This is a genomic window from Aestuariibacter sp. A3R04 (assembly GCF_018860805.1).
Classification (GTDB): domain Bacteria; phylum Pseudomonadota; class Gammaproteobacteria; order Enterobacterales; family Alteromonadaceae; genus Alteromonas.
This window is the reverse complement of sequence record NZ_JAHKQR010000012.1, coordinates 1-57,671: the sequence shown is the minus strand read 5'-3', so window position 1 is coordinate 57,671 and position 57,671 is coordinate 1. Positions and strand designations below refer to the sequence as shown.

Below are 57,671 nucleotides of genomic sequence, written 5' to 3'. Positions count from 1 at the left end.
TTACTCAGCCCGATGGCGGTTATCTTACCGATTTGGGTATTGACCTGGCAGAACACGCCCGTCGTATTCAGTTAGCACTGTCAATGAAGCTCAACTAGCACCTGGCGCAAAGTTATGTCACAGAATGAAGCGCAAATTTTTCTGTGACATTTCAGAAATTGCGTTTTTGGTCGATACTAACAACAATGATGCAGTATCTTATTGCTTGTCACCTTGTTTTGGTAAATTCACGGGTCGTATCGATGAAAACACGTCTATCACTGCTGCTATGTTCTTTCGCCTGTCTGTTTGCGCCGGTATTTTCTGTCGCCCAGGAAATTAAAGCTGTTCAGTTGTACACCCAGGATGAACTGATTGGCATGATAAACAAAAACACCCATCTCACTCGCATGGTGACGGATCGTTGTCAGTTGGTGCAGGACGTAGAGGCCCATGCCGAAGTGCTCAAAGAGCCGGCCTTTCAATTTCTATGGGGCGACATGCTGGCATGGGGGGTGTGTGTCGATGCGAACCCTAAACGAGGCATTCGCTACATGCAGGAAGCGGCTGAACAAGGGTTGCCGGCGGCACTGGAACAGCTCGGGCGGTACTATTCAAAAGGTACCTTGGTGCAAACCGATAAAAAGCGCGCGGTGATTTATTTGCGCGAGGCTGCAGCCCTTGGCAATATTAACGCGCTATTGCAATTGGCACAGCTATTTGTTGATGGTTATGGCAGCCCTTACGATTACGAAGATACATACCATTGGTTGTACAATGCCATTACAGATGACAAGCAAATTCACGCCAAAATTGCCGGTTATCTGACGAAGCTGGAAAAGCTAATGCATCCCAGGGCCGTAAGAAAAGCCCGCCGGCCATTAAACAGCTAGCGGGCATTGGAAAATAGACCCGTTAGCCTAGTAACTCGTCGGCTGTGTAAGTTTCTGTGTGGACGTCTGCAATAGTGAATGTTTCTTCCGTGATTGTGCTGACGTAAATCCATTTCGCTTCTACATTTTCATGGGTAAAGCGCACCGTCATGTAGCCTCGCTGACGCAAATCACAGTAATGTAGATCTTTGACTATCAAGGGAAGCGCTTCCGACAATTGCCTGGCTTGTTGCTCATCCAGCTCTAAGTAGCTTTCCATGCCGGGGGACGACACACTGGACGTGCCCAATTCGACGCCTATTTTATTGCCGGCGTCGGTCGTGAGGTAGCTACCCCAGCCATTGTGGGTATCACCGGCAAACACGATGGCGGGTTTGCCCTTTTCGGCGAACTTGGTGTAAATCAATTCCCTTTCCTCGGGGTATCCATCCCATGCATCCAGGTTGTAAGCCATGGTGGTGTTCAACCGGTGCAACACGTCGTCGCCGACTGATTGCCCTGCCATCATTTGCTTGCGATAGCCCGCTAACTCAGCGATTTTTTCGCCAATTTTCTCGCGAGGCGTGCCGCTGAAGATTTCAGCGGGGAAGTGCATTTTTGCCATTAGTACCTGCTGGCCCAGTGCCTGCCAGGCAGACTGGCTATTGTCTATTTGTTCAAACAGCCATTGGCGTTGTTGGCTGCCGAGCAAGGTTCGGTTTGGGGCCATTAAATCTGAGGCAAACCCAATATTGTCAAACTCCCCGGTTTGCGGGTTGGTGTAGTCGGCGTAGCTGAGTTGTTTGTCTCGGCCTATAACCCGGGTGTCCAGCATATACAATGAGAGCAGATCGCCAAATTCGAATGTGCGATAAATAATGGGGTCTGTGTCACCCATTGGTGGACGAATGGGCATCCATTCGAAATAAGCCTGCACTGCTGCAGCCCGGCGGGCAAAGAAATCACCTTCATCTGGCTGGTGGTTTTCAGCGCCAGTGGTGTACACGTCATTGGTGATTTCGTGATCGTCCCATACCACAATGAAGGGTTTGCGTTGATGCAGTGCGCGGAGCCCCTTATCTGTGCGATAGACCGCATAGCGATTGCGGTAGTCAGCCAGGGTAACTATCTCCCCTGTGTTGTTATCTGCGAAGGTTCGGCCCAATGCTTCTGCGTGGTCGGTTGCCCATTCGCCAGCGCCGTACTCGTAGATGTAATCACCTAAGTGGAGAACAAAGTCGATACTGTCGTCGTTTGCTGCAGCCGTGTATGCATTAAAGAAGCCTGCTGGATAATTTGAGCAGGAAAACAGGGCCAGGTTGAGTTCGCTGACGTTGCCCGTTGGCAGTGTGCGGGTTTCCCCTGTATCTGAGACGTTTTCTGCGGTAAGGAAGCGATAGTAATAGCGCGTACCGGGCGATAACTCGCGCACATCCACCTTGACGGTATAATCGCGGTTTGCACTGGCCTTGGCATCACCACTTCTGATTACATCGGTAAACTCTTTATCTCGGGCCAGCTCCCAGCGGACATTTGCCACCGGTGAGTTAGTTTCAGGCAAGGCCCGGGTCCACAGCATAATGCTGGATTGCGATGGATCACCACTGGCGATGCCATGGCTGAACAGCACGGCATTTTGCGGCAGGTTGTTGCCAGAAGCACAGCCGGTGAGGTGTGTGGAGAGTACTACGCCCCCGCCTAATGCAGATGAGAGCTTGAGAAAGAGTCGACGATCCATAAGTTACCTTTTAATACTTCACATATCATGGACTACAAAAGTAAACCAGATATATGACGGATGCGTTTCAATGTTGCAGAGAAAACCGGGAACAATTCATTGTTTTGAGTGAATAACTGTTATACTGACGACAAAGAAATTTAATCAAGAGAGTTCATGAGCGACGATCCCCATTTCCAACGAGAAAAAGAAAAGTACGATAATCCGGTCGCGAGCCGGGAGTTTTTAATGTCTGTTATGAAAGAGCAGGGTAAACCACTGTCTTTTCTTGAAATCTGTTCGTTGGTCAACGCTTTCGAGGAGGACAGTCGTATAGGTATTCAGCGCCGGTTGCGCGCAATGGAGCGTCAGGGGCAGGTGCAGTTTACCAAGCACAAGAAATATGCTCTGCAAAACAAAGACGAGTTAATCCGGGGGCGAGTGATTGGCCATCGTGATGGCTATGGTTTTTTGCGACCTGAAGACAACAGCGGTGATTTATTTATTTCCGCCGGCCAGATGAACCTGTTCATGCACGACGATATTGTAGAGGCCAGAGAAAGTGGTACAGACCGTCGTGGTCGGCGCGAGGCTTTTATCAATCAGGTGATTGAACCTCGCAGTGAACCAATTGTTGGGCGCTTTTTCACCGAAAAAGGTTTAGCGGTAGTCGTGCCTGATGACAGCCGCTTGCAACACGAAATTATCATTCCGCCAGAAGCCACAAAAGGGGCGAGAATGGGGCAGGTTGTGGTGGTCGAAATTACACAAAGACCCCGTCGTCGCGTAAGTCCTGTGGGCAAAATTGTAGAAATTCTTGGCGAGCACATGGCGCCGGGAATGGAAATCGAAATGGCGTTGCGAACCTTTGATATTCCCCACGTGTGGCCAAACGCCGTCGAGCGCTATGTGAAGCGATTTGGTGAAACGGTACCGGAAGACGCGAAAAACGGCCGTATAGATTTACGTCAGCTCCCGTTGGTTACCATCGATGGTGAGGATGCCAGAGATTTCGATGATGCCGTTTTTTGTGAGCCTCTCGACAACGGCGGCTGGCAATTGTGGGTGGCTATTGCCGATGTCAGCAGCTACGTAAAGCTGGGCACCGCGTTAGATAATGAAGCGCAAAACCGGGGAAACTCGGTGTATTTTCCCGAACAGGTTATTCCCATGTTGCCGGAGGTACTGTCAAACGGATTGTGTTCGTTGAATCCCGAGGTTGACCGCTTGTGTATGGTATGCGAAATGACCATTTCCGAGCAGGGCAACCTGGACAGTTTCCAATTTTACGAAGCGGTAATGAATTCCCACGCCCGCTTAACTTACACCAAAGTGTGGCAGATTTTGCAGGGCGACAAAGCACTGCATCAGCGTTATGAAGCGCAGGTCCCTCACTTGCGCAACTTACACGATTTGTACCGGGCGTTGAAAAAGTCCCGGGCTCAGCGCGGCGCTATCGAATTTGAAACCCAGGAAAGCAAATTTGTTTTCAACGCCCAACGAAAAATTGAAAACATAGTGCCGGTGGTGCGCAACGATGCGCACAAGATGATTGAAGAGTGTATGATCATGGCAAATGTGAGTGCGGCACAGTTTCTCGAGCAGCATTCAATGCCAGCATTGTACCGCGTTCACGATAAACCAGACGCAGACCGGCTCACGGCATTTACCTCTTACTTAAAGGAAGTGGGCATTCCTCATCGCATTACTGAAGATGCCAGACCCGCGGATTTCACTGATGTCGTCTTAAAAACCCGTCAGCGACCTGATCAGGAGCTCATTCAAACCATGTTGCTGCGGTCAATGAAACAAGCGGTGTACGATGGTGATAACCTTGGGCACTTTGGCCTTGCACTCGATGCGTATGCGCACTTTACCTCTCCCATTCGTCGCTATCCCGACCTTGTGGTGCACCGCGCTATAAAAGCTATATTGAAGAAGCAAAAGCAGAAAGTGACCGGGGCAAAAGCCTACACCGACGAAGAAATTAGTCAGCTTGGCGAGCAATGCTCAATGACAGAGCGTCGGGCCGATGACGCTACTCGCGACGTCGCAGACTGGCTCAAATGCGAGTTTATGCAAGACCACGTTGGCAGTAGCTTTGAAGGCGTCGTGAGCTCTGTGACTAATTTTGGTTTGTTTGTTCGTATCACCGATTATCACATCGATGGTTTGGTACACATTACTTCGCTGGATGACGACTACTACCGTTACGATGACGTAAAGCAAACGCTAAACGGCGAATCTGGTGCGCGACAGTTTAGGCTGGGCGACACACTGACCGTTAAAGTCGCAGCGGTAAATTTAGACGAGCGAAAAATTGATCTGGTGCTCGATAGCACTGTGTTGCGTGGGCCTGGTGGTAAGAAGGTGCCGGTGAGAAGCGCGGCTAAAAAAGACAAACCCGGTGGCGATAAGCGGGGGCGCTCTGAATCACGAGGCAAGGGAAAGCCGCGGGCAGACAACAAAAGCAAAACGGAACGGGTTTCGAAGAGCCCGAAATCGAAATCCCGGGCAAATAAAGGCAGAAAGAAGTAAATGGCACAACAAGAGTGGCTATACGGTTTGCACGCCATGCAGGCCGTACTGGAAAATGAACCTGAGCGCGTATTAGAAGTACTGGTGTTAAAGGGCCGGGATGATGACAGGTTAAAGCAGGTTATAAACCAGGCCCGTCGATTTGGCATCAGCGTTCAGTTTTGTCAGCGCAAAGTGCTGGACGATAAGGTAAACGGCGAGCAACACCAGGGCGTGGTGGCAAGAGCCAAGCCAGGAAGAGTGATGGATGAAGCCGACCTTGATGCCATACTCGAACGGCACGATGAACCCTTTCTTTTAGTGCTCGATGGGGTCACCGACCCGCATAATATTGGTGCCTGTTTGCGTACTGCTGATGCTGCCGGCGTTCAGGCGCTAGTGGTGCCGAAAGATAAGTCCGCCGGGTTAACGGCGACGGCGAGAAAAGTAGCGTGTGGAGCGGCAGAGTCTGTGCCGCTTATTCAGGTTACCAATCTTTCCCGTACCTTGAAGCATTTGCAAGACAAAGGCGTGTGGGTAATCGGCACGGCCGGTGAAGCACAGCAGCTCATCTACGACGTAAAACTCACGGGGCCAACGGCGCTGGTGATGGGTGCAGAAGGCAAGGGCATGCGCAGATTAACTCGGGAAAATTGCGATGAGTTAGTGAAATTGCCGATGGCTGGTGCCGTTTCCTCACTCAACGTGTCAGTGGCCACAGGTGTTTGTCTTTACGAGATTGTTCGGCAACGCAGTCGCGGCTAATTTTCTACTGTCAGGTGCAAGCGCGCCTGCGGTGTTTCAGAAAACCCTTTCCAACTTCAGAGCACATAAATTAGGTACCTCTCGCTGACCCGTTACCAGAAATACGGCTGCGGGTGGCTGAGTATGATTTTTTTAGTGTCTAATTGCCCATTTTCAGCATTCCTTTACTTAAGTATTTTTAATTTAGCTTAAAAAGGTATTAAAAAAAACTTAAAAAATAATTGAGAATGGTTATTATTAGTACCTGCATTAGTGTAAATTCAATACAGGGCACACATTTTGAACAAATCAATACTCGCTTTAAGCGTGCTGACGGCGCTGGTTAACGGGCCGCTGGCAATGGCAGAAGATTCGTCCTCGGAAGAGGCTGTAGAGCGGATCACAATTCGCGGTGCATTTTTTGGTCAGCAAGTTGCTGATGCGGTAAAAACCCCCACTTTACTCATTAATGTCCCGCAGTCGGCATCTATTATTGGTGAACAACAAATAGAAGAGCAGGGAATGTTTAGCGTTGCCGACGCCATGCAGTATACGCCGGGTGTGAGTATTGGGTTAGGGGAAGATCACCGTGATCAAATTACCATTCGGGGACAAAATACCACGGCGGACTTCTTTGTGGATGGCCTCAGAGATGACGTACAGTACTTCAGGCCGCTGTACAACGTCGAGCGCATCGAAATTATGCGTGGCTCAAATGCGCTGTTGTTTGGACGTGGTGGGGGTGGTGGTATCGTCAACCGGGTTACTAAATCAGCCACTACCAAAACCAGTTTTACTTCGGTGAGTGGAAACACAGATACATTTGGTGCCGGTGGGGTATCGGTAGATTCCAATATTGCGATTGATGAAAATCACGCATTTCGGTTAAACGCAGCAGCAGACAATGTGGATAACCACCGCGACTTTAAAGACGGTGATCGCTTTGCCATTAATCCAACCTATGTCTGGACGTTCAATGACGACACACAATTCAATGCGTCCTATGAATACGTGAATGACGACCGGTTGGTAGACAGAGGTATTCCGTCCGTTAATGGCAAACCCCTCGATGCTGTGTATGACACGTTTTTCGGTGATGCCGGCTTTAACAATACCACCCTGGAAGCTCACATCTTTCGGGTGAAGGTTGATCATAGAATTTCTGAACACTGGTCGGTCAATACAACGTTGCAATCGGCAGATTACGACAAGGCCTATCAGAATTTGTACCCTACCGCGTTTAACGAAGAAACCCAGTTTGTTACCCTCGATGGTTATCGGGATACAACAGAGCGACAAAACCTGTTGTGGCAAGTAAATGCGATTGGACTATTCGATACGGGTCGCCTATCGCATACGGTACTGGCTGGCGCGGAATATGCGCAGCAGGATACAGATAACGCGAGAATGGACAACGTTTTTGAAGCGAACAACGATGATCAGTACGCGTTTCTATTTTCTGATCCGTTGGTAATTCCGTCCCGCTCACTGACCGATGCGGTAAGGGATCGGTCTTCTGATGTTACTGTATGGTCTGCATTTGTACAGGACGAGATCAGTCTCGGTGACCACTGGATATTGGTTGCCGGCTTGCGCTATGACGACTTCACAATTGACGTTACTGACAGAATTGAAGCCGCTAATGGCAGTGCGGATGGAAATAACGGCATGCTGAGCAGCAGTGATAGCGAGGTTTCACCCAGAATCGGTGTGATCTACAAACCCGTGGATGCGTTGTCGATTTACGCCAGCCACAGTGTGTCTTTCCTGCCGCGTTCGGGCGATCAGTTTCTGACTTTGTCGCTCACCACCGAAGCACTGGATGCCGAAGAATTTACTAATACCGAAATAGGGGCCAAATGGAACATAACTGATGGACTGAATGTGTCTGCCGCGTATTTTGATATAGAGCGTGAGAACGGTGCTACAGTAAACCCTGACAACCCGGAAGAATCTCTGTTATCAGGTACACAAACCGATGGTTTCGAAATTCAGTTAACAGGCAATATTACTAACCAGTGGTTATTCACCGGTGGTTACAGCTATTTGTCAGGGTATCAAACCACCCTTTCCGGCAATGGCGACGGCGAAGGACAGCGGTTAGCCCAACTTCCCAAACATATGTTTAGTATGTGGAACAAATACGCGCTAAACGACAAGTGGCAGTTAGGTGTAGGCTTGCTATATCAAGCTGAACAATATGCGTCGCTGAGCAATAACGTAACGTTGCCGTCGTTTACCCGGGTAGATGCGGCTGTGTTTTACGTTCACGACGAACAACTTTCTGTGCAATTAAACGTCAATAACCTGTTTGACCGCGATTATTTTCCCTCGGCGCACAACGACAACAACATCAGTACCGGCCAGCCTCTTAACGCCAGACTGGGTGTCACCTATCGCTTCTGATGTAAAACTACTACATCACCACAAAAGGCCGACATTGTTCGGTCTTTTTTGTGTTTAAAGTGTATCAATTTGTCAGAATATTCAGCGAAGTGTAAACAGTGTAAAGGTTGAGTAAAGCCGTGAACCTAAGTGCCGGTGATCGACCCTTAACGAAGTAAACTAGCCCCCGTTCCGTGGTTGGCCGGAACTCGACACATTACTTTTTTAAGGATATTGGTTTTTATGGTATTTCGAACTTTTACGTCGCTGATAAAATTAACAGGTTTGCTGTTATTAGCGACCGGGCTCACTGCCTGCGGTGGCTCTGACGATGACAATTCTGATTATACGTACTCGTATATTCAGTTTTACAACGCTTCTCCGAATAGTGCCACCGTAACCATGCGCGAAGTGGATGGTGACGCTTTTGGCTCTGCGCAATTTGGCGACTCTACGTCACTGATCTCAACTGATTCTGGTGAGCTTGAACTGGAATTTATCCGCACAGACTCTGACGATCAGGAAGTGGTTGTAGAAGAAATGACCATTGACCTGAGAGATGGTTATAAAACCCTTATCGTACTGACTGGTGACTTCAGTCAACCAGAATTCATTGAATTTGAGTTTGAACGGGAATCACTGGATGATCACTTCCGTTTAATGGTGATGAGTACAATGCTAGATGAAAGTCAGTACGATTTTTACCTGAGTGAAGATGGCGACCCCTTCGAAGCGGCAAACTTCTTAGGTACTATTTCTTATCAGGAGTTATCGGAACTTACTTTCTGGGATGGCGATGACGACAGTGACGATTTCGACTCCGGAGAATACACCATTTACCTGACCAACCCCGGCGAAACTGAAGTCCTCTTTGAATCGCAAACACTGTCTTTCAGTTACGATACGGAATATGTTTTAGCGCTAAGGGATATCAGTGGCGCCATTCAAAACGGCATGACTATTGATGCGGTGTTGAACTCTTCTTATGTCACTAACATTACCGACGTAGACGCTGATGCTCAATATCGCATTTACAACAGTTCAAACCTTGATACACCTCTGACGGTTACTTTCGGTGGCAACGACGGCGAAGATGACACGGTATTTACACTGAGTGCAGGTGAGCTATCTGAATTTACTCCCATCAAATACGGTGACTACCGCGTAACAGTGGAAGCGGATAATGGTGAGGTTGCTTCACTTAACAATAAGCTTATCACGTTGAATCAGGCCGAGAGCAAGGCCATTATGATCCACGTGGCTGACAACAAACTCGGTGCTGCTACATTCGTTGAAAGTGGCCTGCCCCAATCCTATGACAAAACCGTTAGTTTTATAAATCTGGTGGGCGAGTTTGAAGATGTTGATTTCTATCTCGTAAGAAGTGACGAAACGATCGATACTGCCGATTACTACACGTTGAATATGGAATTTGGTGAGAGCAATACTGTCGTGTTGCCATCAGATTACTATGAAGTGATTGCCGTCTATGAAGACGAAAACGATGAGCAGGTTCTGCTGGATCGCACGGCCCTGTATGGCTTTACCGAAGACGAAAACTACATCGTCACCGTAGAACCGGCTGAAGACAGCAGTACTGGTTATGAAATAAGAATCTTGTATTAATCCATTGCCCGGTTTGCTGCATGCCGGGTCTGTGTAAAAACGGCGGAAAATTTCTTGTGAATTTTCTGCCGTTTTTTGTTTTGCGTGTTATTCTTGTCACATTAGTACCAATTTGTTATACCAATTTAGTAACCAATTAGTGTAACCAATTTGGGGATAACTAGCTGTCAGTTTCTCTATGGGAAACGACACGACAGTGCTGTATCAGGTAACCGCATCCGCCGATATGAAACTACTCAAAGCGCTACATGCTATTTCTTCTGAAGCCAATACGTCGACCAGTGAAAAACTCCAGCGTCTGTTAAAACTGGGTATTGAAAACCTGGGGCTGGAAATGGGCGTGGTCAGCGATATTCAGGGCGAGATTTATCGCGTGGTAAGCGCGATAACGCCCGACAATAGCATTGAGGAAGGGGCGCAGTTTTCGGTGGGTGACACCTACTGCAAAGACACCTTGCAGGCTAACGCGATTACTGCGTACTACGACGCCAATACCAACCCGGGTAGCCACCATCCCTGTTATCAGAATTTTGAGTTGAAAGCCTATATTGGTATTCCTTACTTTGTGAACGGAAAACGAACCGGCACGGTGAATTTTTCCAGCCCATTGCCTCGCGATACCGACTTCACCCAAAGTGAACTCGACTACGTGGTATTACTCGCCGAGTGGGTGGGCAGTGAGTTGTCACGTCAGGAACAGCTAAACGACTTGCTGGCGTTGCAACACAAACTAGAATATCAGCACCGCTTACATACACATATGGCTGAACTGGCCAAAGTGGGAACCTGGGAAGTTGATTTGACCACAGACACTGTGTATTTGTCTGATACCTTATTGGCGTTGTATGAAGTGCCCGAAGGTTACCCGCTTACCCTTGCGTCCACAATGAAATTTGTCTTGCGCGAAGAGGATTCGGATGCCATTCACGCACTGTTCAGGCAAAGCAGTGAAACCGGGGAGTTGTGGTCGTATGAATTTGAAGCCATATCGCATTCCGGTCGAAGGTTTTGGGTGCAAACCCAGGGGATGCTGGACAAAGGCTACCAAGACGGCGTACGCTTTTTTGGCGCCACCCAGGACGTTACCGAACGGGTACTTGCATCCAAAGAGCTGGAGCGCCGTCATCAGTTCGCCGAACAAGCGTTGCAATCGAGAAGTTTGTTTTTGGCCAATATGAGCCACGAAATTCGCACACCTATCAACGGCGTACTGGGTATGCTGGATGTGCTGGAAAAAACCAGTCTCAAACCCCAACAACAAGAGTATTGCGCCCTCGCAAGGCAAAGTGCAGACAGTTTATTACAAATCATTAATGACGTTCTGGACTTTTCAAAAATTGACGCTGGTGAACTTGAGCTTGAGAGCATGCCAGTTACCATTAGCAGAATTGCTGAAGAACAGTACCGGTTGTTCAGTTTGGCAGCACAGAAAAAGTCGTTGATATTGCATGTGGATACGTCCGCAACAGACGGACTGACAGTAATGGGCGATGCGACCCGTATACGTCAGATCTTTACCAACCTTATCAGTAATGCCATCAAATTCACTGATAAGGGCACCGTGAATATAAAAACCCGAGCCATGCCTCAGGCCGACAACCATTTGCTGGTGCAAATAGTGGTACAAGATAGCGGTGTTGGCATCGCCCCGGAGCATCAATCTGTGATCTTTTCCCCGTTCAGGCAGGGAAATAGCGAAACCACCCGGCGATTTGGCGGCACAGGGTTAGGGCTATCCATTGTGTCGCAAATTGCAGAGCACATGAATGGCGGTATTAGGGTAAACAGCAAGCCGGGTGAGGGGTCTACGTTTATTGTGGCTCTGTCTCTGCCACAAGCTGACGGAGCAAGTGAAAATACCCGGGCAGAAGATAAACCCAACGAGCTAGTGCTCCCAAAAGATGATCTGAAGGGAAAACGCGTTCTTGTGGTAGAAGATAACGAAATAAATCAAATTGTTGTCTCCGAACACCTAAAAGGTTTCGGTATTGCACCTGACATAGCGCAACACGGTGCAGAAGCATTAGAACTGGTCATTCGCAGTCTGACAGTTAATTCGCCTTACGATTTGATACTCATGGATTGTCAGATGCCGGTTATGGACGGCTATGAAGCAGCCAGACAAATACGCAAGCTCGGTGATATTGCGCAGCTGATTCCGGTGATTGCGTTGACGGCAAACGTGTTGGTGGGGGAGCGGGAAAAGTGTATTTTAGCGGGTATGAACGATTATTTGACGAAACCACTTAATTCTATCCAATTTAAACGTTGCATTAATCGTTATTTACTGGCCTAATGCACAACCTGTGATACCGACCCCACGGACCGTGGTTCTTTCCGTGCTTTGGCAGGACAAACCCGACACAGTCTTTTCTTGTCCCGGCAATTTTTCGCTGTTTCCCCGTTCTGCAAATCGTCTAAAAATAATTCACTTTTAAGCTATCACTTGCCAATCTTTTCTGTTATCATTTCGCGCCCTTTTTATGGGGGTAAGTATATAAAAGCAGCAATATCTGTTGTTTTTAGCAGCTAAACGACTCAAATGAGTCTTAATTTTAGAGCGGAGCACTAACATGATCCAAATGCAAACTAACCTGGACGTTGCAGACAACAGCGGCGCTCGCAGGGTTCAGTGTATTAAGGTTCTTGGTGGCTCGCATCGCCGTTATGCACATATCGGTGACATCATCAAAGTTACTGTTAAGGAAGCAATTCCTCGCGGTAAAGTTAAAAAAGGTGACGTACTGAATGCAGTGGTGGTGCGTACTAGAAAAGGCGTTCGTCGTGCTGATGGTTCTACCATCCGTTTTGACGCAAACGCGGCTGTATTGTTGAACAACAATAAGCAACCTATTGGTACGCGTATCTTTGGACCGGTAACCCGTGAGTTGAGAAGTGATAACTTCATGAAAATCATCTCATTGGCCCCAGAGGTACTATAAGGAGTCACGATAATGGCTAGAAAAATTCGTCGTGATGATGAAGTAGTCGTATTAGCGGGTAAAGATAAAGGCAAACAAGGCAAAGTCCTGAAAGTGCTGGTATCTGAAGACCGTGTAGTTGTAGAAGGTGTAAACCTTGTCAAGAAACACCAAAAGCCAAACCCACAACTGGGCGAAGCTGGCGGTATTATTGAAAAAGAAGCATCTCTGCACGTTTCTAATGTAGCGGTAGTTAACCCGGCAACGGGCAAAGCTGATCGCGTTGGTTTCCGTAATGAAGACGGTAAGAAAGTTCGTTTCTTTAAGTCTAACGGCGAACTTGTTTAATTAATTGGAGAGTACGATGGCGAAACTGCATGATTTCTATAAAGAAACGGTAGTAGCTGACCTTGCTAAGCAGTTCAGTTACCAAAGCGTCATGCAAGTCCCTCGGATTGAAAAAATCACCTTAAACATGGGTTTAGGTGAAGCTGTAGCAGACAAAAAAGTTTTAGAAAACGCAACTGCTGATATGGAAGCAATTGCCGGCCAAAAGCCTATTGTAACTGTTGCGCGTAAATCTGTAGCGGGTTTTAAAATCCGTGAAGGTTATCCGATTGGCTGTAAAGTAACCCTGCGTGGCGAGCGTATGTGGGAATTTTTAGAGCGTTTGATTTCAATCGCAATTCCTCGTGTACGTGACTTCCGTGGCCTGAGTTCAAAATCTTTTGACGGTCGTGGAAACTACAGCATGGGCGTTCGTGAACAAATCATCTTCCCTGAAATCGATTTCGATAAAGTGGATAAAGTTCGCGGTATGGATATCACTATCACTACCAGCGCAAACACTGATGATGAAGCACGTGCTCTGTTGACCGCGTTCAACTTCCCATTCAAAAAATAAGGGGTGTAGGGTTATGGCAAAAGAATCAATGAAGGCACGCGAAGTAAAACGTACAAAGCTCGTTGCTAAGTACGCTGAAAAACGCGCCGCACTAAAAGCGATTATCAGCGATGTTAACGCCTCTGAAGAAGAGCGTTGGGATGCTGTACTGAAGCTACAACAACTGCCACGTGACAGCAGTAAAGCACGCCAGCAGAACCGCTGCCGCGTAACTGGTCGTCCACATGGTTACCTACGCAAATTTGGTCTGAGCCGTATTAAGCTTCGCGAAGCTGCAATGCGCGGTGAAGTCCCTGGCTTGAAAAAAGCCAGCTGGTAAGGAGTAGCTGAAAATGAGTATGCAAGATCCTATCGCGGATATGTTTACCCGCATCCGTAACGGCCAAATGGCAGAGAAAGTGTCTGTGACAATGCCTTCTTCAAAACTTCGCGTAGCAATTTGTGAAGTACTGAAAGCTGAAGGTTACATCACTGACTTCGCTGCATCTGGTGACGTTAAGCCTGTTTTGGAAGTTACGCTGAAGTACTTCGAAGGCAAGCAAGTAATCGACACAATTGAACGTGTAAGCCGTCCTGGTCTGCGCATCTATAAGAAAAAAGATGAGCTGCCAAAAGTAATGGGTGGTTTAGGCGTGGCTATCGTGTCAACTTCTAAAGGTGTGATGACTGACCGTGCTGCGCGTAAAGCTGGCATGGGCGGTGAGATCATCGGTTATGTAGCGTAATCGGAGGAGTTGAAATGTCACGAGTAGCAAAAGCCCCTGTGAACGTAGCTTCAGGCGTTGAGATTAAAATCAATGGCCAGGAAGTAAGTGTTAAGGGAAGTAAAGGCACACTGGTACGTGTATTCAACGACGCTGTTGAAGTTGTACAAGAAGAGAACCAACTGAAAGCTCTGCCTCGCGAAGGTTTTGCTGACGCTTGGGCTCAGGCTGGTACGGTTCGCGCTTTGTTGAACAGCATGGTTCAAGGTGTGTCACAAGGTTTCGAGAAAAAACTGCAATTACAAGGTGTTGGTTACCGTGCTCAGGCACAAGGTGCCAAACTGAACCTGACTTTAGGTTTTTCACACCCTGTAGTTTACGAAATGCCAGCAGGCATTACAGTTGAAACGCCTACACAAACTGAAATCGTCGTTAAAGGCGCCGATAAGCAGGTTGTAGGACAGGTTGCGGCGAACATCCGTGCTTACCGTCCACCAGAGCCTTATAAAGGTAAAGGTGTTCGCTATGCAGATGAACAAGTTCGTCGTAAAGAAGCTAAGAAAAAGTAGGTGGGTGATACGATGGATAAGAAAACATCACGCTTGCGTCGCGCAACTCGCGCACGCGCTAAAATCCGTGAATTGGCCGCGCATCGCCTGGTAGTAAACCGTACACCTCGCCACATCTATGCTCAGTTGATCGCGCCTAGCGGTTCTGAGGTGTTGGCAGCGGCTTCTACCGTTGAGAAAGATCTGGCCAAAGATCTGAAATCAACCGGTAACGCTGAAGCAGCAGCTATTGTTGGTAAAGCAATCGCTGAACGTGCAATCGAAAAAGGCATCAAAGATGTGGCTTTCGATCGCAGCGGTTTCAAATACCACGGTCGCGTAAAAGCATTAGCTGATGCAGCTCGCGAAGCTGGTCTTCAGTTCTAGGAGTGAAGAATAATGGCTAAACAAGAAGCTCAAAACGGTGAATTTTTAGAGAAATTGATTGCCGTTAACCGCGTATCTAAAGTGGTTAAAGGTGGTCGTATCTTTAGTTTCACTGCATTGACAGTAGTGGGTGACGGCAACGGCCGTGTTGGTTTTGGTTACGGTAAAGCGCGTGAAGTGCCAGCTGCAATCCAAAAAGCGATGGAAAAAGCCCGTCGCAACATGGTTAGTATTGACCTTAACGGTCATACGTTGCAACACCCAATCAAAGGTCGTCACTCTGGCTCGAAAGTTTACATGCAGCCAGCATCTGAAGGTACCGGTATTATTGCCGGTGGTGCGATGCGTGCAGTACTTGAAGTGGCTGGTGTGCAGAACGTACTTTCAAAATGCTACGGCTCTACAAACCCAATCAACGTTGTTCGTGCAACCGTTAACGCGCTGACTGAGATGAACTCTCCAGCGGGTATTGCAGCGAAGCGTGGATTGTCTGTAGATGAAATTTTGGGGTAATCAGACATGGCAACGATTAAAGTAAAGCAAACTAAAAGTGCAATTGGCCGCTTGCCAAAGCACAAAGCGACGCTTAAAGGCTTAGGTCTTCGTAAAATCAACCATGTCCGTGAACTGGAAGACACCCCAGCAGTACGTGGCATGATCAACCGTGTAAATTACATGGTTGAGATCGTGGAGGAGTAAGACATGCGTTTAAATACAATTTCTCCAGCAGAAGGTTCAAAACCAGCAGCTAAGCGCGTAGGTCGTGGTATCGGTTCTGGTCTGGGTAAAACGGGTGGACGTGGTCACAAAGGCCAAACCAGTCGTTCAGGCGGTTCCATTAAGCCAGGCTTTGAAGGCGGTCAAATGCCAATTCAGCGCCGTCTGCCTAAATTTGGTTTCACATCTCGTAAGAGCTTTGTTTCCGACCAGGTAACACTGACTGAAATCGCCAAGGTAGAGGGTGATACCGTTTCTCTGGATACTTTGAAAGCAGCCGGTCTTGTTAAGAAAGACGTGTTGTTCGTAAAAGTAGTTAAGAGTGGCGAAGTATCGCGCGCTGTTACAGTTAGCGGGTTAAAGGTTACTAAAGGCGCTCTTGCAGCGATTGAAGCCGCCGGCGGTAAAGTAGAGGAATAAGCTAGATGGCTAAACCAGGATTGGATTCAGGCGCGAAAAGCGGCTTGAGTGAGCTGAAGTCAAGGTTGTTGTTCGTACTCGGTGCGATCGTCGTATTCAGACTGGGCTCTTATGTGCCTATTCCTGGCATCGACGCAGCAGTACTTGCTGAGTTGTTTGAGCAACAAAAAGGTACCATCGTAGAGATGTTTAACATGTTCTCCGGTGGTGCGCTTGAGCGTGCATCCGTTCTGGCTTTGGGCATTATGCCATACATTACTGCATCCATTATTATGCAGTTGCTCACGGTGGTTCATCCACCGATGATGGAGCTTAAAAAAGAAGGCGAAGCAGGCCGCAAAAAGATCAGTCAGTACACGCGTTATTTAACGTTAGTGCTGGCTACTTTCCAATCTATTGGTATTGCGACAAACCTGCCTAACCTGATTAATGGTTTGGTTATAGACCCTGGCTTCGGATTCTACTTTACAGCGGTGGTCAGCTTAGTCACGGGAACCATGTTCCTGATGTGGTTAGGTGAGCAAATTACCGAAAGAGGTATCGGTAACGGTATCTCTATATTGATCTTTGCTGGAATTGTTGCCGGTTTGCCAACAGCGATTGGCCAAACTGCGGAACAGGCAAGACAGGGCGACATTAATCTGTTGTTCCTGATGTTGATTGGCGTCATTGTCGTCGGTCTGATTTACCTGGTTGTGTTCGTAGAGCGCGCCCAGCGTCGTATTGTTGTGAATTACGCGAAGCGTCAGCAGGGCCGTAAGGTTTATGCAGCGCAAAGCACACACTTACCGCTAAAGGTAAACATGGCTGGTGTTATTCCACCAATCTTTGCATCCAGCATCATTTTGTTCCCGTCAACCATTGCAGGTTGGTTTGGGCAGAATGAATCTACAGCGTGGCTACAGGACATCGCGTTAATGTTGTCTCCAGGCCAGCCGTTGTACGTGATGTTGTACGCAACCGCGATTATCTTCTTCTGCTTCTTCTACACGGCGTTGGTATTCAACCCACGTGAAACGGCAGACAATTTGAAGAAGTCTGGTGCGTTTATCCCTGGTATCCGTCCGGGTGAACAAACGTCGCGTTATATCGATAAGGTAATGACTCGTCTGACACTGGCAGGCGCACTTTACATAACCTTTATTTGTTTGGTGCCTGAATTCATGTTGATCGCGTGGAATGTGCCGTTCTACTTCGGTGGTACGTCGCTTCTGATAATCGTGGTTGTCATCATGGACTTTATGGCACAGGTGCAGACACATTTGATGAGTAGTCAGTATGAGTCTGTTCTGAAGAAAGCTAATCTAAAGGGCTACGGCCGCTAAGATTAGTGCACAACGGAGTGATGTAATGAAAGTTCGTGCATCAGTAAAGAAGATTTGCCGTAACTGCAAAATCATCAAGCGCAACGGTGTTGTGCGAGTAATTTGCAGCTCTGACCCTAAGCACAAGCAGCGTCAAGGCTAATCGAAAACGCGGTTTAAATTCGAAATGTAAGCTGAACCTCATACTGGGTTCAGCTTGCTCTATTTCGATATTATGAACCTTATGTTGCAATTTTGTCGTCGGGTAAGTATCCTATCGGGCTTTTTAGGTCGTCGACATTAAATTTAAGAGGAGTGCTGTTAATGGCCCGTATCGCTGGCATTAACATTCCTGAACACAAGCACACTGTCATCGCGCTTCAAGCGATATACGGTGTAGGCGCAACTCGTGCTAAAGAGATCTGTGCTAACGCTGGTGTTGCAGAATCAACAAAAGTAAAAGAGCTTGACGAAGCGACTGTAGAGAAGCTTCGTGAAGAAGTGGCAAAGTTCACCGTTGAAGGTGATCTGCGTCGTGAAGTGTCTATGAGCATCAAACGTTTGATGGACCTGGGTTGCTTCCGTGGTATTCGCCACCGTCGTAGCTTGCCTCTACGTGGACAGCGTACTAAAACTAATGCGCGTACCCGTAAAGGTCCTCGTAAGCCAATTAAGAAGTAAGCGGGGGAGATAAGTTATGGCAAAACAACCTACTCGTACTACGCGTAAACGCGCAAAACGTCAGGTTGCAGACGGTATGGCTCATATCCATGCGTCTTTCAACAACACAATTGTGACTATCACTGACCGTCAAGGCAATGCATTAGCATGGGCGACATCAGGTGGTTCAGGTTTCCGTGGTTCACGTAAATCAACCCCTTTTGCTGCACAGGTTGCTGCTGAGCGTGCTGGCGTAGCCGCACAAGACTACGGTCTGAAAAACCTTGAAGTTTTCGTTAAAGGTCCAGGTCCAGGCCGTGAGTCTGCGATCCGTGCACTTAACGCAACTGGTTACAAGATCACAAACATTACCGATGTGACGCCTATTCCTCACAACGGTTGTCGTCCACCGAAAAAACGTCGCGTTTAATCGCCGGACAGTTGGAGAAAGAACATGGCAAGATATTTGGGTCCAAAACTCAAACTTAGCCGTCGTGAAGGAACAGACCTGTTCCTGAAAAGCGGCGTTCGCGCAATCGATTCTAAATGTAAAATCGATAATGCGCCTGGTCAGCATGGTGCCCGTCGCGGCCGTTTGTCTGATTACGGTGTACAGCTGCGTGAAAAACAAAAAGTTCGTCGTATGTATGGCGTTCTGGAAAAGCAATTCCGTAACTACTATAAAGAAGCTGCACGTTTGAAAGGCAACACCGGTGAAAACCTGTTGCAATTGCTTGAGCAGCGTCTGGATAACGTAGTTTACCGGATGGGATTTGCCAGTACTCGTGCTGAAGCGCGTCAGCTGGTAAGCCACAAGGCGATCATGGTAAATGGTCAAGTTGTGAACATTCCATCTTTTAACGTTTCTGCCGAAGACGTGGTTTCTGTTCGTGAAAAGGCTAAGAAGCAAGCGCGTATCGTCGCTGCTTTGGAACTGGCTGACCAACGTGAGAAGCCAACCTGGATTGAAGTAGACAGCACTAAAATGGAAGGCACGTTTAAACGCGTTCCTGAAAGAACTGATTTGTCTGCTGAAATTAACGAACAGTTGATCGTCGAACTTTACTCTAAGTAAAGATAACTAAAGAGGAAGCATTGTGGGTTCTGTGACTGAATTCCTGAAACCGAGATTAGTTGAGATCGAAAACGTTTCTCCTACTCGTGCCAAAGTAACTTTGGAACCCCTGGAGCGAGGCTTTGGCCACACTCTGGGTAACGCCCTTCGCCGCATTTTGCTGTCATCCATGCCCGGATGTGCGGTAACAGAGGTTGAAATTGATGGCGTGTTACACGAGTACAGCACCAAAGAAGGTGTGCAGGAAGATGTCATCGAGATTCTTCTGAATCTGAAAGGTTTAGCGGTTCGCCTTGAAGGTAAAACTGAGGCAACCCTGACAATAGTGAAATCTGGCGCTGGCCCTGTTGTTGCTGGTGATATTCAGCATGACGGTGACGTAGAAATCGTCAATCCTGAGCATGTCATTTGTACTTTAACCGGCGAAACTGATATCAGTATGCGCATTAAAGTAGAAACGGCTCGCGGTTACGTTCCTGCTGCTACTCGTCGCTCCTCCGAGGAAGATGATCGTCCAATTGGTCGTTTGTTAGTTGATGCTTCATTCAGCCCAGTTGAACGTATTGCTTACTCTGTTGAGTCTGCTCGTGTTGAACAACGCACAGACCTAGACAAGCTAATCATTGACATGGAAACGAATGGTACTTTGGATCCTGAAGAAGCGATCCGCCGCGCAGCTACAATTTTAGCTGAGCAATTAGACGCCTTCGTTGACTTACGTGACGTTTCTGAACCTGTTCAGAAAGAAGAGAAGCCGGAGTTCGATCCGATTCTGTTGCGTCCTGTTGATGACCTGGAACTGACAGTACGTTCTGCTAACTGTTTGAAAGCAGAAGCTATCCAGTATATTGGTGACCTGGTACAGCGCACTGAGGTTGAGCTACTTAAAACGCCAAACCTCGGTAAGAAATCGCTAACTGAAATCAAAGACGTGTTAGCCTCTCGCGGTCTTTCTCTGGGCATGCGCCTGGAAAACTGGCCACCAGAGAGCATCGCTGAGAAAGATTAATCAGGTTTTTATCAAACTGATTTGTAGAGAAGGATAAAACTATGCGCCATCGTAAGAGTGGTCGTCAGTTGAATCGCAACAGCAGCCATCGTCAAGCTATGTTTAAAAACATGGCCGGCTCTTTGGTCAAGCACGAAGTGATCAAAACGACGTTACCAAAAGCGAAAGAATTACGTCGCGTAATCGAGCCTTTAATCACACTGGCTAAACAAGACAGCGTTGCAAACCGCCGTCTGGCTATGGCCCGCACAGGTGATAAAGAGGTAGTAGGTAAACTGTTCAACGAGCTTGGTCCTCGTTACGAAGCTCGCCCAGGCGGTTATACTCGCATTATGAAATGCGGTTTCCGTACTGGCGACAATGCGCCAATGGCGTTTGTTGAACTGGTAGACCGTCCTGTTGAAGAAGTTTCTGAAGAAGCTGAAGCAGCAGAAGAGTAAAAATATACTCAATTAGAAAAAGGCCGGTGTAAAACACCGGCCTTTTTATTTTCGGCCCTTTCAACTTACATAGTATAGCTGATTGCCTGAGAAGGTAGCAGCGAATACAAATTCCGGTAGTTCAATTGCGTTTGTCGTGTCCACCGTCTTACCGCTTCTTTAAACTGTGAGTGACATTCTTTAAGCCAACTTCTACAGATTTGCTGAGGTGCGTCTGATGCCAAGACTACAAGCCAGTGAGCGTTACAGTCAATGTACGGAATAGCATTGCAATTGATGTGATAAATAGCGCAAATGCTTAAACAACAAAATGAAAAGTGCTATTTCTATTGGATGAGGTTACGATGATAAAAAGAGAGGTAGTCAGTGCCGTAACTGCAATTGACGAGGTCAGCACTGACTGAGACTAGTTATTGATCTTCGGATGTGGTATCAGGGTAGTCGACACTAAAGCCGTCGAACGTTCTGATTTTCCAATACTCTGCCATATTCATCAATTTGCTGATTTCATCAACAAACAGCTCTTCATCGTATATTTGTGTTTTTTGGATGTACAGCCAATACATGTCACCGTTAACACTGCTTTCCAATGCCACCGGCCAGAACTCAAGCATATGTGCAGTTTGGGTGAAATCTTCAAGGGTAGACATCACCTTGGCAGTAAAGCGAAATTCCCATTTATACGGTTTCGTTAAATCAATGCCGCTTTCTTTGATTTTTGCAAACTGTTCGCGCAATTCGTCCTTTGTTAAATAGCCTTCCATTACATAGCGTACTTTACCGCTCTTGTCGTCTACTACCGCATTGGCTTTGGGTTCCTCAACCGCAGTAGCTTGTGAGGCCTCGCCTGCAGCGTTTTGGGATGGTTCGACCTGAATAGGTTCGACCTGAGTAGTATTGTCTGAGGCACAACCGCTAAGTAATAGGCTGGCAAGCGCCAGAGGTATCAAACGCATGTATATTTATCTCCACCATGTTGCGAAAAAATTAAAACACGAAAGTCGTTAAAATTACTCGTACATTATTTCTAATTGCTTTTTAAATGCCTCAGTGACGGCGTTAGCATCGTCATTGTCTTTAACAACATAAGGCGCAATCAGAACCATCAGCTCGGTTCTGTCTGATGTATCTTTTGTGTCTGTAAATAGTTTACCGACAATGGGTAGGTCACCGAAAAATGGCACTTTAGACCCACCGGATGTCTTTGTATTCTGAATAAGGCCTCCCACCAATACAGAGCCGCCGTCCTGAATACTGAGTGACGTTGACACTGAGCGGGAAGAAATTGTAGGTGTGGTGGTGCTACCAGTGGCACTACTTTGGCTTATTTCTTGTGTAAGGGTAATATTGACTTGCCCACCGGCAAACACGATAGGTTCTACTGATAAGTTGTTACCGGTTTTTCGATATTGAATTTCCTGGGTCACCGCGCCGCCTTCTGTACTCGTTTGGGAAGCGGTGAGAATGGGAATTTCGTCACCAACATTAATGGTGGCTATCTGGCCGCTGCGAACCAAAATGCGGGGTGTTTGCAAAATGTTTACCTTGCTGTCAGTGGCAAGCATTGACAACACGGCACGGGTATAGCCTGAAGAGCTTATTGGGTAAAACGATAAACCGGCTTCGGTAATAGATATGGAGTCGGGCGTAGTTGTGCCAAAAAGGTTGGAATTCACGTTGTTAATGGCCCAATCCACACCGAAGGTGAAGTCATCGCTTAAACGCACTTCTGCAACAATAACTTCTATTAACACCTGCAATGGCTTTTGATCTAGTCGCTCAATGGCGGGTAGCATGGTGACCCAGTCGCTGTTCGTTCCGTAAAACAACAAAGCATTGCGACTTTCATCAACAACCAGCCTGCCCCGTTGTGTCGTGGATGACTTTTTACCACCGTCTGCCTCACCATCTTCGTCTGAAGAGGCAAAGCCATTTGACAACAACTGATTCATTGATTCGGCGATGTCTTCTGCGGCTGTATTTTTCACCTGATAATAGAAAACGTTGTTCCCTTTTGTCTTTTTAAGCGGCTTGTCGAGATCTTCCACCCATTCTGCCACGTAAGAAAGAACCTGCTCATCGTTGGCAAAAACAATAATACTGTTGGTTTCTTCTATCGTGAACAGACTAATCGCGCCGGGCTTGCCTTCTCGGGCGTGGTAACCTTGGGCTCCCAACATTTCAGTCAGGCGTTTGGAAAGGGTATCTGCGCCCAGGTATTTAGGCTCGATTCGCATACTGTGCCGGCCGCGCATAAGTGGCTGATCGACCAGTCTAACCACTTCTGCAGCTTGTTTGACCACGTCCAAAGACCCTCTTAGCCACACTGCGTTGCGTTCAGGGTCAGAGCTAAATTTTGCGTTTTGCCCTTCAAATGCCTGTGCTAACCAACCCACGGCGCGCTGGGCTTCTACGACCTTTAAATCCATCAAAAAGAAAACCGGCCTGTGAGTGGTCGGCACTGTGGGAAGGGCTTCCCCGCTAATAAGAATAGGCGGCTCAGATGATGCGCCAGCGGGTGAAAACTCAACGTTTATCAGCCCGTCAACATTCTTGAGGGTTACGCCGTAGGCAGTTAGTACCGTTTGTACTGTTTTATAGAGTTCCCTTGGAGACAGAGGTTTCTCAATATTAAGTGTCACCAAATCGCTTTTGTTTTCGAGTTTAGGGTCAAGGTGATATGACAACCCCATACGACGGCCAAGCACTTCGTGTATAAATTCAGGCAAGGGAAGACCGGCTACATTAAGAGCAATGGGTTGCCCTTCAATATCCATCGCATCTTCAAAGCTCAAAGCCGAAGTCAGCGCTTCTTGTTGTGGCGGTTTGGGTAAGGAGCGGCTGATGCGTTGTTGATTTGAACTGCTGTTAACCTCCTCTGTGCCATCATTGCTACCGGAGGTATTACTCTTGTTAGTATTCACTTCCAGTGGGTTAGGTGAATTATCAAATTCACGCACGACTGAACATGACGAAAGTGAAATAGCGACGAATACGGTTAACAATTTGTTCAATTGCATAAGAGTTAATTTTCTACACTGCATTTGTTTTGGACTTCCATCACTGTATATGTATAGGGGTTTTAACGCTATTCATATAAGCGCTTTCTGTTAGTAACACCATTGAGTTCATACTCAACGTAATCTTTTGTTATCGCAATAAGCCTGGCCCCATTAGGTAAACTGTCGCCTTCGGCAAACCTGCCAAATCGGTCCTGAGTAACTTCTTTGGCCTCACTGTCTAAATCGATGATGGCTTCAAAAGTACCATTTTCAACAATGATGCCTTTCAATGACCAGGCCGTATCTTGTATCGCCTGCTCAGTAGGTTGTTTGGCTCCCCAGATGGAACCCTTCATGAGTTTTTCAATTTGTTTGTTGTCCAGATCTGCGAACCGAAAGGCAGATGCCTGCCAGGTGGACTCCCGTTCTTGCCACTCTACAGGTGAGATATCAGGTTTTTGCGTTACCGCTGCCAGAAAAGCAACCAGGCAGATGAAAATGCATGCGACCCAAAATAGCTTTGTTCGAAGTAGATGCGAAAATGACATTATTGGTTAGACCCATCTATTTTAAAATAGGAAGCAATCATAATTCGATGAACGGGCCTCGTTCTTTGACTTATCTCCATGCGTTCAACGATGACTTGCGGCGTATGAGTTTCCACATCACGCAGAAAATTCAAACTATTTTCAACATCAAACACAGTGTCAATTTGCCCTGCTATGCGGTACAGATTGCTCTGGCCCTCGACCGGTAGTGGGTCTTCGAGCCTTATTTGTACCTGATCTAACTCGTGCTTCTGAGACCAATCACTCAGCGTCTGGTAAAGCGTTGCTTTTGCGGTACCTGTGGTTGCGGCCAGCCAAAATGCGCTGTCGAGACGCTGTGACAGCGCAGTCAGCCCCTCTGCGCGATCAAACCACTGTTTCTCGCTCGCCGTTCTTACAATTTTTGATTCTCTTTCAAGGGCTGATGCAATATCTGACCTGATTTCCTGGTTGTATTCGCTAAGTACCAGCAGCGGATAGCAAACGAGTATCACCAGGATCAGCCACAAGCTAATTCTGAGTCTTTGATTGTTTCTGGTTTGTTCAACAGCTTGTTGCCATTGAGATATTAGTTCTCTTTTAAAATTGTCCATACCTGACTTATTGAGAGGGTGCTAATGTAAGCGTGAATTTATTTTGCTCATTTCTACGCAGGGCTGAAACAGAGACATTGGTAATCCAATTTAGTTCTTCCAGTTTTTTGACAACATTCAATGTGTTGACTTTGCCTTCAGTGGTAACTTCGAGTGTGGCTCCTTTAAAATCCCATTCTTTTAAGACTAAGTTAAAGGGTTTAAATACACTCTCGATATCGGCCATGAGCATCAATTGCTGCGGGTAATCAAGCAAAAGGAGTTGTTGTTTGCTTTGTTGATTTAAGCGCTCCGCTGTCGCTCTCGCATCTAAAACATCTTCTACACTCGCTTCTAACAACTTCGCACGGTCATTGACTTCGCTTAACGCCCGGGTAGCGACTACCGCCCCGGTAATTAACCAAACATATGCGCAAAGTACAAGAACGCCAGCGCCCAAGAGCATGGTTTGTTCCCAAGGGAGTTTTTGCAAAATAGACCAGGTTTTATTTTTTGCTCCCCAAGGTGTGGTTAATTTTTCTGGAACAGGGTTGTCTGCGGCTTTGTGACAAATTGCCTGAATTTCCTGCCAATTTAGTTTGCAACTGCCGGGAAGTTCAATAGATCTGATAAACAAGTCGAAACGTTTGGCGTCGGGCTTTTTGCCAAACCATTTTTCAATAAACAGAAAACCGTCAACCCACAATTGGAAGATAAATCCTTGTTCGGTGGCCGGCAGCCACACGGCAGCGGTATCTTCTTTGCGGGGAAGATAGACACTTTCGGGGAGAACGGAAATCGCCTGTACACCCACTTCTTCAATGCTGCTGTTAACCCGTTCTTCATCCCAGGCCCATACGCCGGCAATGCCGTTTCCCCAGACAATGTGAAAACCCGGAGTGGGAAAGGGGGCCCACCGTCTGATTTGCATGGTCAACGCGCTTTCTTTTTGTTTCGCGGGCAAACCCGATATGTCAAAAACGCGGTACAGACATAGATTTCTGCCAATAATCCACTGAGCACGCGTCGTTAACTTCTCTGGAAAGATAACATCCTGAGAAGCCTGCAAGTATTGGTTAGCGGAGAAGGTTTGTTTGAGGTTGTTTGGGTTCAGCAAGAGTATCAGATTCCGAAATAGGCACTATTAAATCTCGACTTACGATCCATGGCGTGTCGCCGACTCTAGTCGTTGGCAAAAAGTATACATCAATTTCTCTTTTGAGTCTTGCACCCTCGGGCCAAAATGAAAAGCGAAGGTACTGAGATGAAATCACTCTGATTTTATCCAGATGAGTAAAGAAATTGAGCCCCGTGCGTTGTGAAACATCCCTGAAGTTTTGGTAGGGGCCATTCTGTCTTTCTTCAATAAATTTTTCAGCGGCAGACTCATCTAAATCAAAAGCTATCTGCGCTACCAGCCTGGGCATCGCGTTAATATTGTATGGAACGACATTCGCGGTGGTTAGAGAAGACAATAGTTCAGTGTCAGACCACAGCGCTGACAGGTCTTTCCACCCGAGAACGTGCTGTAACTCGAATTCCGTAAAAAGGTTTGTATTGGGAGGCGGGGGCAATTTTCTTTGTTGATACTGGAATGTTTCGGCGCCATTAACCCTTAGTACGTCGTCTTTGTCGATGTAATCTTGCAACGTAGAGACCAAGCGATCTTTCGTGGCGGGGTCAGTATTGATAAAAGACAACAGTGACTCGGAATATTGCGTAGAAGGGGAGTTAACCGGTATTAGGCCGGCTAGATCCAGCGCTGAGAATTGCGAAACGCCCAGCCCTTTGTATACCGACGCGTCTATTGCCAATTCATTTCCCTTTACGGTAGTGGTTTTGGCACCCATGTCATCAATAATTGCGCCACCTAAGAAATCGTCCAGTGACATTCCATTGACTTGGGTGGCCGAACCAGCGTCGTCAGGCAGGTTGATGCCCGCGGTTGTGGCATGCTCTGTTGCAGCGATATACAACAGTATGTCACGGGTAGCAATGGCGTCGATATTTCCCCGGTGGTACTGGTCCTGCGTGATCGCCCTGTTAAGGCTGGTTTCCACCCATAGCGCGAACGCACTCACCATGAGGATCAACGCTGCCATCACCCAAATAGACGCCACCAGTATAAAGCCTCTTTGCGTACCTGTTGGTTTCATCATAGGGCAAAATCCGGTTCTTTAATGGCGTTACTTGTTATCGATACATACCAAAAGAATTGGCTGGTTTGACTGGTATCCATTATCACTACCCCCTTAGGCAGAGGGTGCGTTGTTGGCCCCGCGAAACTAAAAAGCAAACTGGCGTCATCTTCATCCTGGGGCCAGTTGGAAACAAATTCACCGTTGGTATTTAAATATCTGAATTCAGGTTGGACCTCGCGCCACTGTATGATGGGGACCGCCGGCTCAGCCGCTTGCTGATAATAAAGAATCGTTTGGTCGCCATCTTCCTGAAGCGACCACTTTACTTTGGTGGGGACGCCGGGCATACCGTTTAACGGCTGTAACACAAGACCGGATAATTCAGTAGGAGACCCTTTAAAATCGGCCCCGTCGGCATTGCGACTATAGTGAAATGAACGTGTCACCAATCGGAACCAATGCTCTTTGAGCTCGGTGTTTTGTATTTTTACCAATTGATTTCTCAGGCGTTCCTGTATGCCTATTACATAGCTGAACCCCTGCATAAGCAGCACGGAAATTAAGCTTACAAGCAGTAGCACTACCATCATTTCCAGTAGTGTAAATCCCGCCGACCTGTGTGAAGTTGTTGGTTTGAGCTTCATTGTCAGAAACTGCTGTCGGGCAGGGCGCGGTAGCCCACTTTTATCATGTCGAAGGTGACAGTGTCATTTTCTTCATCGACAACGGTGACAGCAACGTTATAAAGCCCAAGTTCAAAAGGCGTGGCGCCGCCATTCATATTTTTGCCTCGCTTTACTGGCTCTATTAACTCGGCGTTCCACGAAATAGTTAAGGTTGCAAATGTCTGACTACCAGATGGCCTTAACATCACGTTGATGTCGGATAAAAATTCCGTCACATTGCGTTCCAGGTAATTGTCATACGCGTTACTTTCGAGTTTGGTAACGGACAACAGCAGGTTATTGATCCACGCAAAGGACGTCATACTGAGCATGGTGACCAGCATCAGTGCAACAATCGCTTCGAGCAGAGAAAAACCCCTTTGCGATGAATTGAATGGACAGGTTCTCACGACTTACATTACTTTCGGTTGACACAACGGAGCGGTCAGTTTTAGCCTGACTTCTCTATCGCCCTTGGTAAATCTCGCTTCACCACCAGAGCAATATCCAAAAGGGCTGTATGTTACATCGTCAGCATAAACCGGGTCGAAGGCCCAACCTTCTGGCAGGGTTATTAAGTCTGACGCCGGTTCTTCGCTCAATTGAGACAACTTAAATGCTTCTCCCCGCTGGAATAAGGCAAAAGGGAGGCTCTCTAACTGAAATAAAATTTCATCGCGCTGGAGGGAAAAGCTGACTGATTCGTACAATTGCATCAGACGCGGTGTTGTCAAGCCCATCAATAGCCCCATCAACACCAAAACAATAATTAGTTCCAGTAGTGTATAGCCCAAATTACGTGTTTTCGATGACGCCAGCGTAGATATCATTGATTACGATTTATCCGCAATATAGCCAATGTCAGCATCGTAACCTTCGCCTCCCGGCTTGCCATCCGCGCCCAGCGAATAAAGCTCAAAAGGTTGATTTTTAGGCTTGTTCGTCGAATAGATGTAAGGTCTGTCCCAAGGGTCAATAGGTACTTCATCTTCCAGATATGGTCCGTCCCAATTAGGGTTTGCCGGGGTACTGTTGTTGATCAGCAGGTCCAGACCTTCTTCATTGGTGGGAAAACGACTGATATCCAGGCGCATGGTTTGCAGTGCGCCTTTAAGCATGACAATTTGCGCTTCTGCGGTTTGCACTTTTGCTTTATCAGCTTGTTTAAACACCCGCGGACCAACTAAGCCCATCAGTAAACCAATAATCACGAGCACAACAATCATTTCAAGCAGTGTAAAACCGCGATTTTTGGTATTTTGCATCAGAACCTCGTAGTTATAAGTGGTTTAGAAAAAAAATTAAATAGCGATATCATTGGCACTCGTTATGGCCAGTATGATACCCATAATTATTACACCTATCACTACGCCTATTACCAATATAGCAATGGGCTCGATGAGTGACAGAAGTGTTTGCATACGCTTTTTACTGGCCTGGTCGTATAGACGTGAAACCGAAGCCAGTGTGATGGACAAGTCTCCCGACTTTTCGCCTACCTTCACGAGATTAACCGTGGTAGGTGACACAACGTTTTCCTGTTGCAATGCAGCGGACAAGGCCACCCCCGATTTAACACTGGATTTCACCTGTGCCAGCCTGGCTTTTCGCCATGGAATACGGCTCGACTTAGCGGCAAGGGTTAACGCATCCAGCATGGGTACTTTACTGGCAAGCAGAATACTCAGCATTTTAGACCAAACAGCCATATCACTTTCGTTTAGCCAACTACCAACGACCGGCATTCTACTAAAAAAGTTTAGTAGAGGTATTTTAAATCGCTCCTGAGTGAAAACAAATACCGCCCCGGCAATGAGTGCTCCCAGGCCAATAAATACGCCTAATTTGTTTTCATTCACCCAAACGCCGGACGTTATCACCAACCATGCCAGCGTAGGCATTTCATCTGCACTGCTTAGTAGTGAAGCAAACTTTGGTACCACAAATAAAAACATGATGCCAACGGCAATGACGCCAGACAACACCAAAATACTGGGGTAGATTAAGGCGCTACGCGTTTCTGACTGTACCTTTAAATCGTATTCCATTTGCTCTACACCTTGCTCGATAGAAGCGGCAAGGCGACCGGTTATTTCGCCGGACTCGATGAGATGATGCATGTAATCCGGTACTTTAAGGGCAGTATTGCGCACCGCCGCAGAGAAGGCTGTACCGGTTTTCAACTGTTTCAGGAGTTTCTGGAAAATATCCAGTACCGCTTCGGAGTGGGCAGATTCGCATTGCGCTTCTATCGCTTCTTTAAGGCTAACCCCTGCCCGTAACATGGTCGCAATTTCGTAAAACACGAGGATAACGTCGTTTTTGGAGATTTTGTTGCTACGGCTTTTAACGGGTTTGTTGGTGTTTCCGTCGTCTATGTCTAACGCCGTTACACTTAAATTGCGCGCTTCCAACTGACGGGCGGCGGCACGAAAACTCTCGGCTGCAATCGTGCCGCTGATTTTTTCGCCGGATTTATCGATGCCTTCGTATACATACTGATTCATAACTCGCCTGCATCACCCGTACGACAAACCCGGAATACTTCTTCAACACTGGTTAAGCCCATGTAGGCTTTGAGCATGCCATCTTCGTATAAGTTCCGGTAACCCTGTGATTTTGCCAATTCGTACATTTCACTCACCGGCCGTTGCGCCAAAATAAGTGCACGCATTTTATCTTTAATTTCGATGAGTTCGTAAATACCTATTCGCCCCCGGTAACCCGTTCCCTGACACTCGCTACAGCCTTTTGCCACACGCCAGGCGGCGGGCTGCTGAAGCCCGCACTGTTGCGCCAGTTGCGCGATGTCCTGAGCGTCGGGGGGGAGCGTTGTCGCGGGCTCTGCACAGTGGTTGCACAGCTTGCGAACCAGGCGCTGGGCCTGAGTGGCAATAACCGGCGTCGCCGCCATAAAAGGTTCCACCCCCATGTCAATCAAACGGGCAAAGGCGCTGAGCGAGTCGTTGGTATGTAGCGTAGATAACACTAAGTGACCGGTAATAGAAGCTTGCATGGCAATTTCGGCTGTTTCTAAATCCCGTATTTCACCGATCATGATAACGTCCGGATCCTGACGCAATATAGTGCGTAAGCATGCGGCAAAGGTTAATCCGATCTCTTCGTTGGTTTGGGTTTGGGTAATGCCTTCCAGTTTAAATTCAACGGGGTTTTCAACGGTAATAATTTTTTTATCGTTTTCGTTTGACTCATCCAGCGCTGTATAAAGGGTGGTGGATTTTCCCGAACCGGTAGGCCCGGTAACCAATACAATACCGTGCGGCTGGCGAACGAGTTTTGACATCATCGCCATTTGATCCGGTGCCATGCCCAGTTTTTCCAGGCTCAACTGTTTTCTGTCTTTGGGGAGCAAGCGAAGTACCATTGATTCACCGAACACGCCCGGTAGCGCTGAAACCCGAATATCAATTTCCTGGCCGCCAGCCCGGGTAGAAATGCTGCCATCCTGAGGCAGGCGCCGTTCGGCAATGTCCATACCTGATATCAGTTTAATTCGCGACACCAGCGCATCAAACTTTTCCCGTCCCAGGGTTAACCTGGTGGTTAATACGCCATCGCTTCTGAAGCGAACCCGGAAACTGTGCTCTTCCGGTTCAAAGTGAATGTCTGACGCATTGGCGTCAACGGCTTGGGCAAACAGGTTATTCACCAGTTCAATGGTGGGGGCTTCTTCTGCCAGTTCCTTTAAATAGCTTTCGCTTTCAGATGCGGCAAAACTGTATTCGTTTTTGAACTTGTCGACACTGCGGGCGAGGGCATCATAATCCTGGGACAAGACAAAACCTGGCATTATCTCCATGGTGGGGCAAAGCATTTCCAGTGAAGATAGCAATCCATCTGCCAGGGGGTCACGAGACGCACAGATGAGTTTGTTGTCGGTAGATGCCGTTTGCCACACTAACACTTTCTGGTCGAGCATCCATTCGATATCTATGTTGTGTTCCCGGCAGCATTCTACGATGTGCAGAGGCTCGGGGGTATCGAGATTGTGACCTACCAGAGGTAAATCCAATTGTTCCGCAAGGGTGGTTAGTACCAAGGATTCCGACGCTGCGCCAATTCGAATGAGAATGGCACCAAGTTTGCCACCGATCTCCGACTGAATATTCAGGGCCTTTTGCAAATCGGCATCCGATAAAACACCTTTTGCCTGTAGGCGTGCCCCAATTGTATTAACCATTCATTTTACTCTAAAACAAGTGTGAACTATGTTGCGGGTAAGCATAGTAATGCATGGCAAATACTAACTCAACGTAACAGAGCGAATTGTTCTTCATCCAACTTCGCGCTGGTCGTTAAATGAACAACAAAAAACAGTAACGGGCTTTCGCGTATATCCACTAATAATTATGTATAGCGATTGCCGTGCGCAGGCCGTGGGGTGTCACCAAAAATTCATGCTAGCCGGTAATTTCGTCTGGTGTTGTTTTAAGTGTTTGTTTTGTAAGTGTAATATTGTATTATTTTGTGTCGGTTTCGGGCCAATAACAACGGTTGCAAAGTTCACAAACCGCTGCTATGTTATCGATATCACATCAATAACTAGACTATTTACCTGAAAATCATAGTTAAATTGATGTAGAGCATGAATGAGGGGGTTGACTTCTTGTAAGTTCAGAATAAACTCTTGGTGTGTGAAAGGCGCATCAATCACTCGGGTGCCCTATCTCAATTGATGCGTTTAGTAACTAGTTGAGGCATTTGTTATCAGTACGTGCGCTAACTGCAACAAAAACTATAGCAAATGATCGAAACGGCTTAAGCTTTATAACGATATTAAGGATTTAATAAATGAAACTATTTAAAAGAACAGCGCTCGCAGTTGCACTTTCTGCTGCAGCCACGGCTCCTGCTCTGGCCGTAGACGAAGTATTGGAATTCACTGGCGGCGGTAACGCTACAGTAGTTCTTGCCGACGTAATCTTCGGTAATGGTAAGCCAGGTACAGGTTCTGAAGAGACTCTGATCACTGCGCCTTCAGTTACTTTCGACCTGACTAACAGCGGTGCTAACTTAGGTGATGAAGGTACTGCTGCTTCTGTAGCAACAGTTAAGTTCACCCTTGGTGGTGGCGCTGTTTTTGGTGAAGATTTATCTACTACTACTCTGGTAGATGCTTCTAACGGTGGCGCTGGCGCATTCTCACTGACGAATACCGTTGCCGTAAACGATGTTGAATATCAAGTTGTTCAGGGTGGTGCTATCGGTGATAACACTATTACGTTCGAACTGACTTTTGATGCAGATGATGACGTACTGGAAACAGTAACGTTTGAAGGTTATGCTGTTAAAAACCTGACTTCTGCTCTGAACCCAGACAGCGCGTCTAAAGTGGTTAAGTTAGGTGTTGAATACGTTGAATCAGTCGATGGCGCTGTAGGCGACGATATCGCATCAACTGCAACTGACACGCCACTGGTAATCTTCGGTTCACAAGCACCTGTAGATTTGGAAGCAACCCCGGTTGACTTCACCAGCACTGTTCGCATTAACGTTGGTAACGGTGAAACGACTTTCACTGATGCAAACAGCAACTTCACTTCAGCAGAAGACGGTCGTTCAGACTTCGACCCTGCAGGTGACGTATCTCTGGTTAGCTTAGGTACACTGCAACTGTCTCTTGAAGACGTTGACACCACTGTTTTCACCACTGCACCTGTTGGTAAAGTGAAGAAAGAAAACGGCGACGACTTTGACTTCCAGGGCGGTGACGTTCACTCTCTGTCTTTCGCTGTTGGTTTAGGCGAGTTGCAAGAAGGTTCTACAGTATTCCTGAGCTCTTCAGCTGACTGTTCTACTACAGCTTTCACTGCAAACACTATTTCTGACGATGAACTGACTTCATTCGACATCGAAATTTCTGGTACAACTACTGAACTGACTTCACCTTACGAAGTTTGTTATCAGGTTAAAACTGGTACTGATGCAGACACCATCCCAGAAGTGGGTATGATTACCGCTACTTGGAACATCGATTTCTTCAACGCGCGTTATGACAACGTAGAAGAAACTGCTGGTGAGTTCGGTGACTTGCTGCGTAACGGTTGTATCGCTAGCTTCTTCAACGTACCTGCAGTTGGTAACTCAGACATGGCTTACATCCGTCTGACTAACACTTCTACTACTAACGAAGGTGACATCCGCGGTACTCTGTACGCACAAGATGGTACTGTACTTGGTCAGCAAGACCTGACAATTGCTCCGGACTTAGCCGTTCACGCAACGCAAATCTTCTCTACTGAAGGTGCGGACCGTACAACTGCTTCTGGTCAGGAAATCATCGATATCGAATCTGCATTCGGTGTAGACGGTGCTACTGAGTATAAAGGTCGTGCACGCTTGGTACTGAAAGGTGCTTTCGATACTTGTGAAGGTCAAGGCCTGATCCGTACTGCTGGTGGTTCACTGTTCAACATGACATCTACCACTCAAGGTAACGAAGCAGCATTGCCTAACGCTGGTAACAACGGTAACTAATCCGTTCTTACTCTTGTTAGAAAAAAAGGTGGCTTATGCCACCTTTTTTATTGCCTGCTGTACAGGCTCAATTACATCTGGTACACGGTAATGCGTTAATTTACGCTTCGTTACTGTATTTCAAACAGTGCATCGCATCACCACATAGCAAATCGATGGCGTATTTGTCTTCTTCAGTAATGTGGCTTTGTTGATTGTTGGTTCTTACCGTTGACAGTACTTTATTTGACAGCGGGCGCGCCTCAATATATCTGCTAACCGCACCCATGGTTTCCTTAGGGTTTGCGGTAAGATCTTCATAGCGCACCAGGTGAATGCGGTCTCTCACCCGCAAAATTGATTCCACTAAATAATTAAACAGGAGCGCTCTGCGAACGGGCAGATGGGTTTCTTTTGAAATAGCGTGTAATTGCTGCTTTTGCCAGGTTGCTAGCAGTGGGTCCTGCGTATCGGTAAAGGGGATAACCGAAAGGTCAACGTCTCGCAAATGAGGAAAGCTGGCCACCCAGGATGAAATAACCTTGTAAGGATGGCGAACCATTACAATTTTCGGTATGTGGGGAAGAGAGTGGCAAAGCACTTCCAACCGCGATAAATAGGCAAGGGGGTTTTTCGTTCCAAGGTGGAAGTGAGGGTGTGAAACACGGGGCCGATAAGCTGTGCGGCTGTCTGTAATACGTGTATCTTCAATAACCTTCCCTTGGGCGTCTACTTTGTTTTCAATGGGGCGATCTAATAAGATATCTGTTCGCAAGCGCCGGTAATACAGAGAAAGCGCGTGACCTGCCATGTGGTCTTTCAGGTGGGAGAAAATTTCCCGGGGTTCATTAATCACCACCATATCAGCGCTTTGATGCAGTAAATTACACAGCAAACTGGTTCCTGAACGGGGTAGGCCGGAGATCAAAAAATCTGTTTTTGCAGGCAGTTTTCCAGCTAAGCGGTTGACAAAGGAGAAGGGAAAACGCGCCGGCTTTTGCACGACGCTGTGGCGTTTCGCACGAACTAAAATGGCTTGCCAGGCTGTGTTTTCATGAATGAGCGCCTGAATATGCGGGTGTTTTTTCGACAGGGTTTCAACCAGCGTACAAAGTGCTGGCTCACTGGCAATCACATCTGGCGAGTGATAGTGACAAAACACGGGAAGGTGGGCTTCATTCAACGGTTTTAAGTGTGCCGGGAAATTCCAGTGTTCACTCAGCACGTCGAATTTGTACGAAAGCGCTTTTGCCGCCACTGGCAGGGTGATTTGATCGAGCCATGGGCGTTTATGGGTAACAGATGCACATGCGTCAACCAGCTTTGCTATTTCCAACCACTTTTTCGAAAATACCTCGCCATTTGCAACGCAAACCAGGCCAGCATTAAAGTAAGGCAAGGCAACGTCGCGAGACACCGTGGTGATCACCCGTTCTGATGGGAGCTCGGCATCTATCATCTGATAGATGGTTTGCCATTGGCTTGCACTGCCTTCAAAAGTAGACAAGTCAGCAGGCTTAGATTTTAAACCACGGGTTTGAAGGCTATCCACTGAAAATGCTGAAAGGCACAGAATATCGCTGTCGATAAATACTGTTACCGGCGCTTTGGTACCAACGCCAATAGCAGCTAATTTATTGCCAATGGGATATTCTTTGCCAAAAGGACAATCAATAACAACCTGGCGTACACCGAGTTCGTTGAGAAGCGCAGAAGTTTTGGCTGATATGTTTCCCCATAAGTCGGGATCCGGTATCGCAGCGACCATATCAATCGCCTGCTGTTCTGTAGCAGAATGATAACGCAGAGACGCGGCTAACAAGAGCGCTTTTAGCTCAAGCTCTCCCTTTTGGCAGACAAATACGATACACAATTCGGGGGCCATACGAATGAGTTCCTAAGGGTTATTGATCAGACGACAGGTTAAAAATGATAGCCAAAATATGCAATGTCTCTCGCGAAACGGGCTTCTACGAGCGACCGCGTGTTGACATTATAATATTCGCGATAACGCGCGTGACCTGATTTATTTACGTGTGGCAATGCGTGGTTTGTCTCAATGCACATAAGATCGCACATGCGTGTCACGTCGTTATTCAGATCTTCAAATCGGCCAATAAAATCAACGGCAACGTTGCCGTTCGCATCTAAAAGATAATCAAGCTGGTTGTACAAAAAAGGCTTCCAACCTGCGCGATCCTGGGCTTCACTGCAATTTTCAATAAATTCAGAAAAGGATGTGGACTGTTCAAGTACCTGTTGCCAAAGCAAATTATAGTTGGGGTTCTGGTCTTTTTCTGCGCGGGTAAGTACCCTGCCATGTTCGCGGATCATCGTGTACCAGGATACCAGACGGTCAAACGGATTCCTGACAAAAGCAATGGTTTTGTAATTGTTTATGCTGTTACCCAACAGGGCCTCGGCTCGTATGAAGGGGTCGTGGGGCCGGCCTAACTCTTCTAAATCCGGAATGGCCTGAGTGAGGAAGTGCGTTAGGCTGGTGCCCGCTGTCTTTTGAATGTGTATAAACAATAGCGAATGTGAATGGCTTATTAGCATGAGATATCAGTTGAGTTTATAGGTGAGTCGGCATAAACAAATTTACGATGTGATTTACGAATTTTGATAAGTCTGGCCATTATAATGTTAACCAACCCACACGGTTTTTATTTTCTTAAAAGTGAGCTTCGCCTTTTCACCCATAGTCAATTTTACGCTTGAAAGCAATACCTCGGCACCCGGAGAAGAGCGATTGTCCATTGCTTGTTTAATCAGCGTTGAATATAAAGCCTTATTTTTCGCTCTTACATACTTTAGCAGTTTCGTGAGATCTGCATCAACAGCTAAGTTATCGGCTTGTTTGGGGAGCCTATAGGCGCTAACCAGTTGCATTAGCTTTTCTAAATCGAGTGATTCGTTAATATTTGCAAGGTGGACTGCTTCATCCTCGATGATTTTATTCGCTTCTGCCAGTACCGTTTCCGACATACAGCTAAATGCTTCCTGGGTTTCACTATACTCTTGTAAAATGATATCCAGTCGACGCCTGACGTTAGCGTCTGCAAAACCGTTGCAAAGCCTCATCAGGAATAAGGCACCGGGGCTATACCGACGGTTCAACTGAAAGTCATTTTCTGCGGCATTTGCTAAATTCTCAATATTCAACTGGTGCAGAAAGTCAGACAATAAAGTGCCGCCGTAAAACAGTTTATTGTCGAAATAGGCATAATTTACTTTGCATTTAAATTCATTGGCAATATTTGACACGATTTCCAGAGCGTTGAAACGTATTTTCTCGGGGATGGAAAAAGGCGAAGTGCGTAAATGCCGTTTTACCTCTTGGTTGAATGCAGATTCGATAAGTGCCAGAGGATGCCTAATATAAAAAATAAAGGTCGCCTCTGGTAAGCGAGAGAAAAACCAAATCAGATAATAGTAAAAGTGCTCTGATGACAATAGTAAAGTACTCAAGTTACTGTTTTCAAATTTTCGAACAGTATCTCGTAACTTGGTGTCATCAAAGTAGTAATTGCCAGAGCTAGTATCGAGACTCAGAATGTGCTCAAAGTTCCCAGAGCTAACGCCATTTTCATCTGCAGTATGGCTGGGGTAGAAGATATCATGCTTATTGAGGCTTAACGCGTTTTGATTAAGCCAGGATTGAATCGCCGATGTCCCAGTTTTAGGTGGGCCGAGGTGAACAATTATTTTCTTATCTTTTGCTATATTGATCTGATTTTTTTGTTGGTATCGCTTCCATTTTTCCAAAAAGAGAGATTTTGCTTTCTCGTAAATCGCATAGTCATTCGCATACAATTCTCTGATATTGATACGGTCTTCATCGCTAATTTGACTAACGTCACAGATGTCGCTATCTGGCAAGGCACTGTATGGAATGCGATAGAGATCTACGTTTAGGTAGTCAGCGTACAAAAGCACCGATTTATGGAAACATTCGCGAATGCCAATAAAACCAAAATTACTGACCTCTGTACCATTTAATAGCTTACTATAGAAATTTAGGCGCTGCTTATTGGTATAGAACGCTTTAAACGTTGTCGAGGTATCGCTTTTTAACTGCTTCATTGTGCAATAGGCGGAGTACAGTCTTTGTGTGGGCTCCACCAACATAAAAGCCATGGCGCTGGTGGTAAAACCACATGACAGTTTGTCCCCGAGTTTTTCGTGATGAATGGTATTAATACCATCCACCCCTGAATATTCATCAAGTATTTTTTTTAATCTGCTCGTATCTGTATTTGGAATCATGACGAGAGATGTTGTCGCACTGTGCACTATTGCTACCTCAGTATGCTCTCACTGGTTTTCTTGTGCTTTATATTTTCTTGTTTGGAACAAAATCTGCGTGTTGACGTAGCGATGTACTTCAGTTTTAACTGCGAAATTATCCATTGAAAAATCTTAGTTGTAAAAGCTGCTAAAATGTTTATTTTTCAGAGAAATATGAATCAAAGAATATGTTCATTACATTTTCAACAGCTTCTGCCTGAACGTGTATTCCGTCTTCTTTAAAAGCTTTTTTATATTCAGTGTTGACAATGATTTCATATGACGGGAAATAGTCAACAAAGTCAAATTGACTCGCTAGATTTTCAGCAGCGCATCGCAAAGTGGACTTTGAAAATTGATTCGCAACGACTATGTGTTTTTCAGAAAAAGTAGCACTTAAGGGGACGGGTGAAACCGTATATATAATTTTAATTTCTTTGTTTATGGCGCGAAAGTTCTCAGTGGCCTGCACAAGCATATCGGTCACGTCATTTACATCTAGAATATGGAAATCAAAATCTTCAGCCAAGGGACGTAAATTAGGCTCGCCGGGTGATTGATTTACCCATGAATTCGCTGGCTTAAACCGCCACGCTTCGTTATAGCCAAGTGTAATGATGATGACATCAACCTTTGACAACCTGGAGTATGTTTCAATTAAGCCCTCTCTAATCGATATTGTGTCTTCTTTACTGATACCTTTTAGCCCGTGTGTTAACAGGTCATAGTACAAGCCTTTGACTTCTACAATACTGTGAAAAGGGTCGGGGTGGGAAATGAGTTTACTCATCTCCAGTACAGAGCCGGGCGTATATACATTTTGATAACCCGTTCGGTCAGGGCCTGGCACCTTGAAATATTCACCTTTGACATAGGGAACCTGGCTAAAGTAGCTTATTTTCTTTTTATTCAGGTAATTCTCGATATTGCGAGCGAAACAAGACCCAATAGTAAAAAAGGCAGTATCTTCGGATAAACTGAATTTCGGTGAGTGCACCAGGTTAGCGTAGCTCTCTTTGTTCGACACATACTTCACCATTGAGCGGTGTTTATTCTTTCTTGCAGCGGTTAACGCTGTTTGTGTTTCCATATTCGTTTGACCTTTAAAAATGTTTTCTTTCAAGATGGCGGTTAACTTTCAAAAAATTCATATTCCTTTTTAAAGCGCTGCTGGAGCTCCTGTACTTCCTGATGAACCTGCTCGTTGCTGGGTTGCGCCCATTTTGAAGATGCAATGAAACCTGAGCTATGTAGCTGTGCACGAAGTTTTTCAAAGTTGAGAATCGATTTTTGCGTTGCACTGCTATAATTATCACTTTTTAATGCGTAATACCCCTGTAAACACGGCTGTCCTTTTGTGTCTTTACCGGTGAAAGATCTTAATTGTTCATCAAATAATGCGTGTTTTTTTCTTCTCCAAACAACAAATACGTCCTGCTCCTGGTTTGCTACCAGTACAAATAGATGAAAAGCGGAGCCATCGGCAAATATTAACTTTTTCGCGTTCGCGTAGTAATGGAGCTGTTCGTCAATTGTCATTTCCTGAGGGTGAACAATAAGGTAGCCTTCTTTTTCTAACAGATTTTCCAGATATTTTTCATTTAGGAAAGCGCCTTCATGCCCCCTCAAATTAGAACGTGAAACATAGATTTTGTCTGCATAGGGGCGAGAGTGATCGCCACATGTTAAGTTGCGCAATATCTGAGCGTTATATCGATGGTTTAATATGTGACCGTGTTTTTCGTGGCCTAACTGGGATGGCACAATCAGTTCTTCTACTCTAGTGGGTTCAATAATATAGTGAACCTTAATGTTGCCAATGAGTTTTGTTGTTATTTTGTCAACAAACCCCGCTATCTTCGCTTCCGGAGAGCGTAAATAGAATAAGATCCCATCGATATTGGTACATTGCTTCACGGCCCATAACCTGGTGAGGCTTTCCGTTAGGAAGTGACCAAAATGCCTATTTTGCAACATGCCACAGAATAGCCAACGACCACGAAGGTGTTTAACCGGTTCCGCAGGTATTTTTGGGGGAATATTGCAAAAGTTAGTTTTCTTTTGTTCTGCGAGTTCGCACGGTACGCCTTCACGTGAAATGACGCCAGCATAAAACGTCTTTTTCCGGACATTAAAATTCTGTATTGGACAAACCACGGCGCTTTCTAAAAATTGTATTTCAGGTATGTTCATATTGGTTTACTAAAGAGGTATGGTGTTTCGCGAAAATGCAAACGTCATTTTGGGTATGGTTGGCTAATATCGGTACGAAAGTTATCAGCCTCTATGCAAGGAACGATGATACGCTCAATAGCATGCATAATTGTGCCATCTATTTGTCCACTTTCATCAGGAAAATCTTCGTAATCCCATTTCAAATCTGTGAGCTTTCTTATCGCTTTCGGTTTATACCAAAACATAGAGCCTGCGGCGAAATCAATATGATTTGTCGACAAACTTATATTCATTTTGGTCGCTAATTCGTCACACAATGGTTTGTTACTGCCCCAGCCAATATCACTCACGATGCCAGTGTGATAAGGAGGGGAGACAAGGCCGAGTTGAGGACAACGGATAAATTTATCAATTGTCTCTTCAATAATTGAACGACTGCCCAAAAGGCTCCAAATTAACTGTAATCTCCACCCCACCAAATGACTACTATGTGAAGATGACTTAGTGTGAAGTTTTAATACTAAATCGCAATCCTGTAGGAGTGGTACTGCATGTATTAACCAAGGTGCAATATCCCGGCCTCTATTCTGGGTGGGAATAAAGTGTGTGTTGGGAAAATGTGCCCTAATTGATTTTTTAGGTATTACAACGCCGGTTGGATAAGTCACGACCAGTGTAGGCGAGTATGGCAGGTTTGCTAAAAACTCAAGTATTTCGGCAAGTAACTCTACATAAAAAACGTGTATATGAACGCCTATCTTAACGTCGCTGTTAATCTGGTGAGACGTATCCAATGGATACGTTTCAAAAGCAGGCGCTGCCAATAATTCTGTTTGGAGCACTATCTGTGACCAGTACTTGGATAAGTGTGCAAGCATGTAGTCGATAAAACAAATTCTTGCAGACGGTGTTACGTCTTCCAGGCCCTTACTAAGCCATGACAGATTATTCCGGCTAACAAATGCACTTCTTACCACGTAGTCGTCCAGTAGCTTTCCTAGGTTGTAGTCTTTTGTCATTTCATCGACCACATCCTGGTAGTTGTGAATGACAGGCATAACCGCAGGGGAGGTAATTGCGTCTTTTTTTTCAGCGGTCGCTTGTTGTAACCTCTGTTTTGCTAAGTTTATGGCTGGTTTATTGGGGTCTAATGCAACGGCTTCATCTATTAATGCACGTGCTTTGAGAATATTCCCTTTGTAGATTTCAATGTCTGCCAGTCGAGCAAGAAATGTTGAATTTGTTGGCGCCATTTGACGTGCTTTCGAAAAGCATCGCTCTGCTTCCGGTATTAGTTTTCGCTTAACATATATATCGCCCAGATGCATCCAGCGCCACGCTGCCTCTTTGCGCTGTAACAATCTGAACACCGCGGCCTCTGCAGTGTCTAGTTGGCCATATTTCGTTGATATCACGAATATCGCTTCTAAGTCTTTAGCTGTGATGTCCTGTCTGCTCAGAAGTGATTGCCAGTTAAAACGTTGCCGTTCTTGTTCTGGCAATTGTTTAATCAGCTCAACTATTTCCGGAATAGAAAATTGCTCATAGTTTATTGCTGGGAAGAAAAATGGGCTGCAGTCTCTTTCATCTTGTTTGCTTATTTTTACATGTAACTCACGGGTCATCCCATGAACAGGGGTCAACTTGCATTGTTCATCTGAATGAAGGCCCTTGCTGTTGTCATACAAGGTGCTAAGCATCTCGTCACAGGCTTTTATCACAGAAGGGGATAGCATCTCTATAAACGACTGGGGGATTGATGATTGCAGCAGGCTATCTGAGTATGAGGAAGTGCGCTTAAAGATATCAGCGTTAAACCCTTTTGCATCTGCAATTTCAAATAGTGCGTCTTTTTGCTTTTGAAAGGCAGAAAAGGGAAGGATTAATGTGTCTTCAGGCGCGAAGCGATACCATGCTAAAATTGCTTTTGAGGAGGCCAGCCACATTTTGGCACCAAGGTCTGGATATTGCCAAAATGATAAATCGGTCTGCCGGTGCGCCATCTCGCTAGTGGTATTGAGTAAGTCTCTACTGTGGCGTTTGAGCAAAGAGGAAACTGAGTATCGCCAGTCTCTGACCAAAAAAATGGATTTTACACTCTGGTTTGTTGCTTTTAGCCATGAGTTGAGGAAATGGACCGCTCTTGGATCTTTCGCGCCAACCATTTTTCCATCGGCAATTCGGCTCTCCACATATTGGCGTAATCTAGTGGTTAAAAATTCCGGTGGAGAGAGTTGTACAGCATCGTGACACCGCCAGTCTTTACCACATGAGGCAAGCATTGCATCGTGGATATTGACTAAGGGGAGGTCTTCTACATGGCCGGCAGGATTGGCAAAACTTGCACCCATCAAGTTTTGCCCCATATCGACGCCGTTGTCAGATAGTGTTTTTGCAATGGCTGAGGTTCCACTGCGGTGAAACCCGCTGACGAGATAAAACGAGCTTGCTAAGTGTTTCACTATTAACTTACTAGAGATTGAAAATGGCTGGAGGGAGACAACCCATTATCTTCCACAAACTGGCGTGTTTTCTTTGCCAGATCCATACGGTTTGCATCGTATTGCTCCCAATCCCAGGTAGCAACAAGCTCCAACAGCTGGTCCATTGACGGCGCTTTTTGAAAATCGCGTGCCGGGATTGTCGGAATTTGCATTGTTTCGCATAGTTCTTTTGTTCTGGAGTCAATATGCAAGCATACCGCAGGTACACCGGCTTGAAGCGCAATTTGACAACCGTGAATACGCGTTCCAGTGACAAAGTCTGTTTTTGAAATATCGCGAAACCACTGTGGAATTGAAACGTAAGTATGTGCGTGTGAGCGGAACCACTGATGCATTTGACTTGAAGATGCGTTCGGGAAAAACCTTTCTTGCACCATGTTAATTTCATCTTCGGTTAAATCTGCCAGCCAATTTTCTGCCAAACAGATTAAGTCCTTGGGATGTTGAACAATATACATACCACCGAAGTTATTAATTTGTGAAATTAAAAATTGCTCAAGTTTGACCAGGTTCGCAATAGCCGGATTACCAGCAGTAATGCCTATTTTGTTCTCTATTCCATTTTGTAGGAGCGACTTGCTCTTTTCCTGCAATAACTGCCCTAAGTTTTTATTGTTGCTTAAAAAGTGAGATGGGCACCCAAGAGGAACTGCTTTGTGCCCCAGCCCCAGTTTTTCAAAAACACGGTGAGTCAATTTACCACGCACTGAAACATTGGCTTGGTTTGACTTACTGCAAAGTGTTTCGAGCCAGGTTTTAGACGAATCGGGGATGAGATTAAAAGCTTGTTCAAAATCAGCATCAAGGGGAAACTGGGCGCCGAGCCCCATAACGACTACCGGTACTTCAACATCTTTGATTTTGGGCCCTGATTTCTCAAGATCCATGTGTCTGCCGATATTGTTTGCCATTGGTATCAACAAGCTTTCACCCATTTGATTAATTTTTTCTGCTGGGGTGGACCATCTTACATCCGTTCCGCTTAGTTCAATTAATTGTTCTAAAGCGTAATTAAATAATAAATTACCAGTATTACTCGATGCCGATAAATAAAGTTCTTTGTAGTTTGTTACAAGTTTGTTGTTACCTGAGCCAAGTCCCATAAGTTTTGTCATTTGTTTATATCTCCGGGCTTGCTAGTTCGATCAGAGTGGTGTCGACAGGTAAATCATTGGCTTCGAGAAACGTTTTATAACTGGCTGCATTTTTTCCTCTGACTGAGTCATAGTGTTGCGCGTCAGCGTCATTCCAGCGACACCGTTCTATAAGTTCTTCTGCAGTTAAATGTTCCACTTCTTTGTAAGATAAAGTAGGAATACCCGTAGTCACAGAGAGCTCTTCAGTGCGGGAATCGATGAAGATAACTTTACCCGGAACACCAGCTTGTATTGGCAATGCAACGCCGTGATAGCGGGGGCCAATTGCTAATGTAAAGTGTTTTGAATAGTGCATCCAGTTCTGCGCATCGGCAAAGAACACGGCAAAACTCTCAAACCACGCTTTAATATCCTCCCAGTTGCCAATGCGAGAATACACTTTTTCATATCGCTTAATATGAGCCTCTTCAAACCCATCTGTTTCACCTAATGCTAGCTGAATAAGCGCTTTAGGGTGTTGCAATATGTAATCGCCCCGGTATTTTTCAACCATTTCCGTTAGCGTGTTTTCGAGGGTGAAAGACGGATGCCAAGGATTTCCCGCCGCCGTCATTATTCGCTCGTATTTAGCGCGCTTTTGGTGCGCTAAACATTTTTGACCGAGTTCGGTTTGCGTTGAAATGAATTGCGAAGGGCATCCATATGGGGAACTTTCCACACCATAATGTTCAAGGACCTGCGAACTAAAATTTCCCCGGGTGATGATATTCGGGGTGTTCGGATCTGGCCTGAGTTGCTTTGTCAATTCAAGAAAAGCTTTGCTGCCTGCAGGTATTTCTGGCATGTTGCCAATCTTGTCGCTTTGCGCTCCGAGCCCAATGAATACCGTGGGTAGATCAAAGTGCTTTAAACGGTCTGCCCAGCCGGCCAAATCTACGTGACTGCCAATCTGGTTTGCGCAACAAATTACGAGCATGTCGTAATGTGTATTTACTGCCTTTGGGTTGTCGCCCCAGTAAACAGTGCCAAAACTATCGCCAAGAATGTTCTTAATACCCTGAACAAACGCCACATTTCCCGTATTGCCGCCAGTAGCCGTCATCCATGCGTCAGTATCTGCTGTGGCCATCTCTTTTGCTACAAATTCGTCTATTTTCACCAAGTTGGTAATGACACCAATCTTCATATAGTACCGAGTCCTAAAATAGTAATTAATATCGCTGTTTAAAGCGCATTTAACAGAGCAACGTGCTCCTGAAACGCTGTTTCATTGGCGGAAAGTTTAGCCTGCCACTCATCGAATACGTCTGTTTCTATGGCGTTACAAATCGTACTTGCTAAAGATGATGGGCTGCGGGCTTCGAATGTCAGCCCGGCAATGTTTTCTATTTTTTCTTTCATGCCGCCAATATTGGAACCGATCAAGGGCCGTCCATGGGCAATCGCTTCTTGGATCACTACCGGAGAGTTTTCCCACCAGATAGAAGGGATAACTACCCAATCGCAATCTGCCAGCAGGCCAGGCAATTGTTCTGCTTCGTATGCGCCACGTAAAGTTACACAATCACTTAATCTATCCAGCTGTGCTTGAATACTCTTTTGGAAAGATACTTCCTGCTTATCCAGATTTGCACCGTGAATATCGAGGGAAATTTGTGACCTAACCGCTTCGGGTAAACTGTTCAGTGCAGAAAGTAAAATATTCAGCCCTTTGTACGGGTTTATCTGGCCAAAAAAGGCGAGTTTCGTTCGTTTTTCCCCCGGTGCCAGCGTGCGCGGAGGTATTGATTTTGTCTCGGGCAGCACATTCTCTATAACGTGCATTTTGCTTGCCGGTATTCCCCACTCAATGTAGCGTTGTGCTAAGAAGTGACTTGGGGAAACAAAACAATCAACGTAATTCAACTGATCCAATAAATACTGCTGACGAAGGAAAAAATCGCCGGGTGAATGTTGGGGGAAACACTGATGACAATCGGATGGCAGTGCTTTCTTACACAGTTTCAGCGAGCCTTTTTTCACCATTTGACCGTTGTGCATGCATATGGCCATAAATTCGTGGATGGTAAAGACAATTTTTGCTGTTGGGGCGGCTTGTCTGAGTGCGCAAAAAATTTCAAACCCCATATGCGCATAGTGATGTATGTGTATGATGTCAGGCGCATATTTTTTTACTAATTGCCCCAAATCGTCAAACAGGGGCTTTAATTGACTGGTACCAAGGGTAAACCAGTCATCCATTGAGGTGTGAAATAACAGTTCCTCGCCCCGAACGGAGAATGTTGAGCCACCGTGAGAACCGGGTTCAGTACGGGCAATATAGAGGCAATCGAAACCTTCGTCTTTTAATTGCTGATATAGATTCCAGGAGGCGACTTCTGCACCGCCTTTACTCATGTCCGGATGGCCGTGTGAGATAAACAGGACTTTTTTCATGCTACTTCTTCCGACTCACGTATTTTTTCAAGCTCTGCCTTCCATCTCTTGTTGTAAGTAATGGCATTGATGATGGTTACACTGTGTTTCCACTTTCCTTCGTCAACCAGGTTTTGTGATTGTCTTTCTAAGTGAAAAAGTACGGCATCGCGGCAAATGTAGTTCTTTTTGCCATTCTTAAGCATTTTCAGACACAAATCAGAATCTTCGAAATCACCTAATACATAAATTGGGTCAAAGCCACCCAGAGAAATAAAGTCTGCTTTTTTCACCGCCCAGCATGCAGCCGTAACCAGAGCGCACTCCGATAGTGTGCTGGCATGGGGAGACAGCTTTTCTGGCCAGCCTTTATAGGGGTGGTCGTTGAATAAAAGACCGGGATATTCACTGATAGTCATTGGCGCCATACCGTCGTGTTGTATAGCCCTGTCTTCAAAAAGCAGCCGTGCACCAACTATACCAGTGGTTTCGTCGTTTAACGGCGTTAACATGCGCTCAAACCAATCTGCCGAAGAGGGCAATACGTCGGAATTCATCAATATAAGCTTATCTGCTTTAGCGTGACGAACGCCGATGTTGTTAGCGGGGCCAAACCCAACGTTTTCCCCCAACACCAGAACACTAAATGATTGCTTAAACATTCTTGATAGTTTCTGAGCTAATCGCAGTGTTTTAGCTGCAATTTTAGGGTCATCTACAACGTAAATAATTTCGCAGTTCTGCGCGTAACCGGCGCGTTCAAAATGCGAAATTTGATATTGCATAAAGTCGAAGCGACCATAAAGCGGAATGACAAAAGAAACTTCAGGGTTATCTGTTGCAACGCCAAAGTCGTACCGCTGAGTGCTTACATTACGCTGTCGGGCGTACAAAGACTGAAGCGGTTTAGCTACAATATCACTGTTCTGTATATGGTGCGGGTTAAGCGGGTTCCAGCTATTTAAAATGCGCCTGGCGCTTTGCATCGGAGGTTCATCACAATAAATCTGGTCAACCTTTACTGATGTATCGCCATCCTTTAACGATATGTTGACGAACAACGGCTTCTCACTATCGAAAGTTGCGTCGTCACTGAGCTCACACAGCAGCAATATACCAGCGGAGTCAACATAGTTGCGTCCAAAGGGTTCCGCAACGTCTGCTCGTCTGAAGCGAAGGAACTGGTTTTTTGTTTTTACAATATTTGTGCGGCCATTGCTTATTACGAATTCTGTGGCTTGGCGATCGTCAATGAGCCATCCGGCCAAAAACAAATACTTCCCGGTAATCACGCCCAATTCAAAACAACCCGCGATGGAGCCCGTTGCCGTAGAGTGTATTGGCCCCAGGTGCTCATCAACCAAAGCGGACGTCAACGGAATGGTATAGATTTGACCATTTGTCTGTTTTGCCAGCAGATTGAGTTCACTAAGGGATTTATTCGTTTTAACCGTAAGTTGAAAACCCTTGGCACTCTGCCCCGTACTGGCCTCCACATCCTGGCGCTCAATGTCGATCTGTTTACCGGGAATTTCTATGCCTTCTTTGTCTGCGATAGCCAGCGAGCTTACCTCACTGGTAAAATACCAGCCGATCACACATTGTCCGTCTATCGTTGGTGTCACAATATCGATTGTCAGACTTTGCTGCTTGGATCTGCCGATGAGTTGGCGAAGCAAGGATTTCAGTTTTTTCATTATTTTATGGATAAAGGGCACGGGTGTTTCTTAACAGTGTGTGTCAGCTTACCGTTGCAGCGATAAAACAAACATCGGGTGGTATACGTTGCGGAAGCTTAACATAGCTGCGAAACCCAAGTCTAACGTTAGCAGGGCGAGTTTGAGAAAAGCGTTTGTGGTTTCCAAAGCCTCGTGTTGGGCTGCCTGAGCAAACGTGTTTGCTCTGCGGTTCAGTTGATATCCGTACTTATTAATTTCGCGATGGCGCGGGGTACGTGGTATTTGATAGTATTCATATTACTATTTCGTTTTCATCAAATTAAATGGTGAAAGGGTATTCACGAATGTTACTGCATCGTCAGTTGTTATTGAGTATAAAAGTATGAGAAAAGGAATAATACTAGCCGGTGGATCGGGCACGCGTCTTCACCCACTTACCAGGGTTGTAAGCAAGCAGCTAATGCCGGTTTACGACAAGCCCATGATTTATTATCCGTTGGCTACGCTGATGATGTCGGGCATACGTGACATCCTCATTATTACCACACCGGAAGAGCAGGCTCGTTTTACAGCCTTAATTGGCGACGGCAGTGAACTGGGCATTAATGTGCAATACGCGGTTCAACCTTCACCAGATGGTCTGGCTCAGGCTTTTCTTATTGGAGAAGCCTTCATAGGGAGCGATGCATGTACCCTTATTCTTGGCGACAACATTTACTACGGCCACGATTTGCGTCTGTCACTAAAAAATGCCTATGGTCAGGAAAAAGGCGCAACTGTTTTCGGCTACCACGTCACTGACCCGGAGCGTTATGGTGTGGTTGACTTCGACTCCGATTGGAACGCCTTGTCTATCGAAGAAAAACCCGTTGAACCCAAATCTAATTACGCAGTGACCGGTTTGTATTATTACGATAATCGGGTGGTAGATTTTGCCAAACAAGTGAAACCTTCTCATCGAGGTGAATTGGAAATTACCGACCTGAACAACCTGTATCTGCAAGACGGTAGTTTAAAGGTTGAACTGATGGGCCGAGGCTCGGCCTGGCTCGATACCGGTACCCTTGATTCTCTGCTGGACGCAGCCAATTTTGTGGCAGCCATTGAGAAACGTCAGGGGTTAAAAATCTGCTGCCCTGAAGAAGTGGCATTTCGAATGGGCTACATTGATGCAGCACAGCTTGAAAAGTTGGCTATGCCACTGAAGAAAAGCGGCTATGGTGACTACCTGTTGAAAGTCGTCAATGACAGGGTGAAATAGTCAACGCCACACCATGTGGTTTCGTTTCACGCACCAGCCAGTATTGTTAATTAACAGACGAAAAGAATTTTATGCAGGTTATTAAAACCGACATCCCCGATGTCAAAATTATCGAACCAAAAGTATTTGGTGATGAACGCGGCTTTTTTATGGAAACCTTCCGCACCGATTGGTTTAAACAAGCATGTGCCGACGTTGAATTTGTGCAAGACAACCATTCAAAATCAAAGCAGGGTATTTTACGTGGTCTTCACTATCAGCTTAAACAAACACAGGGCAAGCTGGTTCGAGTGGTCAGTGGGGAAGTGTTCGACGTCGCCGTAGACATGCGCAAAGCGTCTCCCACTTTTGGGAAATGGGTTGGTGTGTATTTGTCGGCAGAAAACAAGCGTCAGCTTTGGGTGCCCGCTGGCTTTGCTCACGGGTTTTATGTTACCAGTGAATCGGCGGAGTTCGTTTACAAATGTACCGATTACTACCATCCTGAATCAGAAGTGTCAGTAAAATATGATGACCCGGGCATCGGTATTCAATGGCCGTTAGTCAATGGTGAAGCGCCCTCACTGTCGGGCAAAGATGCCGACGGTATTGCCTTTGACAACGCACCCACATTCTGAGGTTTGCCATGAGTATTGTGGTTATTGGAAAATCCGGGCAGTTGTCTTTCGAACTTATGCGCATATTGGGCGACAATGGCGTGTGCCTGGGCCGTGGTGATATCGACATTACCCAGCCTCAAGCACTGGCAGAAAAGCTCGATGGCATAAAGCCCTCTGCAGTTATCAATGCGTCAGCGTACACCGCCGTTGATAAAGCCGAAACTGACGAAGCGGCGGCGGCACTGATCAACACTACCGGTGTGCAAAACCTGGCTGCGTATTGCAAGCAGGCAGGCTTGTTTTTGGTGCATGTATCAACTGATTACGTGTTCAATGGGTGTAAAGGTTCGCCCTACACTGTAAATGACGATATCCAGCCCCAGGGCGTGTACGGCAAAACTAAAGCTGACGGAGAAAAGGCTCTGCTGTCTTTATTGCCTGATGCAAGCTGTTTGATAAGAACTGCCTGGGTGTATTCTTCTCACGGCAATAATTTCGTGAAAACCATGCTGCGCTTAATGGCTGAAAAGCCCCAACTGGGAGTCATAGACGACCAGGTAGGCACCCCTACTTGGGCACGCGGGCTGGCTGAAGCCTGTGTGTTTGCCGCGCAAACCAAAACCAAGGGGGTGTTCCATTGGACAGACGAAGGCGTATGCAGTTGGTATGACTTTGCCCTGGCCATTCAGGAGCTGGGCATTGACAAGGGTTTACTTCAAAATGCTGTGCCCGTTAACCCTATTCCGTCGTCGCAGTACCCTACGCCTGCGAAACGGCCACATTACAGCGTGTTAGATAAAACCCTGACCCGCGAAACTTTTTCTTCACTGCATCTCACTCATTGGCGCAAGCAATTGTCCGCCATGATGGATGAGTTGAAAGCGTAAATTAGAGTATCCATCATGAGCAAAACCATATTAGTAACTGGCGGCGCAGGCTTTATTGGCTCTGCGGTAGTGCGCCACTTGATAAACGACACTCAGCACACGGTAATTAATCTGGATAAGCTGACTTACGCGGGTAACTTAGAATCGTTATCCAGTGTGGCCGACAGTCAACGTTACCACTTTGAAAAAGTGGATATATGTGATGGGGTTGAGGTAAAGCGCGTATTCGATACATACCAGCCCGACATTATTATGCACCTGGCTGCAGAGTCACACGTAGACCGTTCTATTGATGGTCCGGGGGAGTTTATTCAGACAAATGTGGTGGGAACGTACACATTGCTTGAGCAGGCCCGAGCGTATTGGTCATCGTTAAACGAAGAAAAAAAAGCGGGGTTTAAATTTCATCATATCTCTACAGATGAAGTGTACGGTGATTTACCCCATCCCGACGACGTCACTCCCGGTACTGAATTACCTTTGTTTACCGAAACTACGCCTTATGCACCAAGTTCGCCTTACTCGGCAAGTAAAGCCAGTTCCGATCAACTGGTACGCTCCTGGTTGCGCACCTATAAGTTGCCCACGCTGGTAACTAATTGTTCGAATAATTATGGGCCGTATCACTTTCCTGAGAAGCTCATTCCCTTAGTTATTTTAAATGCCTTGGCGGATAAACCATTGCCCGTGTATGGAAAGGGCAATCAAATTCGAGACTGGTTGTATGTGGAAGATCACGCCCGAGCGTTAGTGCTGGTGGCACTGGAAGGAAAAATTGGCGAAACGTATAACATTGGTGGTCACAACGAAAAGCAAAATATTGAAGTGGTGAAAACCATATGCGCTATTTTAGATGACGTGAAGCCGAAAGGTTCGTCTTATGCTGAGCAAATTACCTATGTGCAGGATCGCCCAGGCCACGACATGCGCTACGCCATTGATGCCAGCAAAATACAACGTGAACTGGGTTGGACGCCTGTGGAAACCTTCGAAAGTGGTATTCGCAAAACTGTTGAATGGTATCTGCAAAATGAGGCCTGGTGGAAAGCTGTGCTTGACGGCAGTTATCAGGGTGAGCGGTTGGGTACTGGCAACAGAGCCTGACTACCGACAATCGTGATAAGATGTAAAGGCCGCCCGTGTTTGCGGCCTTTTTTGTGGTATTTAGGATGCTATTCCCGGTATGAAAAAACTAGCGATGATGACAGTAAAAGGGGCGATTGGCCTGCTACCGTCATCTGTTAAAAGTAAACTTAAAAACAATCATAAGCTCACTGAGTTTTATAGTCGCTCATTACAGCGTTCGGGCTTGTTTTATGGCTTCCCATCAAAAAAGAAACGCAGGGCACTGTATGCTCATTATCTGAAACAGCAGCAGAAACAGCTGGAACAACTGGGAGTTGCTGGGATAGATACAAATAGCGTTGCAGTTGTGATTGTTGGTGAACGCGGAGCTGCACAAAGCATTGCCAGCCTGAACAAAGCGGGTATTAGTAAAAAACACATTTACATTGTTGGCAAAGAGAAACAAAACGGCGCAATTGAGCTTGCTGCGAGTTTGGGGGAGGTTGTTAAAGCCGTCAGCGGTTATACCTACCTTTTAGCTATAAATGGCGGCGATACAATTATGCCCGAAATGGTATCAGTGTTTCTAAAATGGAACACTCAGGCTTCAATGATTTACTGTGATACCGATAAATTTGACAAGAAAGGGAATCGGAAATCGCCTCATTTTTTTCCAGACTGGAATCCCGAGTTACAGTTTTCTTCAGCCTATATATCTACTGGCGTTCTGTTTTCAGTGCGTGCATTAGAACAAGTAGACTATAAAGCCGCGACCATTGCAGGAATGGCTTGTGCACTGTGGTTGTCAGATACAGCAAAACCTGTGGCCCATATACCCTTGACATTGCTTCACCGCAGTTCAAATAATAAGACCGGTGCAGACGAGCTTGAGGATATCGCCGATGTGCTGCAGCACTATACGCATGCGGTGTCCGCCTACAACAGAGAATTTGGCATACAACACATCCAATGGCCTATTTTGGATGAACCTTTGGTGTCGTTGATTATTCCCACCAAAAATGCAAAAGCGTTAGTACAAGCCTGTATTAACTCTATTTTGGAAAAAACTACCTATAAAAATTATGAAATATTACTGATTGATAATGGTTCCGATGAGCGAGAAAGTATCGCTTATTTTCAGCAGTTGACTGAGCACCCCAAAATACGGGTACTGGAATATCCCGGGCCATTTAATTACTCTGCCATCAATAATTTTGGCGTGCAACATGCAAAGGGTGACATTGTAGGCTTGGTTAACAATGATATTGAGGTGATAAAACCCGACTGGTTGACCTTTATGGTGGGCCATGCCTCGCGTCACGACGTGGGTTGTGTTGGGGCCAAGTTACTTTACTCAGATGATCGCGTGCAGCACGCAGGTGTGGTACTGGGGTACGGCGGTGGTGCAGGGCATGCACACAAATACTTCCCCAGATATCATCCCGGGTATTTGAAACGTCTGGTTGCTACACAAAATTACTCTGCGGTAACGGCGGCGTGTTTGTTGGTTAAAAAATCACTTTTTAACGCGGTGGGTGGGTTGAATGAAAAAGATCTCACCGTGGCATTTAACGATGTGGATTTTTGCCTGCGGGTTAGAGAGTGCGGTGTAAGAAACGTATATTGCGCAGAGGCGGAGCTCTATCACCACGAATCGGTTAGCCGAGGTCTGGATTTGTCGCCGGAAAAAGCGGCGAGGTTTAAGAAAGAACTCGATTATTTGCAGACGCATTGGGCCCACTACATTGCTCATGATCCGGCGTATAGTCCAAACCTCACGTTAAAACGGGAAAATTTTTCCGTGAAAACGAAGGAAGAGTTTGCAGCATTGCGCAAATAACGTAATTTACATTGTTAAGTTGGAGAGAGTCAGATAAATGGAAGCAACTATGAAGAATTTGAAAATAGCGGTAGCCGGCACAGGTTACGTTGGGTTGTCAAACGCGGTGTTACTGGCACAGCATAATGAAGTGGTTGCAGTTGATCTTGTTCCAGAAAAAGTTGAGTTGCTGAACGCGCGAAAATCGCCCATTGAAGACAAAGAAATATCTCAATACCTGAGCGGGAAAAATCTGAACCTAAGCGCTACTCTCATTGCAGAAGAAGCGTATAAGGATGCAGATTTTGTGGTAATCGCCACACCTACTGATTACGATCCGCAAACAAATTATTTTAACACTGGCAGTGTCGATGCTGTTATCAAGTCGGTTATGGCGGTGAATCCCAATGCCGTAATGGTGGTGAAATCGACCGTACCGGTGGGTTTTACCCAGCAAGCCAAACAGGAACACGGCACAGACAACCTCATATTTTCCCCTGAGTTTCTGCGAGAAGGTAAAGCGTTATACGACAATCTCTACCCCAGTAGAATTGTTATTGGTGAGCAAAGTGAGCGCGCCAAAACCTTCGCGGCATTGCTGCAACAAGGTGCGATCAAAGAAGATATTGATGTGTTGTTTACCGACAGTACCGAAGCAGAAGCGATTAAGTTGTTTGCTAACACCTACCTGGCTATGCGCGTGGCGTACTTCAACGAGCTTGACAGCTACGCGGAAGCGCATGGTTTAAACACCAAACAAATTATTGAAGGCGTTGGCTTAGACCCGCGCATTGGCAAACACTATAACAACCCGAGCTTTGGTTATGGCGGTTATTGCTTGCCTAAAGATACTAAACAATTACTGGCAAACTACAGTAATGTGCCAAATAATATGATTCAGGCCATTGTAGACGCCAACCGCACCCGTAAAGATTTCATCGCCGATTCTATCATTAACCGCAAGCCCAAAATTGTAGGTGTGTATCGCCTTATTATGAAAACGGGGTCTGATAATTTCCGAGCCAGCGCTATTCAGGGGATCATGAAGCGCATCAAAGCCAAGGGTATCGAAGTGGTGGTATACGAGCCGGTATTAAAGGAGGAGGAGTTCTTTAATTCCCGGGTAGTAAACGACCTGGATGCCTTTAAAGCCATGTCTGATGTCATTGTGGCAAACCGTATTACCGATGACATCACCGATGTCTTGGAAAAGGTGTATACCCGAGATCTGTTTGGCGCAGATTGATTGCCAACGTTTAGCAAGCTAGTTAGGGGCCATCGCATAAGTGGCCTTTTTTTTGTTTGTAATAAATGAATTCTGAGTTAGAGAAATACTGTGAAAGGTCTACAATTATAAGGTCATGCTGCTCAGGGTGCACAATGAGGTTCAATTTCTTTAAAAACTTTTCAGATTACGAGGTTCATGACCGGGACTATTGGCGCGCAAGACTGATTTTTCAGGCGCTTTTACTTATTGTCGTTACATTTGGCATCCTCTTCTGTGTTAACTGGTTTTTGCTGGACAATAAAACTGTTGCGTTTATTGACCTGATTGGCGTAATCATACCCGCTGTGCTGTACGTTTGGTTCCGAAAATCGGGTAACGTTCGCCTGTGCACCTGGGCCCTTTCGATCTTTGTAACCCTTTTGTTATCTGCCTATTTAATTGTCAGTCAGGGGTTACACTATTCTATGCTGTGGGCAACGACCCTTCCACCGCTAACATTCTTTTTATTGGGGCGGCGCGGCGGCACAATTTTCTCAGTGTATATTTTCTGCCTAACGGGCTATTTGGGCTGGCATCAGTATGCGCAGCAAGCAGTTCATATTTTTTCATACAAATCACTGATGAATATTGCGGAAATTGCCGTGGTGCACATACTCATTTTCAGGCTCTACGAGCGCACGCGAGAGTCTGCAAATCGTCAAATTCAGATCCAGCAAAATAGGTTATCGCTACTTGCGCTGACTGATCAGCTCACCGGTTTGTACAACCGAAGCAAGTTTGAATCAGCATTCGAAGACATGATGAAGCTTCACCGTCATGAAGTATGCGCTCTTGTCATTCTTGATATTGACCATTTTAAAACCGTTAATGACAAGTATGGACACAATGTGGGCGACAAAGTACTAAAGGGTTTTGGTGATATGATTCTTGCAGATATCCGACATTCTGATGTACTGGCAAGATGGGGTGGGGAAGAGTTTGTCGCCTTATTGCCATTTACGTCTATAGACAGCGCGTATGTTTTGGTTGAACGGTGGCGTAAAAAAATTGCGTGCGAGCCTATCGAAGGTGTAGCAATCACCATAAGTGCGGGGGTAACTGCATGCTACAAAGAGGAAACGCTAACTGCGACGATAGAACGGGCTGACGCCGCGCTCTATTTAGCAAAAGAGAAAGGGAGGAATAAAGTAGAAATTGCCGTTTAGTTGTCAATAACCTGGGCAATTTGCGCCTTTGTTAATCCAGCTGACGTACCGTATTGTTCAAGTTTGTCATCTGTCACGCCGTAACTTTGTGCAGTTTCGAGAATTCGCATGGCCTGTTCTTTTTCTGATGAAGTTTCTTTTAACGCTGTTGTAATCACTTCATCGCTTTGTGCCGGGAATACGGCTAACAGTGCGTCGACCACATATTCCCCGACATAGGGCACGGTATCCAACGCAGTTGTTAAGATCTCAATTACTTTGTTTGGGTGTTCTCTAGACAGCGTTTGCACAATACGGTCAGCTGAGTCAGGCTCGGTCTGCACGGCTATACGCACAATTTCATCTAGTTCATCTGGTGTAGCAAGGGCTGCAGCCTGAACCACAAAGTCGACATAACTGGGCTCAGCTTGAATGGCCAACTGAACAATGTTAGGGCATGAAGATACATCTTTCTCAATTGCCATTCTCACAATATCTTCTGTTGAAGCAGGTTGTGCAGAAATGGCAGCAAAAATAATTTCGCGGTACTTATCAGGGTAGGTATCGAGCGCAATGTCTACGATGGACACCACATCCTGAGGATAATGACTGGCGATAGAGCGAATAGCACGGCCAATAGACATGTTTTGATCAACCTGCCGTTTCAGGAATTTAACCTGAAACTCGTCAACCGGTTTTTCCTCTTTTACCGGCGAGGCAAAACTCAATGCAGGGAAACACATTGCTACCGCTAATATCCGCAAACTGTTTTTAGGAGACATCTGCTCCCCCTTTAATTGTTTTAGGTTTATCAGATTCATCATTATGAATACTTTATATGAACAAACGAATACACAATTAGTTCAAATTGTACAAAATTTGTATTGTTAGTTCGTAAAGTAACCACTTGAATCAATAAACGCAATTATTTTAATTATAAGTGTTGACGTTCTTTTAGAAATCCATACAATGCGCACCACTTCGACGGGGAACGTCAAACGGGATACGAAGAAGTAGTTATAACAGATGTTTCAAACAATTGTTATAGCAAGTTTTTAGCGCTAACAACGCTTCGAAATAAAATTTCAAAAAGTTGTTGACACTGAAAACGAAGCGCGTAGAATGCGCGTCCCG

The 57,671-nt window shown here is 46.1% G+C and carries 56 protein-coding genes (1 of these 56 running past the window's edge); 32 read left to right on the top strand and 24 right to left on the bottom strand.

What is annotated here, in order from left to right:
* Positions 1-98: the 3' end of a TIGR02647 family protein gene (locus KO518_RS16645; RefSeq protein ID WP_216026991.1), read on the top strand. It extends 148 nt beyond the left edge of the window; the window shows 98 of its 246 coding nt (coding positions 149-246); its start codon lies beyond the left edge, outside the window; its stop codon occupies positions 96-98.
* Between the two features lie 144 nt (positions 99-242).
* The gene (locus tag KO518_RS16640) at positions 243-872 is read left to right on the top strand and encodes a tetratricopeptide repeat protein (protein ID WP_216026990.1); all 630 of its coding nucleotides are present in this window, start codon (positions 243-245) and stop codon (positions 870-872) included.
* 22 nt (positions 873-894) lie between these two features.
* On the opposite strand, the gene KO518_RS16635 is transcribed toward KO518_RS16640, so the two are convergent.
* On the bottom strand, positions 895-2,589 hold the full coding sequence (locus KO518_RS16635) for an alkaline phosphatase (RefSeq protein ID WP_216026989.1): 1,695 nt from the start codon (positions 2,587-2,589) through the stop codon (positions 895-897).
* Between the two features lie 156 nt (positions 2,590-2,745).
* Here KO518_RS16635 and rnr point away from each other — a divergent pair, with 156 nt between their 5' ends.
* The 22 genes from rnr (at position 2,746) to rplQ (ending at position 20,929) form a co-directional block, all read left to right on the top strand.
* A complete protein-coding gene (gene rnr / locus KO518_RS16630) occupies positions 2,746-5,106 on the top strand; it encodes a ribonuclease R (RefSeq protein WP_216026988.1) in 2,361 nt (786 codons plus the stop codon).
* Positions 5,107-5,850, top strand: a complete 744-nt coding sequence (gene rlmB, locus KO518_RS16625; protein ID WP_216026987.1) for a 23S rRNA (guanosine(2251)-2'-O)-methyltransferase RlmB — start codon at positions 5,107-5,109, stop codon at positions 5,848-5,850.
* 279 nt (positions 5,851-6,129) lie between these two features.
* Positions 6,130-8,235 carry a TonB-dependent siderophore receptor gene (locus KO518_RS16620; RefSeq protein WP_252736247.1) on the top strand — a complete coding sequence of 702 codons (2,106 nt, stop codon included), beginning with the start codon at positions 6,130-6,132 and terminating at the stop codon, positions 8,233-8,235.
* A 222-nt stretch (positions 8,236-8,457) separates the two neighbouring features.
* On the top strand, positions 8,458-9,840 hold the full coding sequence (locus KO518_RS16615; RefSeq protein WP_216026986.1) for a DUF4397 domain-containing protein: 1,383 nt from the start codon (positions 8,458-8,460) through the stop codon (positions 9,838-9,840).
* Positions 9,841-10,018: 178 nt separating this feature from the next.
* Positions 10,019-12,136, top strand: coding sequence for an ATP-binding protein (locus KO518_RS16610; protein WP_216026985.1), 2,118 nt, complete (start codon positions 10,019-10,021; stop codon positions 12,134-12,136).
* Positions 12,137-12,413: 277 nt separating this feature from the next.
* Entirely contained in the window at positions 12,414-12,782 is a 369-nt protein-coding gene (gene rplN / locus KO518_RS16605) for a 50S ribosomal protein L14 (RefSeq protein ID WP_216026984.1), read from the top strand.
* A gap of 12 nt (positions 12,783-12,794) precedes the next feature.
* Positions 12,795-13,109: a 50S ribosomal protein L24 gene (rplX, locus tag KO518_RS16600; protein ID WP_216026983.1), complete on the top strand. Its 315-nt coding sequence runs from the start codon at positions 12,795-12,797 to the stop codon at positions 13,107-13,109.
* A gap of 16 nt (positions 13,110-13,125) precedes the next feature.
* Positions 13,126-13,665, top strand: coding sequence for a 50S ribosomal protein L5 (rplE, locus tag KO518_RS16595; protein ID WP_216026982.1), 540 nt, complete (start codon positions 13,126-13,128; stop codon positions 13,663-13,665).
* Between the two features lie 13 nt (positions 13,666-13,678).
* A complete protein-coding gene (gene rpsN / locus KO518_RS16590) occupies positions 13,679-13,984 on the top strand; it encodes a 30S ribosomal protein S14 (protein ID WP_216026981.1) in 306 nt (101 codons plus the stop codon).
* 13 nt (positions 13,985-13,997) lie between these two features.
* Positions 13,998-14,390, top strand: a complete 393-nt coding sequence (gene rpsH, locus KO518_RS16585; RefSeq protein ID WP_216026980.1) for a 30S ribosomal protein S8 — start codon at positions 13,998-14,000, stop codon at positions 14,388-14,390.
* 14 nt (positions 14,391-14,404) lie between these two features.
* Complete coding sequence (gene rplF, locus KO518_RS16580) at positions 14,405-14,938, top strand: 50S ribosomal protein L6 (RefSeq protein WP_216026979.1); 534 nt, start codon at positions 14,405-14,407, stop codon at positions 14,936-14,938.
* A 12-nt stretch (positions 14,939-14,950) separates the two neighbouring features.
* Positions 14,951-15,304: a 50S ribosomal protein L18 gene (gene rplR / locus KO518_RS16575; protein WP_216026978.1), complete on the top strand. Its 354-nt coding sequence runs from the start codon at positions 14,951-14,953 to the stop codon at positions 15,302-15,304.
* 12 nt (positions 15,305-15,316) lie between these two features.
* A complete protein-coding gene (gene rpsE, locus KO518_RS16570; RefSeq protein ID WP_216026977.1) occupies positions 15,317-15,817 on the top strand; it encodes a 30S ribosomal protein S5 in 501 nt (166 codons plus the stop codon).
* A gap of 6 nt (positions 15,818-15,823) precedes the next feature.
* A complete protein-coding gene (rpmD, locus tag KO518_RS16565) occupies positions 15,824-16,003 on the top strand; it encodes a 50S ribosomal protein L30 (protein ID WP_044058207.1) in 180 nt (59 codons plus the stop codon).
* A 3-nt stretch (positions 16,004-16,006) separates the two neighbouring features.
* Positions 16,007-16,441: a 50S ribosomal protein L15 gene (gene rplO, locus KO518_RS16560; RefSeq protein WP_216026976.1), complete on the top strand. Its 435-nt coding sequence runs from the start codon at positions 16,007-16,009 to the stop codon at positions 16,439-16,441.
* A 5-nt stretch (positions 16,442-16,446) separates the two neighbouring features.
* Positions 16,447-17,766, top strand: a complete 1,320-nt coding sequence (gene secY / locus KO518_RS16555) for a preprotein translocase subunit SecY (protein ID WP_216026975.1) — start codon at positions 16,447-16,449, stop codon at positions 17,764-17,766.
* Positions 17,767-17,791: 25 nt separating this feature from the next.
* On the top strand, positions 17,792-17,908 hold the full coding sequence (rpmJ, locus tag KO518_RS16550; protein ID WP_073325329.1) for a 50S ribosomal protein L36: 117 nt from the start codon (positions 17,792-17,794) through the stop codon (positions 17,906-17,908).
* A gap of 161 nt (positions 17,909-18,069) precedes the next feature.
* Positions 18,070-18,426, top strand: coding sequence for a 30S ribosomal protein S13 (rpsM, locus tag KO518_RS16545; RefSeq protein WP_119499874.1), 357 nt, complete (start codon positions 18,070-18,072; stop codon positions 18,424-18,426).
* Positions 18,427-18,442: 16 nt separating this feature from the next.
* A complete protein-coding gene (gene rpsK / locus KO518_RS16540) occupies positions 18,443-18,835 on the top strand; it encodes a 30S ribosomal protein S11 (RefSeq protein WP_216026974.1) in 393 nt (130 codons plus the stop codon).
* Positions 18,836-18,859: 24 nt separating this feature from the next.
* Positions 18,860-19,480 carry a 30S ribosomal protein S4 gene (rpsD, locus tag KO518_RS16535; protein WP_216026973.1) on the top strand — a complete coding sequence of 207 codons (621 nt, stop codon included), beginning with the start codon at positions 18,860-18,862 and terminating at the stop codon, positions 19,478-19,480.
* Positions 19,481-19,499: 19 nt separating this feature from the next.
* Positions 19,500-20,489 (top strand): DNA-directed RNA polymerase subunit alpha, encoded by a 990-nt coding sequence (gene rpoA / locus KO518_RS16530; protein WP_216027050.1) that lies wholly within the window; start codon positions 19,500-19,502, stop codon positions 20,487-20,489.
* Between the two features lie 41 nt (positions 20,490-20,530).
* On the top strand, positions 20,531-20,929 hold the full coding sequence (rplQ, locus tag KO518_RS16525; RefSeq protein WP_216026972.1) for a 50S ribosomal protein L17: 399 nt from the start codon (positions 20,531-20,533) through the stop codon (positions 20,927-20,929).
* 410 nt (positions 20,930-21,339) lie between these two features.
* Here rplQ and KO518_RS16520 read toward each other — a convergent pair whose 3' ends face one another.
* The 12 genes from KO518_RS16520 to KO518_RS16465 all read right to left on the bottom strand — a co-directional run bounded on the left by KO518_RS16520 (position 21,340) and on the right by KO518_RS16465 (position 32,058).
* Positions 21,340-21,885 (bottom strand): ribonuclease E inhibitor RraB, encoded by a 546-nt coding sequence (locus KO518_RS16520; protein ID WP_216026971.1) that lies wholly within the window; start codon positions 21,883-21,885, stop codon positions 21,340-21,342.
* 54 nt (positions 21,886-21,939) lie between these two features.
* Complete coding sequence (locus KO518_RS16515; protein WP_216026970.1) at positions 21,940-23,949, bottom strand: secretin N-terminal domain-containing protein; 2,010 nt, start codon at positions 23,947-23,949, stop codon at positions 21,940-21,942.
* 68 nt (positions 23,950-24,017) lie between these two features.
* On the bottom strand, positions 24,018-24,479 hold the full coding sequence (locus KO518_RS16510) for a hypothetical protein (RefSeq protein WP_216026969.1): 462 nt from the start codon (positions 24,477-24,479) through the stop codon (positions 24,018-24,020).
* Positions 24,479-25,072 carry a hypothetical protein gene (locus KO518_RS16505; protein ID WP_216026968.1) on the bottom strand — a complete coding sequence of 198 codons (594 nt, stop codon included), beginning with the start codon at positions 25,070-25,072 and terminating at the stop codon, positions 24,479-24,481. The genes KO518_RS16510 and KO518_RS16505 overlap by 1 nt, the downstream gene beginning before the upstream one ends.
* A gap of 7 nt (positions 25,073-25,079) precedes the next feature.
* Entirely contained in the window at positions 25,080-26,168 is a 1,089-nt protein-coding gene (locus KO518_RS16500) for a hypothetical protein (protein WP_216026967.1), read from the bottom strand.
* The gene (locus tag KO518_RS16495) at positions 26,128-27,210 is read right to left on the bottom strand and encodes a type II secretion system protein GspK (RefSeq protein WP_216026966.1); all 1,083 of its coding nucleotides are present in this window, start codon (positions 27,208-27,210) and stop codon (positions 26,128-26,130) included. Before KO518_RS16495 ends, KO518_RS16500 begins: the two co-directional genes overlap by 41 nt.
* Positions 27,207-27,836: a prepilin-type N-terminal cleavage/methylation domain-containing protein gene (locus tag KO518_RS16490; RefSeq protein WP_216026965.1), complete on the bottom strand. Its 630-nt coding sequence runs from the start codon at positions 27,834-27,836 to the stop codon at positions 27,207-27,209. Before KO518_RS16490 ends, KO518_RS16495 begins: the two co-directional genes overlap by 4 nt.
* 2 nt (positions 27,837-27,838) lie before the next feature.
* A complete protein-coding gene (locus tag KO518_RS16485; RefSeq protein ID WP_216026964.1) occupies positions 27,839-28,267 on the bottom strand; it encodes a prepilin-type N-terminal cleavage/methylation domain-containing protein in 429 nt (142 codons plus the stop codon).
* 3 nt (positions 28,268-28,270) lie between these two features.
* Positions 28,271-28,687 carry a prepilin-type N-terminal cleavage/methylation domain-containing protein gene (locus tag KO518_RS16480; RefSeq protein ID WP_216026963.1) on the bottom strand — a complete coding sequence of 139 codons (417 nt, stop codon included), beginning with the start codon at positions 28,685-28,687 and terminating at the stop codon, positions 28,271-28,273.
* A gap of 3 nt (positions 28,688-28,690) precedes the next feature.
* The gene (gspG, locus tag KO518_RS16475; RefSeq protein WP_216026962.1) at positions 28,691-29,122 is read right to left on the bottom strand and encodes a type II secretion system major pseudopilin GspG; all 432 of its coding nucleotides are present in this window, start codon (positions 29,120-29,122) and stop codon (positions 28,691-28,693) included.
* A gap of 36 nt (positions 29,123-29,158) precedes the next feature.
* Positions 29,159-30,364, bottom strand: a complete 1,206-nt coding sequence (locus KO518_RS16470) for a type II secretion system F family protein (RefSeq protein ID WP_216026961.1) — start codon at positions 30,362-30,364, stop codon at positions 29,159-29,161.
* Positions 30,361-32,058, bottom strand: coding sequence for a GspE/PulE family protein (locus tag KO518_RS16465; RefSeq protein WP_216026960.1), 1,698 nt, complete (start codon positions 32,056-32,058; stop codon positions 30,361-30,363). Before KO518_RS16465 ends, KO518_RS16470 begins: the two co-directional genes overlap by 4 nt.
* Positions 32,059-32,669: 611 nt before the next feature.
* Between KO518_RS16465 and KO518_RS16460 the strand changes: the two genes are divergently transcribed.
* The gene (locus KO518_RS16460) at positions 32,670-34,355 is read left to right on the top strand and encodes a hypothetical protein (RefSeq protein ID WP_216026959.1); all 1,686 of its coding nucleotides are present in this window, start codon (positions 32,670-32,672) and stop codon (positions 34,353-34,355) included.
* Positions 34,356-34,455: 100 nt separating this feature from the next.
* Here KO518_RS16460 and KO518_RS16455 read toward each other — a convergent pair whose 3' ends face one another.
* From KO518_RS16455 to KO518_RS16410, 10 genes are all read right to left on the bottom strand, one after another.
* Positions 34,456-36,219 carry a sulfotransferase gene (locus tag KO518_RS16455; RefSeq protein WP_216026958.1) on the bottom strand — a complete coding sequence of 588 codons (1,764 nt, stop codon included), beginning with the start codon at positions 36,217-36,219 and terminating at the stop codon, positions 34,456-34,458.
* A 38-nt stretch (positions 36,220-36,257) separates the two neighbouring features.
* Entirely contained in the window at positions 36,258-36,893 is a 636-nt protein-coding gene (locus KO518_RS16450) for a sulfotransferase family 2 domain-containing protein (protein WP_216026957.1), read from the bottom strand.
* An 87-nt stretch (positions 36,894-36,980) separates the two neighbouring features.
* Positions 36,981-38,630, bottom strand: coding sequence for a hypothetical protein (locus KO518_RS16445; protein WP_216026956.1), 1,650 nt, complete (start codon positions 38,628-38,630; stop codon positions 36,981-36,983).
* 151 nt (positions 38,631-38,781) lie between these two features.
* Entirely contained in the window at positions 38,782-39,714 is a 933-nt protein-coding gene (locus KO518_RS16440; RefSeq protein ID WP_216026955.1) for a GSCFA domain-containing protein, read from the bottom strand.
* Between the two features lie 41 nt (positions 39,715-39,755).
* Entirely contained in the window at positions 39,756-40,601 is an 846-nt protein-coding gene (locus tag KO518_RS16435; protein ID WP_252736251.1) for a DUF563 domain-containing protein, read from the bottom strand.
* A 260-nt stretch (positions 40,602-40,861) separates the two neighbouring features.
* Entirely contained in the window at positions 40,862-43,261 is a 2,400-nt protein-coding gene (locus KO518_RS20285) for a rhamnan synthesis F family protein (protein WP_216026953.1), read from the bottom strand.
* 2 nt (positions 43,262-43,263) lie between these two features.
* Positions 43,264-44,418, bottom strand: coding sequence for a polysaccharide pyruvyl transferase family protein (locus KO518_RS16425; protein ID WP_216026952.1), 1,155 nt, complete (start codon positions 44,416-44,418; stop codon positions 43,264-43,266).
* 4 nt (positions 44,419-44,422) lie between these two features.
* On the bottom strand, positions 44,423-45,586 hold the full coding sequence (locus tag KO518_RS16420; protein WP_216026951.1) for a polysaccharide pyruvyl transferase family protein: 1,164 nt from the start codon (positions 45,584-45,586) through the stop codon (positions 44,423-44,425).
* Between the two features lie 38 nt (positions 45,587-45,624).
* Positions 45,625-46,836 (bottom strand): glycosyltransferase, encoded by a 1,212-nt coding sequence (locus KO518_RS16415; protein ID WP_216026950.1) that lies wholly within the window; start codon positions 46,834-46,836, stop codon positions 45,625-45,627.
* Positions 46,833-48,512, bottom strand: coding sequence for a glycosyltransferase family 2 protein (locus tag KO518_RS16410; RefSeq protein WP_216026949.1), 1,680 nt, complete (start codon positions 48,510-48,512; stop codon positions 46,833-46,835). The genes KO518_RS16415 and KO518_RS16410 overlap by 4 nt, the downstream gene beginning before the upstream one ends.
* A 364-nt stretch (positions 48,513-48,876) precedes the next feature.
* Between KO518_RS16410 and rfbA the strand changes: the two genes are divergently transcribed.
* The 7 genes from rfbA to KO518_RS16375 all read left to right on the top strand — a co-directional run bounded on the left by rfbA (position 48,877) and on the right by KO518_RS16375 (position 56,558).
* Positions 48,877-49,755, top strand: coding sequence for a glucose-1-phosphate thymidylyltransferase RfbA (rfbA, locus tag KO518_RS16405; protein ID WP_216026948.1), 879 nt, complete (start codon positions 48,877-48,879; stop codon positions 49,753-49,755).
* Positions 49,756-49,826: 71 nt separating this feature from the next.
* Complete coding sequence (gene rfbC, locus KO518_RS16400) at positions 49,827-50,372, top strand: dTDP-4-dehydrorhamnose 3,5-epimerase (protein ID WP_216026947.1); 546 nt, start codon at positions 49,827-49,829, stop codon at positions 50,370-50,372.
* An 8-nt stretch (positions 50,373-50,380) separates the two neighbouring features.
* A complete protein-coding gene (gene rfbD / locus KO518_RS16395; protein WP_216026946.1) occupies positions 50,381-51,241 on the top strand; it encodes a dTDP-4-dehydrorhamnose reductase in 861 nt (286 codons plus the stop codon).
* Positions 51,242-51,256: 15 nt separating this feature from the next.
* Positions 51,257-52,345 carry a dTDP-glucose 4,6-dehydratase gene (gene rfbB, locus KO518_RS16390; RefSeq protein WP_216026945.1) on the top strand — a complete coding sequence of 363 codons (1,089 nt, stop codon included), beginning with the start codon at positions 51,257-51,259 and terminating at the stop codon, positions 52,343-52,345.
* Between the two features lie 79 nt (positions 52,346-52,424).
* Positions 52,425-54,146, top strand: a complete 1,722-nt coding sequence (locus KO518_RS16385) for a glycosyltransferase (protein WP_216026944.1) — start codon at positions 52,425-52,427, stop codon at positions 54,144-54,146.
* Between the two features lie 37 nt (positions 54,147-54,183).
* A complete protein-coding gene (locus KO518_RS16380; protein ID WP_305855280.1) occupies positions 54,184-55,371 on the top strand; it encodes a nucleotide sugar dehydrogenase in 1,188 nt (395 codons plus the stop codon).
* Positions 55,372-55,505: 134 nt separating this feature from the next.
* Positions 55,506-56,558 carry a GGDEF domain-containing protein gene (locus KO518_RS16375; protein WP_216026943.1) on the top strand — a complete coding sequence of 351 codons (1,053 nt, stop codon included), beginning with the start codon at positions 55,506-55,508 and terminating at the stop codon, positions 56,556-56,558.
* On the opposite strand, the gene KO518_RS16370 is transcribed toward KO518_RS16375, so the two are convergent.
* A complete protein-coding gene (locus KO518_RS16370) occupies positions 56,555-57,280 on the bottom strand; it encodes a hypothetical protein (protein ID WP_371742352.1) in 726 nt (241 codons plus the stop codon). The genes KO518_RS16375 and KO518_RS16370 overlap by 4 nt on opposite strands.
* Positions 57,281-57,671 lie beyond the last annotated feature (391 nt).

Bases quoted from the DNA above. Each gene is read 5' to 3' on its own strand.
- KO518_RS16640 (WP_216026990.1), top strand. From the start codon at position 243: ATGAAAACACGTCTATCACTGCTGCTATGTTCTTTCGCCTGTCTGTTT.
- KO518_RS16635 (WP_216026989.1), bottom strand. From the start codon at position 2,589: ATGGATCGTCGACTCTTTCTCAAGCTCTCATCTGCATTAGGCGGGGGC.
- rnr (WP_216026988.1), top strand. From the start codon at position 2,746: ATGAGCGACGATCCCCATTTCCAACGAGAAAAAGAAAAGTACGATAAT.
- rlmB (WP_216026987.1), top strand. From the start codon at position 5,107: ATGGCACAACAAGAGTGGCTATACGGTTTGCACGCCATGCAGGCCGTA.
- KO518_RS16615 (WP_216026986.1), top strand. From the start codon at position 8,458: ATGGTATTTCGAACTTTTACGTCGCTGATAAAATTAACAGGTTTGCTG.
- KO518_RS16610 (WP_216026985.1), top strand. From the start codon at position 10,019: ATGGGAAACGACACGACAGTGCTGTATCAGGTAACCGCATCCGCCGAT.
- rplN (WP_216026984.1), top strand. From the start codon at position 12,414: ATGATCCAAATGCAAACTAACCTGGACGTTGCAGACAACAGCGGCGCT.
- rplX (WP_216026983.1), top strand. From the start codon at position 12,795: ATGGCTAGAAAAATTCGTCGTGATGATGAAGTAGTCGTATTAGCGGGT.
- rplE (WP_216026982.1), top strand. From the start codon at position 13,126: ATGGCGAAACTGCATGATTTCTATAAAGAAACGGTAGTAGCTGACCTT.
- rpsN (WP_216026981.1), top strand. From the start codon at position 13,679: ATGGCAAAAGAATCAATGAAGGCACGCGAAGTAAAACGTACAAAGCTC.
- rpsH (WP_216026980.1), top strand. From the start codon at position 13,998: ATGAGTATGCAAGATCCTATCGCGGATATGTTTACCCGCATCCGTAAC.
- rplF (WP_216026979.1), top strand. From the start codon at position 14,405: ATGTCACGAGTAGCAAAAGCCCCTGTGAACGTAGCTTCAGGCGTTGAG.
- rplR (WP_216026978.1), top strand. From the start codon at position 14,951: ATGGATAAGAAAACATCACGCTTGCGTCGCGCAACTCGCGCACGCGCT.
- rpsE (WP_216026977.1), top strand. From the start codon at position 15,317: ATGGCTAAACAAGAAGCTCAAAACGGTGAATTTTTAGAGAAATTGATT.
- rpmD (WP_044058207.1), top strand. From the start codon at position 15,824: ATGGCAACGATTAAAGTAAAGCAAACTAAAAGTGCAATTGGCCGCTTG.
- rplO (WP_216026976.1), top strand. From the start codon at position 16,007: ATGCGTTTAAATACAATTTCTCCAGCAGAAGGTTCAAAACCAGCAGCT.
- secY (WP_216026975.1), top strand. From the start codon at position 16,447: ATGGCTAAACCAGGATTGGATTCAGGCGCGAAAAGCGGCTTGAGTGAG.
- rpmJ (WP_073325329.1), top strand. From the start codon at position 17,792: ATGAAAGTTCGTGCATCAGTAAAGAAGATTTGCCGTAACTGCAAAATC.
- rpsM (WP_119499874.1), top strand. From the start codon at position 18,070: ATGGCCCGTATCGCTGGCATTAACATTCCTGAACACAAGCACACTGTC.
- rpsK (WP_216026974.1), top strand. From the start codon at position 18,443: ATGGCAAAACAACCTACTCGTACTACGCGTAAACGCGCAAAACGTCAG.
- rpsD (WP_216026973.1), top strand. From the start codon at position 18,860: ATGGCAAGATATTTGGGTCCAAAACTCAAACTTAGCCGTCGTGAAGGA.
- rplQ (WP_216026972.1), top strand. From the start codon at position 20,531: ATGCGCCATCGTAAGAGTGGTCGTCAGTTGAATCGCAACAGCAGCCAT.
- KO518_RS16520 (WP_216026971.1), bottom strand. From the start codon at position 21,885: ATGCGTTTGATACCTCTGGCGCTTGCCAGCCTATTACTTAGCGGTTGT.
- KO518_RS16515 (WP_216026970.1), bottom strand. From the start codon at position 23,949: ATGCAATTGAACAAATTGTTAACCGTATTCGTCGCTATTTCACTTTCG.
- KO518_RS16510 (WP_216026969.1), bottom strand. From the start codon at position 24,479: ATGTCATTTTCGCATCTACTTCGAACAAAGCTATTTTGGGTCGCATGC.
- KO518_RS16505 (WP_216026968.1), bottom strand. From the start codon at position 25,072: ATGGACAATTTTAAAAGAGAACTAATATCTCAATGGCAACAAGCTGTT.
- KO518_RS16495 (WP_216026966.1), bottom strand. From the start codon at position 27,210: ATGATGAAACCAACAGGTACGCAAAGAGGCTTTATACTGGTGGCGTCT.
- KO518_RS16490 (WP_216026965.1), bottom strand. From the start codon at position 27,836: ATGAAGCTCAAACCAACAACTTCACACAGGTCGGCGGGATTTACACTA.
- KO518_RS16480 (WP_216026963.1), bottom strand. From the start codon at position 28,687: ATGATATCTACGCTGGCGTCATCGAAAACACGTAATTTGGGCTATACA.
- gspG (WP_216026962.1), bottom strand. From the start codon at position 29,122: ATGCAAAATACCAAAAATCGCGGTTTTACACTGCTTGAAATGATTGTT.
- KO518_RS16470 (WP_216026961.1), bottom strand. From the start codon at position 30,364: ATGAATCAGTATGTATACGAAGGCATCGATAAATCCGGCGAAAAAATC.
- KO518_RS16465 (WP_216026960.1), bottom strand. From the start codon at position 32,058: ATGGTTAATACAATTGGGGCACGCCTACAGGCAAAAGGTGTTTTATCG.
- KO518_RS16460 (WP_216026959.1), top strand. From the start codon at position 32,670: ATGAAACTATTTAAAAGAACAGCGCTCGCAGTTGCACTTTCTGCTGCA.
- KO518_RS16455 (WP_216026958.1), bottom strand. From the start codon at position 36,219: ATGGCCCCCGAATTGTGTATCGTATTTGTCTGCCAAAAGGGAGAGCTT.
- KO518_RS16450 (WP_216026957.1), bottom strand. From the start codon at position 36,893: ATGCTAATAAGCCATTCACATTCGCTATTGTTTATACACATTCAAAAG.
- KO518_RS16440 (WP_216026955.1), bottom strand. From the start codon at position 39,714: ATGGAAACACAAACAGCGTTAACCGCTGCAAGAAAGAATAAACACCGC.
- KO518_RS16435 (WP_252736251.1), bottom strand. From the start codon at position 40,601: ATGTTGCAAAATAGGCATTTTGGTCACTTCCTAACGGAAAGCCTCACC.
- KO518_RS16425 (WP_216026952.1), bottom strand. From the start codon at position 44,418: ATGACAAAACTTATGGGACTTGGCTCAGGTAACAACAAACTTGTAACA.
- KO518_RS16420 (WP_216026951.1), bottom strand. From the start codon at position 45,586: ATGAAGATTGGTGTCATTACCAACTTGGTGAAAATAGACGAATTTGTA.
- KO518_RS16415 (WP_216026950.1), bottom strand. From the start codon at position 46,836: ATGAAAAAAGTCCTGTTTATCTCACACGGCCATCCGGACATGAGTAAA.
- KO518_RS16410 (WP_216026949.1), bottom strand. From the start codon at position 48,512: ATGAAAAAACTGAAATCCTTGCTTCGCCAACTCATCGGCAGATCCAAG.
- rfbA (WP_216026948.1), top strand. From the start codon at position 48,877: ATGAGAAAAGGAATAATACTAGCCGGTGGATCGGGCACGCGTCTTCAC.
- rfbC (WP_216026947.1), top strand. From the start codon at position 49,827: ATGCAGGTTATTAAAACCGACATCCCCGATGTCAAAATTATCGAACCA.
- rfbD (WP_216026946.1), top strand. From the start codon at position 50,381: ATGAGTATTGTGGTTATTGGAAAATCCGGGCAGTTGTCTTTCGAACTT.
- rfbB (WP_216026945.1), top strand. From the start codon at position 51,257: ATGAGCAAAACCATATTAGTAACTGGCGGCGCAGGCTTTATTGGCTCT.
- KO518_RS16385 (WP_216026944.1), top strand. From the start codon at position 52,425: ATGAAAAAACTAGCGATGATGACAGTAAAAGGGGCGATTGGCCTGCTA.
- KO518_RS16380 (WP_305855280.1), top strand. From the start codon at position 54,184: ATGGAAGCAACTATGAAGAATTTGAAAATAGCGGTAGCCGGCACAGGT.
- KO518_RS16375 (WP_216026943.1), top strand. From the start codon at position 55,506: ATGAGGTTCAATTTCTTTAAAAACTTTTCAGATTACGAGGTTCATGAC.
- KO518_RS16370 (WP_371742352.1), bottom strand. From the start codon at position 57,280: ATGTGTTTCCCTGCATTGAGTTTTGCCTCGCCGGTAAAAGAGGAAAAA.